At 43.7% G+C, this 57,671-nt stretch carries 59 protein-coding genes (2 of these 59 only partly in view); 40 read left to right on the forward strand and 19 right to left on the reverse strand.

Going from position 1 to position 57,671, the window contains the following annotated elements; genetic code table 11:
• From flgG to flgA, 14 genes are all read left to right on the forward strand, one after another.
• Positions 1-585 carry the 3' portion of a flagellar basal-body rod protein FlgG gene (gene flgG / locus P4S58_RS05045; protein WP_102962643.1) on the forward strand. The gene continues 201 nt to the left of window position 1, outside the view, so 585 of the gene's 786 nt are visible here — the last part of the coding sequence; the start codon falls outside the window, past its left edge; its stop codon occupies positions 583-585.
• Between the two features lie 15 nt (positions 586-600).
• Entirely contained in the window at positions 601-1,296 is a 696-nt protein-coding gene (flgH, locus tag P4S58_RS05050; RefSeq protein WP_102969321.1) for a flagellar basal body L-ring protein FlgH, read from the forward strand.
• On the forward strand, positions 1,296-2,420 hold the full coding sequence (locus P4S58_RS05055; protein WP_102969320.1) for a flagellar basal body P-ring protein FlgI: 1,125 nt from the start codon (positions 1,296-1,298) through the stop codon (positions 2,418-2,420). The genes flgH and P4S58_RS05055 overlap by 1 nt, the downstream gene beginning before the upstream one ends.
• Complete coding sequence (locus P4S58_RS05060; RefSeq protein WP_258006781.1) at positions 2,420-3,001, forward strand: rod-binding protein; 582 nt, start codon at positions 2,420-2,422, stop codon at positions 2,999-3,001. The genes P4S58_RS05055 and P4S58_RS05060 overlap by 1 nt, the downstream gene beginning before the upstream one ends.
• Before the next feature lie 3 nt (positions 3,002-3,004).
• On the forward strand, positions 3,005-4,381 hold the full coding sequence (flgK, locus tag P4S58_RS05065; protein WP_102969319.1) for a flagellar hook-associated protein FlgK: 1,377 nt from the start codon (positions 3,005-3,007) through the stop codon (positions 4,379-4,381).
• A gap of 12 nt (positions 4,382-4,393) precedes the next feature.
• Positions 4,394-5,299 (forward strand): flagellar hook-associated protein FlgL, encoded by a 906-nt coding sequence (gene flgL, locus P4S58_RS05070; protein ID WP_102969318.1) that lies wholly within the window; start codon positions 4,394-4,396, stop codon positions 5,297-5,299.
• Positions 5,300-5,305: 6 nt separating this feature from the next.
• Positions 5,306-6,139 carry an OmpA family protein gene (locus P4S58_RS05075; protein ID WP_258006780.1) on the forward strand — a complete coding sequence of 278 codons (834 nt, stop codon included), beginning with the start codon at positions 5,306-5,308 and terminating at the stop codon, positions 6,137-6,139.
• Between the two features lie 46 nt (positions 6,140-6,185).
• Positions 6,186-6,536, forward strand: coding sequence for a flagellar hook-basal body complex protein FliE (locus P4S58_RS05080; protein WP_112404694.1), 351 nt, complete (start codon positions 6,186-6,188; stop codon positions 6,534-6,536).
• A gap of 18 nt (positions 6,537-6,554) precedes the next feature.
• The gene (gene fliF, locus P4S58_RS05085) at positions 6,555-8,246 is read left to right on the forward strand and encodes a flagellar basal-body MS-ring/collar protein FliF (protein ID WP_112404695.1); all 1,692 of its coding nucleotides are present in this window, start codon (positions 6,555-6,557) and stop codon (positions 8,244-8,246) included.
• The gene (locus P4S58_RS05090; RefSeq protein ID WP_337163064.1) at positions 8,243-9,262 is read left to right on the forward strand and encodes a FliG C-terminal domain-containing protein; all 1,020 of its coding nucleotides are present in this window, start codon (positions 8,243-8,245) and stop codon (positions 9,260-9,262) included. The genes fliF and P4S58_RS05090 overlap by 4 nt, the downstream gene beginning before the upstream one ends.
• A 12-nt stretch (positions 9,263-9,274) precedes the next feature.
• Positions 9,275-10,303 (forward strand): hypothetical protein, encoded by a 1,029-nt coding sequence (locus tag P4S58_RS05095; RefSeq protein ID WP_258006752.1) that lies wholly within the window; start codon positions 9,275-9,277, stop codon positions 10,301-10,303.
• 64 nt (positions 10,304-10,367) lie between these two features.
• The gene (gene flgM, locus P4S58_RS05100; RefSeq protein ID WP_102968804.1) at positions 10,368-10,646 is read left to right on the forward strand and encodes a flagellar biosynthesis anti-sigma factor FlgM; all 279 of its coding nucleotides are present in this window, start codon (positions 10,368-10,370) and stop codon (positions 10,644-10,646) included.
• Positions 10,646-11,065, forward strand: a complete 420-nt coding sequence (locus P4S58_RS05105; RefSeq protein ID WP_102968805.1) for an ATPase — start codon at positions 10,646-10,648, stop codon at positions 11,063-11,065. Before flgM ends, P4S58_RS05105 begins: the two co-directional genes overlap by 1 nt.
• Positions 11,058-11,738 (forward strand): flagellar basal body P-ring formation chaperone FlgA, encoded by a 681-nt coding sequence (gene flgA, locus P4S58_RS05110; protein WP_102968806.1) that lies wholly within the window; start codon positions 11,058-11,060, stop codon positions 11,736-11,738. Before P4S58_RS05105 ends, flgA begins: the two co-directional genes overlap by 8 nt.
• Positions 11,739-11,808: 70 nt before the next feature.
• Here flgA and P4S58_RS05115 read toward each other — a convergent pair whose 3' ends face one another.
• From P4S58_RS05115 to P4S58_RS05130, 4 genes are all read right to left on the reverse strand, one after another.
• Positions 11,809-13,893, reverse strand: coding sequence for a flagellar biosynthesis protein FlhA (locus P4S58_RS05115; RefSeq protein ID WP_102968807.1), 2,085 nt, complete (start codon positions 13,891-13,893; stop codon positions 11,809-11,811).
• Positions 13,894-14,143: 250 nt separating this feature from the next.
• On the reverse strand, positions 14,144-14,446 hold the full coding sequence (locus P4S58_RS05120; RefSeq protein ID WP_102968808.1) for a hypothetical protein: 303 nt from the start codon (positions 14,444-14,446) through the stop codon (positions 14,144-14,146).
• Entirely contained in the window at positions 14,447-15,238 is a 792-nt protein-coding gene (locus P4S58_RS05125; RefSeq protein ID WP_337163066.1) for a 6-hydroxymethylpterin diphosphokinase MptE-like protein, read from the reverse strand. It abuts the gene before it with no gap.
• Positions 15,239-15,270: 32 nt separating this feature from the next.
• Positions 15,271-15,762, reverse strand: a complete 492-nt coding sequence (locus tag P4S58_RS05130) for a hypothetical protein (RefSeq protein WP_337163067.1) — start codon at positions 15,760-15,762, stop codon at positions 15,271-15,273.
• 387 nt (positions 15,763-16,149) lie between these two features.
• Here P4S58_RS05130 and P4S58_RS05135 point away from each other — a divergent pair, with 387 nt between their 5' ends.
• The 19 genes from P4S58_RS05135 to P4S58_RS05225 all read left to right on the forward strand — a co-directional run bounded on the left by P4S58_RS05135 (position 16,150) and on the right by P4S58_RS05225 (position 32,294).
• Complete coding sequence (locus P4S58_RS05135) at positions 16,150-16,704, forward strand: type II secretion system protein (protein ID WP_102968810.1); 555 nt, start codon at positions 16,150-16,152, stop codon at positions 16,702-16,704.
• 190 nt (positions 16,705-16,894) lie between these two features.
• Positions 16,895-17,851, forward strand: coding sequence for a flagellin N-terminal helical domain-containing protein (locus P4S58_RS05140; RefSeq protein WP_102968811.1), 957 nt, complete (start codon positions 16,895-16,897; stop codon positions 17,849-17,851).
• 206 nt (positions 17,852-18,057) lie between these two features.
• Positions 18,058-18,792, forward strand: a complete 735-nt coding sequence (locus P4S58_RS05145; RefSeq protein WP_102968812.1) for a hypothetical protein — start codon at positions 18,058-18,060, stop codon at positions 18,790-18,792.
• A gap of 106 nt (positions 18,793-18,898) precedes the next feature.
• Positions 18,899-20,236, forward strand: coding sequence for a flagellar filament capping protein FliD (gene fliD / locus P4S58_RS05150; RefSeq protein WP_102968813.1), 1,338 nt, complete (start codon positions 18,899-18,901; stop codon positions 20,234-20,236).
• Between the two features lie 9 nt (positions 20,237-20,245).
• Complete coding sequence (locus P4S58_RS05155) at positions 20,246-20,638, forward strand: flagellar export chaperone FliS (protein ID WP_102967161.1); 393 nt, start codon at positions 20,246-20,248, stop codon at positions 20,636-20,638.
• A gap of 7 nt (positions 20,639-20,645) precedes the next feature.
• On the forward strand, positions 20,646-20,933 hold the full coding sequence (locus P4S58_RS05160) for a hypothetical protein (protein ID WP_102968814.1): 288 nt from the start codon (positions 20,646-20,648) through the stop codon (positions 20,931-20,933).
• A 2-nt stretch (positions 20,934-20,935) separates the two neighbouring features.
• Positions 20,936-21,931 carry a flagellar hook-length control protein FliK gene (locus P4S58_RS05165; protein ID WP_102968815.1) on the forward strand — a complete coding sequence of 332 codons (996 nt, stop codon included), beginning with the start codon at positions 20,936-20,938 and terminating at the stop codon, positions 21,929-21,931.
• Positions 21,932-21,935: 4 nt separating this feature from the next.
• A complete protein-coding gene (locus P4S58_RS05170) occupies positions 21,936-22,400 on the forward strand; it encodes a flagellar basal body-associated FliL family protein (RefSeq protein ID WP_102967158.1) in 465 nt (154 codons plus the stop codon).
• A complete protein-coding gene (locus P4S58_RS05175; protein ID WP_102968816.1) occupies positions 22,401-23,096 on the forward strand; it encodes a sigma-70 family RNA polymerase sigma factor in 696 nt (231 codons plus the stop codon). It abuts the gene before it with no gap.
• Between the two features lies 1 nt (position 23,097).
• Positions 23,098-23,952: a flagellar motor stator protein MotA gene (motA, locus tag P4S58_RS05180; protein ID WP_102968817.1), complete on the forward strand. Its 855-nt coding sequence runs from the start codon at positions 23,098-23,100 to the stop codon at positions 23,950-23,952.
• Between the two features lie 86 nt (positions 23,953-24,038).
• The gene (locus tag P4S58_RS05185) at positions 24,039-24,881 is read left to right on the forward strand and encodes an OmpA family protein (protein ID WP_337163074.1); all 843 of its coding nucleotides are present in this window, start codon (positions 24,039-24,041) and stop codon (positions 24,879-24,881) included.
• Positions 24,882-24,891: 10 nt separating this feature from the next.
• Complete coding sequence (locus tag P4S58_RS05190; protein ID WP_146029100.1) at positions 24,892-25,194, forward strand: hypothetical protein; 303 nt, start codon at positions 24,892-24,894, stop codon at positions 25,192-25,194.
• A gap of 53 nt (positions 25,195-25,247) precedes the next feature.
• Positions 25,248-26,438, forward strand: a complete 1,191-nt coding sequence (locus P4S58_RS05195; protein WP_102968818.1) for a UDP-N-acetylglucosamine 4,6-dehydratase — start codon at positions 25,248-25,250, stop codon at positions 26,436-26,438.
• Positions 26,439-26,454: 16 nt separating this feature from the next.
• On the forward strand, positions 26,455-27,618 hold the full coding sequence (locus P4S58_RS05200; RefSeq protein ID WP_102968819.1) for a LegC family aminotransferase: 1,164 nt from the start codon (positions 26,455-26,457) through the stop codon (positions 27,616-27,618).
• Position 27,619: 1 nt separating this feature from the next.
• Positions 27,620-28,792: a UDP-N-acetylglucosamine 2-epimerase gene (gene neuC, locus P4S58_RS05205; protein ID WP_102964358.1), complete on the forward strand. Its 1,173-nt coding sequence runs from the start codon at positions 27,620-27,622 to the stop codon at positions 28,790-28,792.
• A gap of 2 nt (positions 28,793-28,794) precedes the next feature.
• Positions 28,795-29,868: an N-acetylneuraminate synthase gene (neuB, locus tag P4S58_RS05210; protein ID WP_102968820.1), complete on the forward strand. Its 1,074-nt coding sequence runs from the start codon at positions 28,795-28,797 to the stop codon at positions 29,866-29,868.
• The gene (locus P4S58_RS05215; protein ID WP_102964359.1) at positions 29,861-30,508 is read left to right on the forward strand and encodes an acetyltransferase; all 648 of its coding nucleotides are present in this window, start codon (positions 29,861-29,863) and stop codon (positions 30,506-30,508) included. Before neuB ends, P4S58_RS05215 begins: the two co-directional genes overlap by 8 nt.
• Positions 30,509-30,526: 18 nt before the next feature.
• Positions 30,527-31,594, forward strand: coding sequence for a nucleotidyltransferase family protein (locus P4S58_RS05220; RefSeq protein ID WP_102964360.1), 1,068 nt, complete (start codon positions 30,527-30,529; stop codon positions 31,592-31,594).
• Positions 31,587-32,294 carry an acylneuraminate cytidylyltransferase family protein gene (locus tag P4S58_RS05225; RefSeq protein WP_102964361.1) on the forward strand — a complete coding sequence of 236 codons (708 nt, stop codon included), beginning with the start codon at positions 31,587-31,589 and terminating at the stop codon, positions 32,292-32,294. Before P4S58_RS05220 ends, P4S58_RS05225 begins: the two co-directional genes overlap by 8 nt.
• Before the next feature lie 82 nt (positions 32,295-32,376).
• Here P4S58_RS05225 and P4S58_RS05230 read toward each other — a convergent pair whose 3' ends face one another.
• On the reverse strand, positions 32,377-33,714 hold the full coding sequence (locus P4S58_RS05230; protein ID WP_337163075.1) for a hypothetical protein: 1,338 nt from the start codon (positions 33,712-33,714) through the stop codon (positions 32,377-32,379).
• Between the two features lie 291 nt (positions 33,715-34,005).
• On the opposite strand from P4S58_RS05230, the gene metE reads away from it, so the two are divergent.
• Positions 34,006-36,315, forward strand: a complete 2,310-nt coding sequence (gene metE, locus P4S58_RS05235; RefSeq protein WP_102968822.1) for a 5-methyltetrahydropteroyltriglutamate--homocysteine S-methyltransferase — start codon at positions 34,006-34,008, stop codon at positions 36,313-36,315.
• Between the two features lie 74 nt (positions 36,316-36,389).
• On the opposite strand, the gene P4S58_RS05240 is transcribed toward metE, so the two are convergent.
• The 11 genes from P4S58_RS05240 to P4S58_RS05290 all read right to left on the reverse strand — a co-directional run bounded on the left by P4S58_RS05240 (position 36,390) and on the right by P4S58_RS05290 (position 46,863).
• Positions 36,390-36,785 (reverse strand): GspS/AspS pilotin family protein, encoded by a 396-nt coding sequence (locus P4S58_RS05240; protein ID WP_102968823.1) that lies wholly within the window; start codon positions 36,783-36,785, stop codon positions 36,390-36,392.
• Position 36,786: 1 nt separating this feature from the next.
• A complete protein-coding gene (locus P4S58_RS05245) occupies positions 36,787-37,083 on the reverse strand; it encodes a YciI family protein (RefSeq protein WP_102968824.1) in 297 nt (98 codons plus the stop codon).
• A gap of 97 nt (positions 37,084-37,180) precedes the next feature.
• Entirely contained in the window at positions 37,181-37,582 is a 402-nt protein-coding gene (gene yciA / locus P4S58_RS05250) for an acyl-CoA thioester hydrolase YciA (RefSeq protein WP_171137512.1), read from the reverse strand.
• 116 nt (positions 37,583-37,698) lie between these two features.
• Complete coding sequence (locus P4S58_RS05255) at positions 37,699-38,244, reverse strand: septation protein A (RefSeq protein WP_102968825.1); 546 nt, start codon at positions 38,242-38,244, stop codon at positions 37,699-37,701.
• 154 nt (positions 38,245-38,398) lie between these two features.
• Complete coding sequence (locus P4S58_RS05260; RefSeq protein ID WP_042488308.1) at positions 38,399-39,694, reverse strand: dicarboxylate/amino acid:cation symporter; 1,296 nt, start codon at positions 39,692-39,694, stop codon at positions 38,399-38,401.
• A 337-nt stretch (positions 39,695-40,031) separates the two neighbouring features.
• Complete coding sequence (gene trpA, locus P4S58_RS05265; RefSeq protein WP_102968827.1) at positions 40,032-40,838, reverse strand: tryptophan synthase subunit alpha; 807 nt, start codon at positions 40,836-40,838, stop codon at positions 40,032-40,034.
• Positions 40,838-42,028: a tryptophan synthase subunit beta gene (gene trpB / locus P4S58_RS05270; protein ID WP_042488314.1), complete on the reverse strand. Its 1,191-nt coding sequence runs from the start codon at positions 42,026-42,028 to the stop codon at positions 40,838-40,840. Before trpB ends, trpA begins: the two co-directional genes overlap by 1 nt.
• An 83-nt stretch (positions 42,029-42,111) precedes the next feature.
• Positions 42,112-43,497 carry a bifunctional indole-3-glycerol-phosphate synthase TrpC/phosphoribosylanthranilate isomerase TrpF gene (gene trpCF, locus P4S58_RS05275; protein WP_102968840.1) on the reverse strand — a complete coding sequence of 462 codons (1,386 nt, stop codon included), beginning with the start codon at positions 43,495-43,497 and terminating at the stop codon, positions 42,112-42,114.
• Between the two features lie 112 nt (positions 43,498-43,609).
• The gene (gene trpD / locus P4S58_RS05280; protein WP_042488317.1) at positions 43,610-44,608 is read right to left on the reverse strand and encodes an anthranilate phosphoribosyltransferase; all 999 of its coding nucleotides are present in this window, start codon (positions 44,606-44,608) and stop codon (positions 43,610-43,612) included.
• Positions 44,609-44,681: 73 nt separating this feature from the next.
• Positions 44,682-45,260, reverse strand: coding sequence for an aminodeoxychorismate/anthranilate synthase component II (locus tag P4S58_RS05285; protein ID WP_102968828.1), 579 nt, complete (start codon positions 45,258-45,260; stop codon positions 44,682-44,684).
• 16 nt (positions 45,261-45,276) lie between these two features.
• Entirely contained in the window at positions 45,277-46,863 is a 1,587-nt protein-coding gene (locus P4S58_RS05290) for an anthranilate synthase component 1 (RefSeq protein ID WP_102968829.1), read from the reverse strand.
• Positions 46,864-47,195: 332 nt separating this feature from the next.
• Here P4S58_RS05290 and rnm point away from each other — a divergent pair, with 332 nt between their 5' ends.
• The 3 genes from rnm (at position 47,196) to rluB (ending at position 49,946) form a co-directional block, all read left to right on the forward strand.
• On the forward strand, positions 47,196-48,083 hold the full coding sequence (gene rnm, locus P4S58_RS05300; RefSeq protein WP_042488327.1) for an RNase RNM: 888 nt from the start codon (positions 47,196-47,198) through the stop codon (positions 48,081-48,083).
• 2 nt (positions 48,084-48,085) lie between these two features.
• Entirely contained in the window at positions 48,086-48,706 is a 621-nt protein-coding gene (locus tag P4S58_RS05305; RefSeq protein ID WP_042488330.1) for an L-threonylcarbamoyladenylate synthase, read from the forward strand.
• Positions 48,707-48,920: 214 nt separating this feature from the next.
• Positions 48,921-49,946: a 23S rRNA pseudouridine(2605) synthase RluB gene (gene rluB / locus P4S58_RS05310; RefSeq protein ID WP_237292384.1), complete on the forward strand. Its 1,026-nt coding sequence runs from the start codon at positions 48,921-48,923 to the stop codon at positions 49,944-49,946.
• Positions 49,947-50,080: 134 nt separating this feature from the next.
• Here rluB and cydC read toward each other — a convergent pair whose 3' ends face one another.
• The 3 genes from cydC to trxB form a co-directional block, all read right to left on the reverse strand.
• Positions 50,081-51,802 carry a heme ABC transporter ATP-binding protein/permease CydC gene (gene cydC / locus P4S58_RS05315; RefSeq protein WP_102964370.1) on the reverse strand — a complete coding sequence of 574 codons (1,722 nt, stop codon included), beginning with the start codon at positions 51,800-51,802 and terminating at the stop codon, positions 50,081-50,083.
• Positions 51,795-53,597, reverse strand: a complete 1,803-nt coding sequence (gene cydD / locus P4S58_RS05320) for a heme ABC transporter permease/ATP-binding protein CydD (protein WP_102964371.1) — start codon at positions 53,595-53,597, stop codon at positions 51,795-51,797. The genes cydC and cydD overlap by 8 nt, the downstream gene beginning before the upstream one ends.
• 247 nt (positions 53,598-53,844) lie before the next feature.
• Positions 53,845-54,804 carry a thioredoxin-disulfide reductase gene (trxB, locus tag P4S58_RS05325; RefSeq protein WP_042488339.1) on the reverse strand — a complete coding sequence of 320 codons (960 nt, stop codon included), beginning with the start codon at positions 54,802-54,804 and terminating at the stop codon, positions 53,845-53,847.
• Positions 54,805-54,974: 170 nt separating this feature from the next.
• Between trxB and P4S58_RS05330 the strand changes: the two genes are divergently transcribed.
• The 3 genes from P4S58_RS05330 to P4S58_RS05340 all read left to right on the forward strand — a co-directional run.
• Complete coding sequence (locus P4S58_RS05330; RefSeq protein WP_102964372.1) at positions 54,975-55,364, forward strand: ACT domain-containing protein; 390 nt, start codon at positions 54,975-54,977, stop codon at positions 55,362-55,364.
• Positions 55,365-55,802: 438 nt separating this feature from the next.
• Complete coding sequence (locus P4S58_RS05335) at positions 55,803-56,459, forward strand: 2OG-Fe dioxygenase family protein (protein ID WP_180980186.1); 657 nt, start codon at positions 55,803-55,805, stop codon at positions 56,457-56,459.
• Positions 56,443-57,671 carry the 5' portion of a cysteine desulfurase-like protein gene (locus P4S58_RS05340; RefSeq protein WP_102968830.1) on the forward strand. 13 nt of this gene lie beyond the right edge of the window, so only the first 1,229 of its 1,242 coding nucleotides appear in the window; its start codon is at positions 56,443-56,445; the stop codon falls past the right edge of the window. The genes P4S58_RS05335 and P4S58_RS05340 overlap by 17 nt, the downstream gene beginning before the upstream one ends.

The following is a 57,671-nucleotide window of genomic DNA, read 5'->3' on the forward strand; positions in this document are numbered from 1 at the left end:
TTAGGTAATGGTGTGCGTGTAGCCGGTACTGAAAAAGTATTTACGCAGGGTAACATCAACAACACATCCCAGCAGTATGACTTAGCGATCATGGGTGATGGCTTTTTCCAGATCGAAGGCCCTGACGGCGAAATGCTTTACACGCGCAACGGTCAGTTTCACGTGAATTCAGATGGTTCAATGGTGAACACTCAAGGTTATCTGCTGCAACCAGAAATTACGGTTCCTGATAATGCAATTCTTGTGTCTATTGCAGAAGACGGCACCGTATCGGCAACGATTCCAGCTGAAACAGAACCGCAAGATCTAGGTGAAATCACTCTGGTTAAGTTTATGAACCCTCAAGGCCTAACGGCGCTTGGTGGTAACTTGCTGGCTGAAACAGAAGCTTCAGGTGAAGCGATGGAACTGGCTGCAGGTACGGAAGGTGCGGGTTACATCAAACAAGGCGCTTTAGAAACCTCTAACGTACAAGTGGTTGAAGAGATGGTGGATATGATCTCAACGCAACGTGCATACGAGATGAGCGCAAAAATGGTCAGTGCGGCAGACAACATGTTGCAGTACCTAGCAAACCATACCTAAGTAATGGCTAGTTTTATGTGTTTAACAAACCTTGTAAGTATCGTTAAGCGTTCATCCGTTATTGCGTCAATTCTGTTATTGGCTGGTTGTGCCGGTCGTGGGCAGGAATTTGTGCCACCGAAGCCGGATGATGAAGCGTACGCGCCGCCTGAACTCAACTATGAAGTTGAACGTGTGAGTAAAGGTAGCCTTTACGCTGGCAATGCTTCAATGACACTGTTCCAAGATCGCCGAGCCTATCGCGTGGGTGACATTTTGACAGTGGTATTGGATGAGAAAACCGAGTCGGACAAAAGTGCAACTACCAAATATGGCAAAAGCTCTGGCGCTTCACTTAATGTGCCGACCGTCGGTGGCAGAACTTACGACCGTTTCTCAGCAAGTATTGACGGAAACCGTGATTTCAACGGCAGCGCAGCCTCTAAGCAAGGTAACAGTTTGAGCGGTTCTATCACTGTTACGGTATACCAAGTATTGCCAAATGGTGTGCTTCGTGTACGTGGGGAAAAATGGCTCAAGCTAAACCAAGGTGATGAGTTTATCCGCTTGTCTGGCAACGTGCGTGCAAGTGACATTGGTTCTGGCAACACCTTGTCTTCTCAGCGTATTGCTGATGCCCGAATTACGTATTCCGGCAGAGGTACATTTGCCGATACGAACACAGCGGGTTGGTTAACACAGTTTTTCAATTCTCCGTGGGTACCGTTTTAATGAAACATAGACTTAATTTCAAACACTGCATTTTGGCAGTGTTTGGTTGTTTGTTTTTCGGTAGTGCAACTGCAGTACCGATTAGCCATATCACGGATGTATACGGTGACCGAACCAACCAATTGATTGGTTACGGTGTGGTTGTGGGTTTGGATGGCACTGGTGATAAGTCACAAGTGAAATTCACCCAGCAATCTATTGTAAACATGGTTCAACAGTTCGGGGTTCAGTTGGAAGATGGCTCAAAGCCAAAAACAAAAAACGTCGCTGCTGTAAGTGTTACAGCAGTAGTGAGCTCTCACAAAGGTCCGGGTCAGACGCTGGATGTCACAGTCGCTTCGATTGGTGATGCGAAAAGTCTTCAAGGCGGAACGCTATTGATGACAGAACTAAAGGGGGTAGACGGCAACGTTTATGCTATTGCACAAGGTCATCTTGTGGTTGGAGGTTATAAAGTGACTGCCAACGATGGTTCTAGCGTGACGAACAACACTCCCACTGCGGCACGAATTCCAAATGGCGCAACACTAGAACGTGCAGCTAACGGTGCTGAAGACGAAGACCCAACACTGAGTTTGCAACTTAAGAAGCCACATTATCAAACGGCATTGAACATATCTAAAGTGATCAACAAAACTTTTGGTCGCGGCGTAGCGAAAGCTGTGAACAAAGGTTTGGTGGAAGTGGCGGCTCCAACAGACAGCGAAGACCGCATCATGTTCTTATCCATGATTGAACAGTTGGACGTAAACGAAGGTGAGTCGCTACCGAAAATCGTCTTTAACTCACGTACAGGCACAGTGGTGATCAGTAAAGGTGTCACAGTCAGTGAAGCGATTGTTTCACAAGGTGGCCTCACGGTGTCCATTCGTGAAGACCAGCTGGTATCGCAACCTAATTCTGCCGGCAGCTTTAATGCACCGGGCCAAACAACTGTAGTCAATGATTCCAACATCTCGATTAGTGAAGTGGATAACGGCGCAATGGTCTGGCCTGAAGGTACACAACTACAAGAAATTGTCGATGCGGTAAACAGAATTGGGGCTTCACCAATGGTGTTGATGCAAATACTTCAGGCGCTGGATGAAGTGGGCGCGATTAACGGCGAGCTGGTGGTGATTTAATGACAAATCCAATTACGGCAATAGAAAGTGCCAAGGCGGGGAATGCCGTTGGCAATGTCGAAAACATCAGTGTTAATCCAAACCAAGTGTCAGGTATTGCTGATTATGCTGAGCTGAATTCCGTTCCTATGGTTCAGCCATTTTCAAGTCCGTCGAGTCATGGTACTCGTACTGCACAACAGGTAATGACGTCATCTTTAAATCAGAATATGGCGTCGATTTATGACGAAGCAATGGTGTCAGCAGGTGACTTATCGTCACTGAATTTTGATGACAACACTGCGCTTCAGTTTGACCCGACATCTCTCAATTCGTTGAAGTATCACGATGATGAAGATGCCGCATTGCGCGAAGTCTCAAAGCAGTTTGAAGCGATTTTCGTACAGGAAATGCTTAAGCGGATGAGAACGGCAACTGAAGCTTTAGGTGACGAAGAAAACCCATTATCAAATAACTCAAACGGAATGTTTCAAGACCTATTAGATAATCAATTGGCGATTTCCGTGACTAAGAAAAGCTCATTTGGACTTGCAGAGTTGTTGTATCAACAACTGTCTGGCCAAACCGTAGGGAGTGTATAACACATGAGTATGTATAACATTGGCTTATCAGGTTTAATGGCGAACCAAGTCGCCATGAACGTGACAGCGCAAAATACGGCAAATATGACGGTAACCGGCTACACGCGCAAAGTTGTCGAACAAGCCACAGTCGTCTACGGCGGCGCAGGTAATTACGGTGCTGGTGATGGTGTAACGGTAGCAAGTATCCGTCGAGTTTCTGATCAAGCGGCTATCGAACGTTTACGTACTGCGGGTCAGGAAATGCAATACAACCAGACTTATATGGTTGGCATGCAAGGTATTGAGAACGTTCTGGGTATGGAAGGTTTGAATATCAGCACTGGTTTTGATGAGTTTTTCGCAGCACTGGATGAAGCCACCTTGAGCCCAGAATCACTGGTTTACCGTAACCAAATTCTCGCAACTGCTGGCAGTTTAGCGTCTCGTTTCAACGGCACCATGGGGCAAATTGAAAACGAGCTTAGCACTTTGATGCGAACTCAAAATCAAACCATCGAAAGCTTAAACAGCCAGTTGGATAACATTGCCAAACTGAATGAACAGATTCGTAAAGCGTCAGGTTCAGGACAGGATATTGCGAGCCTGCAAGACGCATTGGATCTGCAGTTAAATGAGATTTCTAAATCGATTGGCGTGAATGTTCTGACCAAAGAAGATGGCACAGTAGAGCTATCCACCAAATCGGGTCAGCCGTTGGTCTCTGGTCAGAGTGTTGCTCAAATTAGTGTCAATGAAGCAATGGGCGGCGCTTACAATACCGACCTTGTTTTAACCTTTAATGGTCAGTCTGTTGCTCTTAACGATCCGAAAGGCGGTGAGTTGGGCGCAATTGCCGATCTGAAAAATGATCAGTACTTCCCGATTATGGAAGATATCAACAACATCGCAGCAGGGTTTGCTGATGCGGTGAACTCCATTCTCACATCTGCTGGTGCTACTGACCTTAAAGGTAATGCTGGACAAGCATTGTTTACTTATGACCCAGATAACCCTGCGAGTTCTTTAAACCTGACCGGTATTACAGCGGAAGAGTTAGCATTGTCAGGAACCGGTAGTATTGGTGATGGCTCTTTTGCTACAGCACTTGCGGATTTGGCGAATCAACCAATTTCTATCGGCGGCTCAAATATCAACGTATATGACGCTTACGCAAAAATTAATGGTTATGTCGGTGTCGCCACTCAGCAAGCTCAAAACAACTTTAGCACTGCGTCTATCAGTATCAGTGAAGCGCAAACTGCTCGCGACAGCATCAGTGCGGTAAGTTCAGACGAAGAAGCGGCAAACCTGATGATGTATATGAATGCGTATCAGGCCAACATGAAGGTTATCTCTACTGCTAGCCAGATGTTCGACACCGTCCTCAACTCATTCTAATCGGAGACTATTATGCGAGTCACAGATTCACAATTTACCACTATGATGACGCGATCGATGATGAACTCAAACGTTGAAATCAACCGTGTCGCAGAGCAAATCGCTACAGGTAACAAAATTAACAGTTTGTCAGATGACCCAAGTGGTTCGATGAAACTGTTAAGTCTGGATAAAACCATTTCCAGCGCAGAGCAATATTCAAGCAATATTTCCAATGTGCAGTCAAAGTACAGCGAATATGAAACGTATCTGATGTCGGTCAATGAACTGGCTCTAGACGTGCATGACCTGTTGTTGCAGGCGAATAACGCCACAGTAGGTGAAGAATCAAGTGGCGGTATCATCGCAGAGCTTGAGTCGTTGAGACAGCAAGCTTTAGACACCTTTAACAAGAAGTCAGATGGTATCTACATTTTCTCTGGTACTGACGTGTATTCAGAAGCGATTATTGTCGATGATTCAACGGATCCTGTGAGCTATTCATTTGGTGGCAACGCAGATCACCGCAATACCAAAATCAGTGAAGATGGGTCAATGAACAGTAACTTCACAGCCCAAGAAACACTGCAAGGCAGCTTGGATTTCTTTACAACATTAGACGCTGCAATTGCCGAATTGAAAAATCCAACAGCGGATAAGAATGCCATTCTGGGCGCTGCGATAGACAGTACTGATGCCACTCAAAAAAGCGTTTTAAATACCGTGACTATTCTGGGTGCAAACTATAACTCTCTTGACCGAATGGCCGTTAATAATGCAGATGCTGCTCTGTACGCGGAAACGGTAAAGACAGATATCAATGCATTAGATTATGCAGAAGCATCGGTTCGTTTGACTGCAAGTATGAACACATTACAGGCATCGCAGTCAGTGTTTGCCAAAGTAATGACCAGTTCATCATTGTTTGACTTGATGTGATTTTGTATGAAATACCAAGCCTTAATAACGGCAGCGCTTTCAAGCGCTGCTTTTGTCTCTAATGCTGCTGACTACGTTGTGCCTTTTGATGAGGTGCAATGGAAAGCGGTGAATGATGGTGACACCTGTTACCTCTCAGTAGAAGACTCTCACTCAGGCATCAACGCCAAGTTTGATGTGGTTGCGGGTAAGCCTATTTCACTCGTGATTTCCGGACGCAGTGTTGGCTCATTTAACGACAGTATGGTGATTGAAACCGAGCCACCAGTTTGGGGGAGCGCTCTGTATGAATCGACCATGGTGAATGAGTTCATCCGCAAGAAAAAATCGGCAGAAGTCATTCAAGGGGCAGACTTTGTCTATCGTGACGTAATGAGCGGTGCTTGGTTAACGGTACGTGATGATTTTCATAGCGTCACTTTCCCAACGGCTAACATGCACAGCGCAACTGAAACCTTTCAAAGCTGCACAACAGCATTGCCGCCAGTCAGTTATCAAGAGGCGCGTAAGACGGTATTTAACTTCAAATCTGGTGCACTAGCGTTGACGGAAGCGCAACGTGAACAATTGTCTGAAATCAGTGAACTGGTGCTGTTCGATAAGCGCATTAAGAAGGTCATGATCAGCGGTCACTCGGATAGCCACGGAGATACGGTGGTGAACTTGAGTGTTTCAAGAAGACGTGCTGATGATGTGGCTTATTGGATGATGTTGGCTGGGGTTCCAAAAGAGAAAATGGAACTGAGAGGGCATGGCTCTCGCTACCCAATTGCCACCAATAACACAGCAGAAGGGCGAGATAAAAACCGCCGAGTTGAAGTTGAACTGGTTAGAAAATAGAAAAAATGTACGCTTTTTCAAACAGAAAGGCGTAAGGAGAAAAGTTTTGGAAATGACTGCTATTACAGGGGTTGAACAATCAATGATCAATCGCTTGAATGAAAACCAAGCGATTACTCAGAACCCATTAACTAAACTTGTCGAAATATCTGATAGTCGCGTAGGAATGCCCTCAAGCCTCGGCTTTGGCAGCACATTAAAAGGAATTTTTGATACTGTTGACGCTCGCCAAAAGACTGCTGAAGCAAAGATTTCTGCAGTTGAACTGGGTCAAAGTGATGATCTTATTGGCGCGACAGTGGCTGCGCAGAAAGCGCAGCTTTCTTTTTCAGCATTAATGCAAGTTCGAAACAAGATGGTTACGAATTTCAATGACATCATCAAGATGTCTGTTTAGTGACGATAGGCGTTATATATGGCAAATGAGAAAGGGGTTACGATCGTAGCTTCTAATGCATCCGACAAATTACAATCTGCCGTGGAGAGAGTAAAGTCGTTCTGGAGCAGCTCGCAACGTAATGTTGTCATAATCACAATATTTTCAATGATCTCAGCTGCGATCATTGTCGTCATGTTATGGGCGTCTGCGGAAGAGTTCCGCCCGCTTTACAGTACTTCTTCAAACTATGACTCTAGTCAGGTACTGCAACTTTTAGATCAATCTGGGCTCAAGTATGAGCTAAACAGCGACAGCGGCCAAATCATGGTGCCAAGCAATGAGGTCGCAAAAACAAGGATGATTCTGGCTGCAAAAGGTCTAAAGCAGCAATTGCCAAGTGGCTTTGATACGTTAGCAAGTACAGATTCATTGGGCGAAAGCCAATTTATGGAAACCGCTCGCTATCGCCATGCTTTAGAAGGTGAGTTAGCGAGAAGTATTGTGACTATGGAATCTATCGCGGTTGCACGTGTGCATCTGGCAATTCCTAAAGCATCACTGTTTAAACGTAAAGACCAAGAACAAGCTCGCGCTTCTGTGATGGTTCAGCTTATTGAAGGTATGGATCTTAAACCTGGTCAGGTCGATTCTATCGTTAATTTGGTTTCAGGTGCTGTGATTGGTCTGAAGGCTGAAAACGTACGTGTAGTTGACCAATACGGTCGTCTGTTATCAAAAGATACTTCACTCGATGACTTGGCGATATCGACCAATCGCCAAACAGATTACCGCCGTAACATTGAAAAGCACTTGGTGTCACAAGCATCAGACATGCTTACGCCTATCTTGGGTGCTTCGAATTTTCGTGTTCAGGTGTCTGCAAAGGTTGATTTCTCGAAACGTCAGGAAACAGAAGAAACCTATGGCACACCCGTTGTTCGAGCTGAAACATTAATGAGCGATGAGAATAACGGCAGCTTAGCTTTAGGTATTCCGGGAGCGCTAAGCAATACACCTCCTGTCACTGACCAAGATACGCAAAATCAGGAAGGACAGACGAACAAAGCCAAAGCCAGCCGCAATGAATCAAAGCGTGAATACGCTGTGAGCGGTAAAGTCACCCATGTTCAGCATCAGCAAGGCATTGTCGAAAAGCTTACGATTTCGGTGATCGTCAATGAGAGCATGGCTGGAGAAGCAGGTTGGTCTGATGCAACACTAGAGCGAATGCAAAACGTCGTTCGCAGTGCTGTGGGCTATGAAGAGGACCGTGGTGACGTTATCTACGTTACGAGCTTCCCATTTGTGGCTTCAAATATGCCAGATGCAGAACAAATGGCTTGGTACAAAGACCAAGATATTCTGCAGCCGATCAAGTATCTGCTTGGTGCACTGGTTGCTGCTCTGTTGATTGTGCTGGTACTGCGTCCGCTGGCTCAGTACTTAACCAAAACAGACGGTTCTGACCTTGAAGAACTGACCGAAGGGCTGGAAGTCGGCTCTACCGGTGAAATGGCTGCACTGAGCACTAACAGTGCGACAGCGGCTGCGGGATTAGAAAATAAATTGGATTCACTTGCACTAGACGCTGCAGGTATTAAGGCCATGGATGACAACTTACCAGAGTCAGACAGCCCGTTAGAAGTTCAGATTCAACATCTGAAGATGATCGCTCAAAACGATCCGAAACGAGTCACTGAAATTCTGAGAACGTGGATGCATGCATGAGTGAACAAATAGAAAATCCAAGAAATGCCCATCAAACGGTTGAAGGTGTAGCGCTACTCATCTTGACTATGGGCGAAGATATCAGCTCTGAAGTGTTGAAAGGTTTCTCACACGACGAGATCAAGCGTTTGGCTCATTCGATGAGCAAAATGAAAGATATTAAAGCCAATGATGCATTGCGTTCTATTGTCGGTTTCTTTGAAGACTTTCGTTCGCACTCCGGCATTATTGGTGGTACTCGTCAGTATCTAACCAATGTTCTCGATAAGACGTTGAATGGCAACTTGGCGAAAGACCTAGTCTCGGAAATCTACGGTGATGAAATACGCACTCACGCTGAGCAATTAGCGTGGATTCCCGCTGATATCTTAGTGGAAGATTTACGTCATGAGCACATTACGATGCAGGCACTGCTGATTGCTCACTTACCTTTGGATTATGCGTCTAAGGTGCTAGAGCAATACACAGTAGAAGAGTGCAATGAGGTTATTTATCAGATTTCTCAAACTCAGGTTCTGACATCCGGGATCACAGAGACGTTGAAAGACCTGATTGCCCGTTGTAAAGAAAATTACAACGATGGCGCGCCTCAAACTATCAAAGGTACCAAAGTGGTGGCAGACATTATCAACCGTCTACAGGGTGATAAGGCAGCAATCTTTGAATACCTTACACAGCGTAATGAGAAGATGGCTGAAGAGATTCAGGAAGCGATGTTCGACTTCTACTCTCTGTTTACTCAAAGCCAAGAAACTATTGATGCCATTAACAATGAAGTGACCATTGAACAATGGGCATTTGCAATGAAAGGTATGCCTGAAGAAAATCGTGCTTATATCTTCAACACCATGCCGAATCGTTTGGCAACTCAGCTAAAAGAAAATATTCAACGTATCGGAGCGGTACCTGTTAGCCAAGTGGAAGGAGCCCGTAAGGAAATTCTGGACATCGTACGTCGTCTGCAAAGCGAAGGTGTGATTCAGCTCAGCATTTCTAACGAAGTTCGTTTGTCATAAGGTTAGGTTTCAGTGCGCTCACAGACGATATCTAACTCTAATTCTACCTCTCCTCTACGCGGGCAAACCACTGCAAACGTAGGGGCAGGGCGTTTATCGAAAACAGAAAAAGCCAGTTCAGTTAACAAAACCTCTTCGGCAAATATGCTCTCTCAGCATGCTTTGAGTCGTTTGAAAGAGCGCCCAAGGTTAATTGCAGAGTTAGCGGATACTCACCGTTCTGTGAATGGTTTGATGTTGGCTGTTGAACAACTGAAGAGAATTGCCCGATCAGCGGTAGAAATTAAGCGATTGGTTTCTATGGGCGCGGAGAGTGCGGCAGACCTGAACAGTGTTGATATTCACAAGCGCGAGATTATGAATGCGGTCAATAGTCAGCATTTTGGTCGCTACATCATTGATTCGTCTTTTGCTCCGGTTACGACCAACATTGCTGAGATTGATTTTTATGTCCCAGGTCTGGATTTGGCGCGCGAACGTCTGACTAACGAGCTGGTTACGCTCTACATCAACAACAAAATGATTCCTTTGGCATTCGACCGCGTTGAATCTGATCAAGGTCTGTTTGAACAGTTCTCGGTCATGTTTTCCTTGGGGCAAATGCGATTACGTCGTGATGACGAGAATGGTTTGATTATCGCTATGCCGGATCATATGTGGCGCAAATGGGATCTTAACATTTTCATTTCCGGTCAGGGTGGTCGTTACCCAGAAGGTAACCCGATTACGGTCAGCGCACTGACGCGTTATCCAACCGTGGAAATGATCACTATGCTTGATATCAGAGCAAATGATGCTTTAGAGGCCATTGAGCGTGTTATCGCCCGTGTAAATGAAATGCACAGCTATGCACTGGAAATCCTCAACTCGCAAAGTCATCTTGCCGATAAACTGATCAGCTATTGTCACAAAGCATCGGATGATCTTGGGCAGAACATAAAAGCGTTGTTTGCAACGAATGGCACTTCCGCATTAAAGGCCATTCAAAAGCACTATGTCGGGCCTAACAGAGAAAATGTCGTTTCTTTAATAAAAAAATGAAATAAAACTTAAAACATTGCCGTAATGTATTATTGAAGAGATTACAGATAGGTAGGAGCCAACCATGAAAATTGAAAATAACAGCGCGTTATACAGTGTCCAAGACGTACAGAACGTTTCTCGTACTGCTGAGCTGAATAAAGCACACTCGGTTGCTCCGGCTAAACAGCAAGTAGACATCAATATGCACGAACAAAATATCATTGCGGAAGGTAGTGCATCATTAAAGGCAATGGATGACGTTGATTTGGCTCGTGTGGCTGACATCAAATCACAGATTGCCGATGGTAGCATCAAATTTGATATGGGAGAGTTGGCTCAGGTGTTAGCTAACTTACGATAATGGATAAAAAAGAACTGCTAAAGTTATACTTTCAAGCAACGATTGAAAGCGCGAAAATCGCTAAAACATTATCTGCAACGCTGGATGATATCCGTCAATTCAGTCTGAAATTCGACCACGAGAAGGTGAGCGAATATAACCAGAAAGCGACGGATCTGAGTGAGTCCCTACGTAAGTTGCACTTTGAACGTAAAGAACTAGCAGCAAAATTAGGTTGTACTCACAACCGATATGCGGCCGAACTTGTTCAACGAATGAGTGGCAAAGCTCAAGAGACAATTAAAAAAGCGACGGATGAACTCCACGAGCTGGTCTTAGAGTGTCAAAACAAAACTGAGTTACATACTCGATTAGTGATACAGCAGCAGCAAGTTATTCAAGATGCGGTTGAATCTCTGCGAGTCGAGGTGAATGCGTAACTCACTACTCCCCCTATCTCTTCTGTTTGCCTGTGCTCCTGCATGGGCCGACTCTGCACAACTTCAAATAGAATCTTATTTGTCTCAAAGAATCGAAGCTGCCGTTACTGGGCAGTTTCCTGCTTTGCAAAACCTGAAACTTAATTTCCGTATCGCCAGTGCTGTGAATAATCTTCCGGCTTGTGAACAACCTTTGTTTTCAGATAAAGCAATGGGAAACTATCTGGGCTCTGAAACTTGGTGGGTTGAGTGTGGTAATAACTGGCGAATCAAAGCGGTAACGAATGTCAGCGTAGATACCAAGGTAGTAAGTACTAAAGGCCCATTACGCAAAGGGCATAGAATCGAAGCCAGCGATGTAAAACTGGATGTGGAGACACTCAGTCTCAAAGGCACCGTCTATCAGCACATTGAAGATGTGGTGGGAACGAAACTCAGACGTTCAGCAAAGGCGAATCAGGTACTCACTCGTCGCTATGTAGAGTTGGAATACGCTGCGACCAAAGGTCATCATGTCATTATTTCATTTCATTCAGATAGCTTTTCACTAGAAACAGAAGGCGTAGCTTTGGAAGACGGTATGGTTGGCGACCGAATTCGCGTTATGAACTCAGAATCTGGTAGAGAGCTGAGCGTTACCGTCACCGGCGAAAACCGAGTAGAACAAAATTAGCCAGTATTTTAATTTAGACGTAAAAAAGGCTTCTCATTTGAGAAGCCTTTTTTGTATTGGACGCTTGCACTTAGTCGATTTGACCTAACGGATTGATTTGATATTCGTTAGGAATTTCATTAAACGACAGAATAATCAAACCTTTGGCAAATGCGCGAGCCAGTTTGCTGACAATTGGACGAGCCATTGGTGTCACTAACAATACCGGAGTCATACCTTGTGCTTGCATCGTTTGCACAATGGAAGGCATGCGGTTCTGGAATTTTTGTAGCAGTTCTGGTGCAAGCGGAACGCCATCGAGCGGTGTGTTAGGATCATTTTGCTGAGCTAATGTAATCCCAGCTTTAATGTCTTGTTCAACCTGCCCACCCAGAGTAAACACATTCAGTGCCTTCGAGTTCGGAGACACCAAGTTCAAGATGGTACGTTTCAACGCAACGCGAATGTTCGATGAAAGCAGAATAGGGTCTTTAATCTTATCGCCACTCTCAATCAAGGTGTTTGCTATCGTACGAATGTTGATGATTGGCACTTGCTCAGCCAGAAGCTGACGAATCACCATCATCTGCAAGTTCGGTGTTAAGGTATTTGATAAGCTTTCTGCTAATTCTGGATGTTCATAAGACAGTCGCTTATTCAGCGCTTTCACATCATCATAGTTAAAGATGCCATCAAGATGTTCAGTACACACTTTACTTACGTGAGTCGCAATCACATCGTGAATGTCGATCACCTGAAAGCCTAAGTTAATCGCTTTGGTTTTGTCTTCTTTTGATACCCAGAGCGCAGGAAGGCGATACGCAGGGTCAACACCAAGCGTGCCATCAATGTTGGCAGAAGTAACACCCGGACCCACTGCCATCAGCATATCAGGGTATACTTCACCGCGTTCAATTTCATCGCCATCGACAAAAATAACGTATTCAGCCGGTTTTAGCGCTAAGTCATCGCGAATCACGACTTCTGGGATCACAAAGCCAATTTGTTCACTCAGTGTTTTACGACAGCCACGAATACTCTTTAACAACGAATTTTGCTCTTTGTTAGTGACGAGAGGAACCAATTTAAAACCGAGACGTAAAGCAATGGCATCTACGGCAGGAATGATAGACCAATCTAGCGGGTGATCTTTCAGGGAGGTTTTTTCTAGCGGTGCTTCAACCTCTGCTTTGGAGAGATCTACGCCTTCATCTTTTTTGCTTTGCCGCCAAGCGACGAAACCAACGGTAACGCTGAAACTATAGAAGGCGAGGTGAGGCATATTCGGTACACTACCGATAATAAACATCACACCAGCCGTCATATACAACACTGAAGGTGAAGCAAGAATCTGTTTGTTGATCACCTCAGCCATATCGTTCTCGTTATCACTGATACGAGTTACGATGATTGCCGCTGATACAGCAAGTAATAACGATGGGATCTGAGCGACAAGGCCGTCACCGATGGTCAGCAGTGCGTAGGTTTGGAATGCTTCGCTAACGGTCAGACCGTGCTCGAACATACCGATCAGTACACCACCAATCAAGTTGATGAACAGGATCATCAAACCTGCAACGGCGTCACCACGAACGAACTTACTCGCACCATCCATTGCGCCATAGAACTCAGCTTCATCACCCACTTCCTTACGGCGAGCGCGAGCTTGTTCTTGATCGATGTTTCCTGAGTTTAAGTCGGCATCGATCGCCATCTGTTTACCCGGTAAAGCATCTAGGGTAAATCGAGCCGATACTTCTGAAATACGTTCGCCACCTTTAGTGATAACCACGAAGTTAATGATCATCAAGATAACGAAGACAACGATACCTACGACGTAGCTACCGCCGATTACCACTTCACCGAACGATTGGATAACCTTACCGGCAGCGTCGCCACCGTTATGACCTTCAAGCAGTACGATACGGGTAGAGGCAACGTTAAGTGTTAGACGAAGTAAGGTTGCAATTAACAGCAACGAAGGGAACACGGAGAAGTCGAGAATTCGTTTAACGGTACTACTTACCAGCAAGACAACAATGGCCAGCATGATGTTAAAAGTGAAGAAACCATCGAGCAACAATGCCGGCAACGGTAAGATAACCATCGCCAGTATCATCAACAGCACGAGTGGTATCGCGAGTTTAGAATTAAATATCTGTAAGCCTTTTAACATGTCTTAGGTTCACTAGTTAGTGTTCACTTTCATTACTAAGCAGCATGAAAGATAAGAAAATAAGGTCAGATATTTTATTTTTATTGGTGAACGCAAACTATCAGACATTTCCGATAATGCCTGTAGGGGGCTGCGAGAATTTGTCCACAGAGCATTTAGAGGGGAAGGGAATTGTTTAACAAGGATTGAAATAAAACTAGGTTGCTGATTTTGCTTTCAACAACCTAATTTATTTATGATGCAGAAAAGATTAACTTTCAGGTATAGAGTTTTGATTATCTTGTGCTGACAAAGAATCAAAATCTGGAAAGTTTTGAATAAGTTCAAAGTGAATAACGTCTGCTAAACCTGTGTAATCGTGTCGATTAACAGTATCTCCTAACTTGTTAATCATATCTGTTAGATATGAAGCCTGGCTAGCATTCAAAGGAAGAAGAGATAAACGACGTAAGCAACCATTAAGTAAATATCCACCTAGACTGTGGTCATTTGAGTAGTATGCGTGAGCCACTTGTTTTAATGTTGTTTCAATATCAAAGCTATTCATTTTCATTTAAAAGGTCTCGTCTTCATAGCGCGTTCCTATTATTTTAGCCCCGATACGACTCATATTAATGAAATCAATATCTTTACGTTGCGATATTATGTTTTCGATACCAGAGCAAAACATCCGGTAGGCGTGAGATGATTTTATTAATTCACCATGACCATTTTCTACACTGACATTCATATCAATTTGATAATTGTCGTTTGTGGATGCATGTTGAACACCCCTAGGGAAACCAAAATCACAACCTACAAAACGAATGGTTTTAGCTCCAAAGAGTATTGCTAAGTGTGTCATTGGATGTATTACAGAACCGAAGATATTAAGTCGATATCTAGATGGCAGCTTTTCACTTATTCTATCAAACGTTTCATCGACTAAATGGAAGTAGTACTGTTTACCTTTCCATTGCTCCCAAATCGCTTTCTCAACTCTAGAGCTCCCAACAAATACAGAATTTTTCACTTTATCAAACGGGATGCTTTCCGCTTTTATATGAATATCTATCATTGCGACGATATCAGGTTCTATAGCGTGTTTTAGTAAAGCGTTTAAGGCTGTTGATGGCGCTATAATTAATGGTCGATTTGGCGAATTTACAAGTTTGAGTACATCCTCAATTTGAGCATCTAGAGATGGCCCCGCACCGACACATAATACATTGTTAAATCTATTGTTATTTATTAATTGATCGATTACAGGAATTTTTTTAAGTAGAGGGTAGTTTTCCTTTTCTATAGATAAGTACTTTTCTATAGACTTTTGACTTGTTTGAGACCGACTTACGTTTACTGTCACTAATCGATTTTCTATTCTATGAATCAGCCAATTTAAATTTGATAAACTTTTTTTGCTAGGTATAAATCTGCATTTATTACAAAAGAGTTTTGAACAAATAAGTTTTTCAAAATACCAACTTGATCAGACATCGCGTCGTGTACGTAATGTATCTCAATACGAGGGTCTGCTAGCCAAGGCTTCGCCATTAAAGTTAAAACTAATTTGATTACATCTAAATTGTAAAGATAAAGATGGATTGTTTTAAGATTTCTGTCATTCAGTAAAACCTCTGGGATAGAACCTATGCCAAAGCCCCACATATGATAGGTGTCTCCATCGGTCGTACTGCGGTAGGCAAGAGCTTCTTCAACAGGATCGTAAGCACTGCTTAATTGAATACCATTGACTGACAATGTGGCAAAGTGGCGTTCTATTACTTCAAATTCTAGGTTGCTGATATCGTGTTGCTCAATAGCATTGGCTAGATCTGGGCAACGATTCTTTAATATCGCAATGTTGCTGTTATAAAATTCTGTACTCATAAAACCTTCGTATTGATGTTTAATTGTTTATATCAATCATCAACCACACAAAATCTGACTGACGCCGTGCTTATTAGTAGCAAGGGAAATATCGATAAACGACCTAACATTTTATTTCTATGAGTAGGGAAAACCATCAGACAATTCTGATTGTATGTTCGTATATAGAAGATGTTTTTTGAAAACAAATATCGCTGTCACTTTATATTTGCACGACTTTTAGCTGAAGAAGGTATCTATAAGTAGGAATGATGGATAGCAATGGGTTTGACCAAGACTAATTGGATGTAAGTTTTGGATGACTTTAACTAATCCGTAAGATTTTTAAACGCTCTTAGAGTAAAAATGCTCTCCATTTATTTTGGTGTGTTGATTGAGAGTGAGTGAATGAAAACGGCAAAGGGTTTCACATTAATTGAGTTGGTTATCGTTATTGTTATCTTAGGCATACTAAGTGTGACGGCTGCGCCGCGCTTTCTGAACTTACAAGATGATGCAAAAGCCAGTGCAATGAAAGGTGTTAAGGCGTCATTACAGTTAGTTGTTGACGGCGTGTATTTTAAATCTGTTATTCAAGGCACTGATGGACAGAGAAAAACAGAAACCGATGTCAACGGAATCTCCATACGCACATACTACGGTTATCCTCATGAAATATGGGACGATAAGTTGGAACATCTAATGGACAATAGTTTTTCTTATCTAGGTAATGCATATAACAACAACAGTCTTTTTGATACCACCTGTACAGAAGCAGTATGCGTTATTGACCAAATACAACTTAGTCGTTTGCTTTCTATTAGTACAACAGCTTATGCCCTTGCTTTTCTACCCAAAGGTCACTCTCTTCGCACTAATTGCGCAGTTGTTTACTATTTTGTCGTTAATGATGTTGAAAGATATTCTGACGTACATATTGAAACGTTAGATAGTGGTTGCTAATAACGGCTTGGAATTAATAACTTGTTTATTATTTTGGTAGGTACTTGTAAGAATAATTATTTTTTGTGTAGGAATATTCTGTTAATTACCTAAATTGAAATTTTTCTGAAATAAAAAAAATTAGTTTGCCGTAACTAATTTGTGAATGGGATGCGAAGGTATCTAAATAATTTTCTAAGAGGTATACATTATGGCTATTTCACTACACACTAACTACGCTAACCTAGTTACTCAAAACACACTAAACAGCACAAACAACGCGCTTTCAACATCAATGGAGCGTCTATCAACAGGTTACCGTGTAAACTCAGCAGCAGACGATGCAGCGGGCCTTCAAATTGCGAACCGTCTAGAGCTTCAATCTCGTGGTATGTCAGTAGCATCACGTAACTCACAAGATGCAATTTCAATGATGCAAACGGCAGAATCAGCAATGGATGAGATGACAAACATTGCATACCGCATGAACGATCTAGCGACTCAAGCCGCAAACGGTTCAAACACTGACGCAGACCGTGCAGCACTTGATTCAGAGTTCCAAGCACTGGCTTCTCAGCTTTCTGAAATGACACAAAACACCAACTTCGGTGGTCAAAAACTACTTGGTGCTGAAGTGACTTCAGGGGCTACAGTTTTATCTGAAGCTGGCGTATTTGCAGCAAGTGGTGGTGTTACTTTCCAAACTGGTTCAACCACAGCAGAACAAACAGTGGTTGATGTTACATCAAGCCTAGGTTCATTGAACACAGCACTTACAGCTTTCGCTGACTTGAGCTTACAAGCAGGTGCTGGTGGATATAATGCAAGTGGTACTCCCACATCTGGTGGTGTATATGATGCATCAGGAAACCTAGATACAGGTACCGCAAATTCTTCAGCAGCAATGGATGCACTAGAAGGCTTCATCAATGTAGTGGGTGAGTCTCGTGCAGCATTCGGTGCACAAATTAACAACCTAGAGCACAACATCAACAACCTAGCAAACATGACAGAGAACCTAGAAGCGTCTAAAGGTCGTATCATGGACACAGACTTCGCATCTGAGTCAGGTAACATGTCTAAGAACCAAATGCTAATGCAATCTGGTGCACAAATGCTAAGTGCAACTAAGACAATTCCACAACTAGCAATGTCAATGCTAGGCTAATTGTGAATTAGTTTTAAATTTAATAGAGAAGCCAGCGCGAGTCGCTGGTTTTTTTATATTTCTAATATTTATTAAGTGTTATTACATTTTAATGTGGGAATATTCCTTAACTACTAAATGGAGTGATTTAAACGAAATAAATCTGTTGAATAAGCCGTTATAAATAAGTGTAGAAAACCGATTTAACCATTTATAAGGGAATTGTCATGATTATTTCTGTCCCCTCAAATAATCAGGCTTATCTCACCACGCAGAATACCGTAACTGCGGATATGAATAAGCCTAGTACCGCTGTCAATAATATTGATGAACATGTGAATGCTGTTGTTGAGGATAGCGATGAAACAAGCATCAAAATTGCTGACCGTTTAGCAGAGCGTTCGAATTTACCTGCTTACCAACAGAAAGAAGCGCAAAACACTTTAGCTCATATGCAAAATACTAAGAGCGTTTTGTCTGAAATGGAAAGCGTAGCTTCACAGCTAAATCAAGTAATTGATCAAGACGAAGCGGTAGACGGTGAAAAAGTAGCCCAACTGCGAACGCAACTGAAAGATTTAACCAAACAGCTGAATGATGTGCAAAGCAGTGAGCAAAAATCAATTAGGGCTGATGATAGGGAAGTAACGGTAAAGTTTAATGCCAGTGAAATTTCATCAATTGCAGAGACGCTAAGCAAGATTGAAATCACCGACGATTCCAAATTAATAGCCAAACAGCACCTTTCTGGTGAGGCTGGTTTGATGGACCAATTAGCCAAGACACGCTCGAAGCTTGATGCACAACTTCAACAAGCTTTTGGTACCCACTCAGTAACTAATAGCGTAGATGCAGAACAGAGCAGTGTGGCTTCAAAAAATAGCATGCTAGACCCGACAGGAGCTAAACAACTCGCGGGTACAGAAACTACCGCTAACATCGCTGTGTCTATCCTAAGCTAAATCCTACATAGGAATCAGCAGGGGTAGATATGCCCACTTTGGCTAACGCCCTATCATATAAACAGAAAGATCTGTCATAACGGTTGAGCCGTTTTTGGAGACAATAATGCAAATTGATGCAGCATCGTATGCTGACCAACTCGCCTATTACGAGGTGTATTCGGCTCAAAACCGTTATTCAACAAAGCTGACTGCGTTGCAAAGCCAAAGCAGCATGCTTAGCAAGATTGATAATGCGTTAGATGCATTGGATAACTTGCTTTACAAATTTACGAAGCCGACAGGTTCTTTTGCACAAAGTGCAGTGACACAAACAAGTGAAGACTACTTCAGCGTAAATGCAGCAGGGTATGCAAAAAATATCAGTATGGATATTTTTGTTGAACAGACGGCTGCCGCTCACCAAGTCGTTGTTGAAACCAGTGGCTCCAGTACATCGGATACTTTTGCAACGGTTGGGGACGACACCACTTTTACTATTCGTATAGGTGATGAAGACTTTACCATTGATGTGAATGCCGATTTCCCCAGTAAAAGTGATGGAGATGCGATTACTTACCAAGAAATGGTTAACCTTTTTAATGAAAAGGCAGACGGTAAAGTCAATGCATCGCTCGTGCGCTCCGGTGGCGAAATGAAGTTGATGTTCAGTTCGGAAGAAGCTGGTGCGGAAAACACATTCGAGATTGTGGACGTGAATAGTTCTAATACTGAGATGGCAAGTGCGTTTAACAGCAATAATGTTGTTAAAGAAGGACGAGATGCAATTATCTGGCTTGGTGAACAAGGGTCGGGAATTGAGTTAAGAAACAGCAGCAATACGTTTGAGAACATCGTTGCTGGTGTGGATATTACTATCACCAAGGCAAATAAGGTCGGCGATGATACCACTAACTTCTCTATTGGTCCTGATAGCGGTGCAACAATTGAACTACTGAACGAAGTTATCACCTCATTTAATAGTGCATTAACGGTTCTTTCTGAAGCGACGCGTTCTGGTAGCGAAAGTGAAGAACGTGGTGTTTTGGCCTCAGATGGACAGATTCGCGGCATATCCAATGAGCTTAAGAATCTAATGCGCACGTCATATAACGGTGTGAGTTTATTTGAAATTGGTTTGTCTCTTAATAAAGACGGTGAACTTGAGCTTGATGAAGAGAAGTTTAAAGAAGCTTCGGAAACCTATGATTTGGAAGAGCTGTTTCTCGGAGAAGCTGGTCTTTTCAAAACGATGGAATCAAGCATCGAAAAATATGCGGATTACAACACGGGTTCTCTAAAAACGAAAAAAGACCGTAATGCTCTACAGCAAGATCGCGTCAACGATAAGCTAGACGAGCTTGATACGAAATATGAGATGTACTACAAGCGCTATCTTTCTCAGTTTACGAACCTAAACAACATGATGTATTCGATGAACTCCATTTCAACACTATTTGCTTAAAGGTAGACAATGTTACTAGGTAATCAACAACAAGCGGCATATAGCAATGTGCAGATTCAAGCTAATGCTTCAGTGTCAAACACCTTTGAACTGATTTGTATGCTGCATGACCGCTTAGCTATCGAGCTAGACACGATTGTGTTTGCTATCGAAGAGAAGGATTTCCTAAAGAAATCAAAGTCAGCACAAAAGGCCATCGACATTCTGATGGCATTAGATGCGTCCTTAGATTTGGACAATCCTAATGAACTAATTGAAAACATTCATAATCTTTATGAACACAGCATTGCAACTGTATTTAAAGGTTCTAAAGATTTAGATACTCAAGTGATCAAAGACCTGAAACAACCACTCGCGGATTTACGCGAAGGTTGGGAAGGGGCGATGAAGCTTTTGAGCTAATTTGATTATGAATCAGCAAGAATTAACCAAATTGTTGGCTTTTTATCAACGTGCACTTAATGAGCGCAGCGTTGAAAACATCGAGCGCAGCGTAAATCTGTTGCAAAAGCATCTACCTGCTGTGGACCAAACAGCAGAGGAGAACCTAGACGTGCTTCCAAAGCTCAAACAGGTTCACCTAGAGGCTACTTTGTTTATTCAAAATGAAAGGGATCTCGTCAAAGCAGAAATGGATAGCTTAGGTAACAATAGGGCAAGAGACTTTGCCTATCAAAAAACGCAATTAAGTCGATAATTATGATTAATGGTTTAAGCCATAGTTCTACAGATACAACTACACTCGCAGAAGGCTCCGTGCTGAATGCCAAGCAGGGATTCGGTGGTAGCCTTCCTTCAGGCAGTGAGACTCAGAGCTTCGCTGCTTTACTTTTGGGGACCGACTCTGAAACCTTAGAGTTCGAGTTGGGCGTAGGTTCAACGGAAACCGGTGACATTCTTGATCTAGTTTCAACGCTAACAGACGATGCTACTGCAGAGATGAGTGACGATTCTGTTGCGTTGACGACAGTCGCTGTCGCGACAACACACTTAGCAAACGCGACAAAGGGACCTTCATTATCCGCGTCTTCATCAGCCAAAGACTCTCTCGTATCAGCAGTTTCAAACGTGATGAGTACCAGTGCCTCACTGACAACCGCTCAGGTTGCGACTAATCAATTGGCAACGGGTTCACTGATCACACAAAACGTCGTAGATAGCAGGTTGATTGACGTTGCTGCGGTAAGGGAGCAGACGGTATCCGCTGATGCACTGTTAAATAATCACTCTCAATCTGCTCGTAGTGAACTTAATGCTAACTTGCAGTTTAGAGCAGTTATGGATAAATCCCTTTCGGCGCAGGAGTTAGGTGAGCGTTTAAGCGCAACGATTGCAGATAAAGTCAGTGTGCAGATCAATGCAAAAACACCTACAGCGACCATTCGTTTAGATCCACCAGACCTTGGGAAAATCGAGCTGGTTGTGAAACTCGATAATGACAAGCTTCATATTCAAATAAATGCTTCATCCAATACAACTCGAGAGTCAATTCAGATGACATCGGATCGTCTGAGGGCGGAGCTGGTTGAACAAAACTTTTTAAATGTCGACGTATCTGTTTCTGGTGATCAGCAACAAACCACAGAGCAGGACTATTTCGTATCAGGTGATGAATTTATGGTTGTAGAGAATTCTGCAGGCCTTGATTTAGATACGGTACAAGATGTCGACAACAATGAATTAGCAAGAGCGTAATATTATGAAAATTGTAATCGCGGTATTAGCATCCGTATTATTAACCGTTGGCGCAATTATCGGTTTAAGTTTCGCAGGTATTAATGTTGGTGGCATGTTTTCTGGCGACTCTTCAGAACAGCAAAAAGTGGAAATTATCAAAGATGCACCGCAGAACTTTGACTTGAATACACCGACAGTTGAGGTGCCATTACATGGGATGTTAATTCCGATCACTTTCTCTAAGCGTCAAAGTTTGTTGTTGTTAGATCTTTACTTATATACACCGGAAAGTAATGAAGCAGAGTTAAAAACTCATATCCCCAAGATTAAAAACCAAATCTTGAAAGTATTTAGCTTGAAACCTGCAGAATATTTCCGAGATGAAATGTTCATTTTGAATCTTCAAGATGATTTGGATTACATGTTTAAAAAGGAAAAACAGTGGCGAGTTAAGGAAGTGTTAGTCACCAAAGCGGTATATCAATAAATGTTGCTAGGTAAACAAGCGTACCAAAAGACGGAATTACAGCCCACAGCTCATAGGCATGCTATAGAGTCTGCGGCCATTCATTCTAATCTGCCTTTGATCAATCGTTCACTGAAGCGATACAGAGGAGCAGTAGACGAAGATACATTAGAAGATCTGCGTCAGACGGCTTTGATAACGTTTGTTACTGAGCTACGTAAATTTGACCATATTGTGAATGAAGACTTCATTAAGTCGGTCACGGTAAGAATGCGCGGAGCCATCATAGATGAGCTTCGCTCTCGCGATTATTTAAGTCGTGACAACCGAACACTGGCAAACAATATCAAGAAAGCTGAATCGGCTCTAATGGGGCAACTTGGCCGTACTCCGAGACAGTATGAAATTTGTAAAGTACTTAATATTACAGCGCAGGAATATCTAGATGCGATGTCTGACCTTGTATTAAGTGATGATATTGAACTGTATGACAGTGTTGATAATTCGGAAGAAGATAATAAAGAAGAGCTGGCATTATTTATTCAACAAGAGTTGGAAAAATTACCTGAGGAAGTTCAGCGTGTTATGTATTTAATGTATGTAATGGGATTAAGTACTCAGGAAACCGCACTCGCTCTAGAAATAAGTGAAGTTAAAGTTCACCGATTAAAACATAAAGGTGTCGAGGTAATTAAATCTCGAGCGGAGAGAATTTAGAATGAAGCAAATATTGGCATTCGTAGGGATATTAGCAGTTATTGGTGTGTCATTTATTCTTCATGGGGGAAGATTAGGCGCGCTTGTTAAAATATCTGAAATTGTTATTATTTTTGGTGCATCTATAGGTGGTCTGATTATTTCGTGCACGGTACCTACATTGAAATTAATGATGTCTCAGATTAAACAAACTATTGGTAAAAGTATCTACACCAAAGCTTATTATCAAGAGCTGTTGTCTTTGATGTTTGAATTGATCAATGTAGTGAAAATGCAAAACTTAAAGGCACTGGATACTCATGTAGAAAACCCAGAAGCAAGCAGCATCTTCACCAAGTATCCGACCATAATGAAGGACTCCATTACACTAAACTTTATTATCGATTCTTTCCGCCAAGTTATCAGTTCTAAGATCTCAGCACATGAGTTGGAAGCTGCACTGGAAGAAGAGATCGAAGTGTTGATGGAAGAGTATGAAAAGCCAGGTAATAAATTGCATGCGACGGCGGAAGCGATGCCGGGTATAGGTATTTTAGCGGCAGTAATGGGCATTATCTTAACCATGCAGAACCTAGATGCAGATGTGACTATCATCGGTCAGAGTATTGCTGGCGCACTGGTTGGTACCTTTACCGGTATTTTTGGTTGTTACTGTATGTTTGGCCCTCTTTCCAGCGCGATGCACGAAATTGCAGAAGAACAGGTAGCACCGCTTCACTGTATTCGCTCTATCATCACGGGCTATCTGCAAAACCTGTCTCCACATATGTGTGTGAACGCTGGTCGTAAGCACATTGAGAGCCATATTAAGCCTAGCTTTACTGAACTAGAACAAGCGCTTGAAGGACTTAGGTAATTTACTATGAGCACTGCTGGCGTAACGATTATTAAAAAAAGAAGAGTAAAGGTTCTGATTTAACACATGGCGGTTGGAAAGTGGCGATGGCTGACTTGATGATCTCGATGATGTGTCTGTTCCTCATTCTTTGGCTTTTGTCTGTTATGGACTCTGAAGATAGTCAGGACCTAGTTGAGTATTTTCAGACTGGTCAATTGCAAACCGATGGATTAGGTAACTCAGTCAGCCCAATCACTTTGCAAGAAATAGCTACATCAAATCATGAATCTGACATGCATCGTATCGAAGATACTTCTCTGATCGAAGGTGAAGTAGACAGTCAGCAAGAGTTGGAAGTTTTTGCACGTTTGATAGAAGAGCATATTGAAGAAATTCAAGGTATGGGGAGCGTTCAAGTTACGGTGACTCCTCAGGGTTTGAAAATCATGATCAGTGACTCCGAGCAAGGGCAGATGTTTTACCGTGGTGGCGCTAATATGACGCCGTTCTACCAGGATTTGTTACTGCACTTAGCGCCAGTATTTAAACGTGTTACCAATGCGATGGTTATTACTGGTCATACGGATGCGAGTCGCTACGTGGGGTCGAAAACAACCAACTGGGAACTGTCTGCAAACCGTGCAAATCAGGCTCGTTATTTCTTGACTCAAGGCGGAGTATCTAATGATCAGATCTTTCAGGTATCCGGAATGGCAGACACTGCGCCACTCAATCCCGAAGACCCTAAGAGTTCTGATAACCGACGTATAGAAGTGTTTGTTCTTACTACTAGCGCACAGAAACAACTGAGTGAAGTGTATAAGAACCTACCTAAGATTGAATCTGCAGGTAAAGAGGCAGATAAAAAAGTAATGGATACCATTGAACGTCAGGAAAGAGAGGCCGCAAAAGCCGCTCGAGACAATCAGCTACCCACATCCTATTAGGCTCTAACACTTGTTTAGAAGCATACATAAGGTCAGCAATGCGACTCTTCGTCAAATAAGACGTTGGGTTGCATGGCTGACCTTAGTTAATTATTTACTGGCGGTTATCTACGCCACTGCTGCGCATGTGAATTCCTCTTGGATGTTCATGATTGGCGCAACCTTATTGGGCTACAACTACCTGTTGGTCCGTATGGTTGTCTCCATTCCCAAACGCACATTTGTGATGAAAAGCCATCGTCATCTCACCATTCCATGTGTTCTAAGTGTATGTATGGCTTGTCTTGTTATTGTTGTTAGCGTTTGGCGTTAGCTTTGATATGCACAAAACTACATCGAACCACAGTTAACCGAGAAAGATGAATGATGAACTCAATATTAGATTTAATTGGTCGCAGAGAGGCTTTGTTTACAAGCGATATCAGTAGCCATGAAAAAGAACTTTGTCGTGTTGTCTCAAGCTCTAAATTTCTTGTGTTAGGTGGCGCTGGATCTATTGGTCAAGCGGTAACGAAAGAGATATTTAAACGAAATCCTCAGCAGTTACATGTTGTTGATATCAGTGAAAATAATATGGTTGAGTTGGTTCGAGATATTCGTAGTTCGTTTGGCTATATCTCTGGGGATTTTCAAACATTCGCGCTAGACATTGGTTCTATCGAATATGATGCGTTTATTAAAGCTGATGGCAAATATGATTACGTATTAAATCTTTCCGCGCTTAAGCATGTTCGCAGCGAAAAGGATCCGTTTACCTTGATGCGTATGATAGATGTGAATGTATTTAATACTGATAAAACCATTCAACAGTCTATCGATGCAGGTGTACAGAAGTATTTCTGTGTTTCGACAGATAAGGCGGCAAACCCTGTAAACATGATGGGGGCTTCAAAACGCATTATGGAAATGTTCCTGATGCGAAAGAGCAAACAAATCTCAATCTCTACAGCGCGTTTTGCAAACGTAGCGTTTTCGGATGGTTCTTTGCTGCATGGGTTCAACCAGCGCATTCAGAAACGTCAACCTATCGTGGCGCCAAATGACATTAAACGTTACTTTGTCACTCCTCAGGAATCAGGCGAGCTGTGTTTGATGTCATGCATTTTTGGCGAAAACCGAGATATTTTCTTTCCTAAGTTAAGTGAAGCGCTTCACCTGATTTCATTTGCCGATATTGCGATTAAGTATCTTGAGCAGCTCGGTTATGAACCCTACTTTTGTACAAGCGAAGAAGAAGCTCGTGAATTAGCCCAAACTCTACCAGCGCAGGGCAAGTGGCCTTGCCTTTTCACTGCAAGTGATACGACGGGAGAAAAGGATTTTGAGGAATTTTTCACAGACAAAGAAACACTGGATATGTCTCGATTTGAGAACTTAGGCATCATCAAAAACCAAGCATTATTTGATGACGAAAAGCTGAACCTTTTTGAAAGAAACATCACTGCTATGAAAAATGACCGTGAATGGAGCAAAGAGCAAATTGTCGAGCTATTCTTCACCATGATTCCTGACTTTGGCCACAAAGAAACAGGTAAATATCTCGATAGTAAAATGTAGTAGGGGATCAGAAAGTATGAAGTCGTCAGCTATCGTTGAGTTCGTAAGAGATGTTTATCAGACCCAAGATTTTATTCCATTGCATACACCTAACTTTGGTGTAAAAGAAAAAGACTATGTAATGGAAACCATTGAAAGCACATTTGTATCGAGTGTGGGTAAGTTTGTTGACCAGTTTGAACAACAAATAGAAAGTTATACAGGCTGCGCTAAAGCGGTTGCAACGGTCAACGGTACTTCTGCATTACACACTGCACTCTACATGGCTGGCGTTGAGCGTGGCGACTTAGTGATCACCCAAGCGCTGACTTTTGTTGCAACTTGCAATGCTATCTACCATATGGGCGCTGAGCCCATCTTCGTCGATGTTTCTCCAGCCAGTTTGGGTTTATGCCCAAAGGCAGTCGAGAGCTACTTGCTTGAAAATGCTGAAGTGCGCGATGTAGGGTGTTACCACAATGCGACCGGTCAACGAATCAAAGCGGTTGTGCCAATGCATACTTTTGGACACCCGGTTGAGCTGGATGAACTCAGCAGAGTATGTAGCAGTTGGAACATTTCATTAGTTGAAGATGCGGCAGAAAGCTTGGGTTCTTTCTACAAAAATCGACACACTGGAACCATAGGTGATTTTGGTGCTTTAAGTTTCAACGGCAACAAGATCATCACAACGGGTGGTGGTGGTATGGTGCTATGCAAGACACTCGAAACAGGTCTACATACCAAACATGTTACCACGACAGCGAAAGTGCCTCATCCGTATGAATTTTTCCATGATGAAGCTGGTTTTAACTACCGTATGCCTAACATTAATGCGGCACTTGGTTGTGCGCAGATGGAAGTTTTGCAAGATTATTTAATTCAAAAACGCAAATTAGCTGGGTTGTATCAGGCGTTTTTTGCCAATAGCGATACTCATTTCATCACTGAGCCGGACTATGCCCAATCTAACTATTGGCTTAATGCCATTATCTGCCCTGATTCCGCTGTTCGAGAGTCAATCTTAAAAGAAACTAACGCCGATGGCGTAATGACTCGCCCTATATGGAAACTCATGCATCGTTTGCCTATGTTTGAACATGCACTACGGGGCGACTTGAGCTATTCGGAATATATTGAAGCACATTTGGTGAACTTGCCTAGTACACCGATTCATTTAACGTCCAACCAGAGCTTTTGATATGAATAAAATCCAGAAAAAAGTAGCTGTTTTTACCGGTACCAGAGCGGAATATGGATTGCTCTTCTGGCTTTTAAAAGACATTCAAAATGATTCAGAGTTACAGCTTCAGTTGTTGGTTTCAGGTTCGCATTTATCACCGGAATTTGGTGAAACTTATAAGCAGATTGAGAAGGATGGGTTTCATATCGATGAAAAAATCGAAATGCTCCTATCTTCTGATTCAGCCGTAGGCACAGCCAAAAGTATTGGCTTGGGTGTTATTGGCTTTGCTGACGCGCTCGCAAGGCTGCAACCCGATGTCATTATCATTTTGGGAGATAGGTTTGAAGCGCTAGCTGCTGCGCAAACTTCAATGATATTAAGGATTCCAATTATTCATCTTCATGGAGGTGAGCTTACTGAGGGAGCATATGATGATGCTATTCGTCATGCGATCACAAAGCTTAGTTTCCTTCATTGCACCTCTACAGATGAGTACCGCCAGCGAGTAATTCAACTGGGCGAACATCCTTCCCGAGTGAAAAATATCGGTGCGATTGGCTTAGATCATTTAGTTCGCAGCAAATTTATGTCACTAAAGGAGTTAAGTGAATCACTTAATTTCGAACTCTCCAGCCCATTTGTCGTCGTGACTTATCATCCGGTTACTTTGGCGGATGAGTCGCCCGAAGAAAGTTTTCAAGCGCTGACCGATGCGTTGGATAATTACCCAGACTACCAAGTGATTTTGACCTATCCAAATGCTGATGATGGCGGTAGACGAATTATTCCGATTTTGGAGCAATATGCCCAGTCAAATAAAGGTAGAGTGCTTGCGATTCCTTCATTGGGACAAGCTCGTTATCTAAGTGCGGTGAAGCATGCAAGTGCGGTTATTGGTAATTCTTCAAGTGGTATTATCGAAGTACCTTCGTTTGATGTACCTACGGTTAATATTGGCTGTCGTCAAAAAGGTCGTCTCGCTGCAAAAAGTGTCATTCATGCAGAAGCCAATGCAGAGTCTATTTCAAAAGCAATTCAAGTGGCTTTAAGTCGCTCGTATAAGTTACCAACTGAGGTTGTCTTTAACCCATACGGTCAAGGCAACAGCAGCGCCTTGGTCATTGACATAATTAAAACGGCTGATTTTGATTCACACAAAACCTTTTACGACTTAGCTAAGGAAGACTGAACATGACCTTAATCATTGCCGAAGCAGGTGTTAACCATAATGGTTCCGAGGAACTGGCTTTTAAGCTCGTTGACGCGGCTTATCAATCAGGCGCTGACGTGGTTAAGTTTCAAACGTTTAAAGCTAAAAATCTGGTGACGGAAGATGCACCACAAGCCGAGTACCAAGTAGCTAATACTCAAAAGAAAGAGTCTCAGTTGGAAATGCTAAAGCGTTTAGAGCTTTCTTACGAAGCCCACCACAAGTTAGTGGCGTACTGCCACGAGTTGGGTATAGAGTTTCTATCAACAGCGTTTGATTCAGAAAGCCTAGCTTTTTTGGTCAATGACTTGGGACTCAAGCGCTTAAAGTTGCCCTCCGGTGAACTTACAAACGCCCCGTTAGTTCTTGAGCATGCTCGTACTGGGTGTGAGCTTATTGTATCTACAGGAATGGCAACACTAGCTGAAATAGAAATGGCTCTGGGTGTGATTGCCTTTGGCTATATCAAAGAGGTGAATGCTAAGCCTTCTCTAATGGCGTTTCAGGAAGCCTACTCGTCACCAGAGGGGCAGAGGGCATTGAAAGAGAAAGTCACTATTTTGCATTGCACAACGGAATACCCAGCACCACTCAACGAAATTAACTTACGAGCAATGGATACACTCGGAAGCACCTTCAATTTACCTGCGGGATATTCTGACCATAGTGAGGGTATCACTATTCCGATTGCTGCTGTTGCTCGTGGCGCAATAGTCATCGAGAAACACTTTACCTTAGACAAAGAGATGGAAGGTCCGGACCATAAAGCTTCTCTTAATCCGCAAGAACTAACTGCAATGGTTACTGCGATTCGTCAGATTGAAACTGCCTTAGGTTCAGCTGTGAAAATGCCAACAGTGGCTGAAGTCAAAAACAAACAAGTTGCGAGAAAGAGTTTGGTTGCAGCTAAATTGATTAAAAAAGATGAAACGCTTACAGAACATAACTTTATAACAAAAAGACCTGGCTCAGGGATGTCTCCATATTGCTATTGGGATCTGTTAGGTAGAACAGCAAGTAGAGATTACCACGTAGGAGAACTTCTTGATGAGTGATCTTGCTCTTCCAATCATACTCATCGGCGGTGGCGGGCATGCTTCTGTCTTAGCCGATATATTGCTTTCTCAAGGAAGAAAAATATTTGCGGTCATTAGCCCTGATGATACTAATCAACGACAAATTTTTCGGAATATTCCTCGCTTTAAAGAGGATAAGGATGCATTGAGCTTTAAGCCCGATGACGTTTTACTAGTCAACGGTATCGGAATGATGCCGGAGTCGAATTTACGACAATCGGTAAACCAGTATTTTGAGTCTCTGGGGTATCGATTTGAGACTGTAATCGCAGATAGCGCAATTGTCTCTTCCTTTTCTGTGATAGAGGAAGGTGTACAAATACTGCCTTGCGCGATAGTCAATGCGGGTGCTTGTATTGGAAAACACACCATAGTTAATAGCGGTGCACTTGTTGAGCATGATTGTGACGTAGGTGCACACAACCATATAGCTCCAAAAGCAGTTCTTTGTGGACAGGTAAAAACAGAGGAAGGTGTTTTTGTCGGAGCTAATGCAACCATTATTCAAAATTTGCAGATCTCTCATTCGTCAGTGATTGGAGCCGGAGCTACGGTGACTCAATCAGTGAATTCAAAAACGATTGTTTTCGGAGCAAGGGGGACTACAAATAAGTATTGAGTAAACTGAAGGTGTAAGATGACCCATAGCTGGCAAAAAACGCTAGTTTCTGAACACAGTACTATTAAACAAGCACTAGAAATTATTAATACCGAAGCACTGCGGGTAGCCGTGGCCGTCTCAGAAGACCGGAAACTGGTTGGCATGATCAGTGATGGTGATATTCGCCGTGGCTTGTTAAGAGATCTTACACTTAGTGATCCCGTTTCAGAGATCATGAATCGTCAGCCAATCAGCGCCAGATTTGGTACAACCAAAGAGCAGCTCATTGCGCTGATGAAGAAAAAACAAATTCTTTCAGTTCCTCTACTCGATGAGGCTAGTCATGTAGTAGGTTTAGAAACCTTGCATGGTGCGTTAACCAAAAAACAGTATCAGAACCCTGTCTTTCTTATGGCGGGCGGTTTTGGTACAAGGCTTCGTCCTCTTACTGATAAGTGCCCTAAACCGATGTTAAAAGTTGGTGGGCAACCGATATTAGAAACTGTTATCAAGAGTTTCATCAAAGCTGGTTTCAGTAACTTCTACATTTCAACTCACTACATGCCTGAACAGATCCATCGCCATTTCGGTGACGGTTCAAAACTGGGTGTATCTATACAATATGTGCATGAAGAGCAGCCTTTGGGCACTGGTGGAGCATTAGGTCTCTTGCCTGACGATTTACCACAAGATTTGCCGCTTATTATGATGAACAGCGATGTACTTACACAGGTTGATTTCCAAAGTCTTCTTAAGTTTCACGTCAATAATGAAGCGGATGCCACCATGTGTGTTAGAGAGTACGACTATCAAATTCCTTATGGTGTGATTAACGGAGAAGGCAACCGCATCACTAACATGGTTGAAAAGCCAATTCAGCGTTTCTTTGTCAATGCGGGTATATATGTTGTATCTCCGCGCGTGATTAAATCTGTTCAGAAAAACCAACGAATTGATATGCCTACTCTTTTAGAGCAGCATATGGCCGAGCGACAGCGTGTCTTGATGTTCCCAATACATGAATATTGGCTCGATATTGGTCGCATGGATGACTTCAATCGAGCACAAACGGATATTCATACCTTGGGTATGTGTGATGATTGACGGTAAACGTGTATTGGCTATTGTTCCTGCCCGAGGCGGAAGTAAACGTCTACCCCAAAAAAATGTACTACCTTTATGCGGGAAACCTTTGATTGGATGGTCTATTGATGCTGCTAAACAAAGTCAGTATGTTGATGAAGTCTTTGTTAGCACTGACGACCAACAAATTGCCGATATTGCATGGGAATATGAAATTGATGTTCCTGAGTTGCGTCCCGCCCATTTAGCATCAGATACGGCGACAACTGTAGACGTTTTACTTGATGTGTTGGACAAATACGGCTCAGAATTTGATGTGCTTGTACTTCTTCAACCGACCTCTCCTTTGCGCGATGCTGACCACATTGATGAAGCGTTAGAGCTGTATACAAACAAGCAAGCAGAATCCGTGGTCTCTGTGACTCCTTGTGAACATTCGCCGTTGTGGTCTAATACATTGCCTGAAGATGGCTCTATGGGCGAGTTCATTTCCTCCGAAGCGCTGAAACGTTCTCAAGAATTAGCCACGTATTATCGACTCAATGGTGCCTTATACATTTTTGATATCAAAATACTTCAGCAACGCAAGCTGATTCAATACACCTCAAAATCATTTTCTTACGTTATGGATAATCATGTATCTTTTGATATCGATAACGCTGTTGATTTTGAGTTGGCAGAGTTCTTTATGCAAAAACGAAATGCGAACACTGTCAGCTAAACAATGAAATTATTAACGCTCAAATAAAAAGCTCTGCAATCGCAGAGCTTTTGTGTATGTGGGGAAAGAGGAAGGAGAGAGGTTAGCGCTCATTTCCTTCTTTAATCACTTCTTTTTGAGCGATAGAAAGCAAGTTATCAATACTTGCGGTGTTTTGAAGGTTGGCAATGACACGTGTTGCTTTGAGTTTCAGTTTTTTATCTGAGTAGGTTTCTTCATTAAGGTTGTAGAAAACCTTGTTCAATATCTTAGTTGCGTTTTCAGTTGAACATTTAGGCAGCAGCATGATCAACTCATCTTCGTGTTTTGGATTCTTGATCAGATAGTCACTTGCTCGGATAAACGAACTAACGGTATCCACCATGAATTTTTGTGCGACCAAATGAGCGTTATGTTCTTTGGCTTCATCCAAATCATACTTAATTAGGATCAGAGAGTTTACTTCATTGCCGTTGACGACATCTTCTAAATGGCGAGTTTTTGTTATCTCAAAGCGGTAGGTTTTTATACCTTCATCGTAGAACGCTTCTTTTCGTTCAACCATGTTCTGGGTCATTTTGTCGAAATCACGCTTGTTGATGATCATGAAGATAATGCAGAAGATGATCAGCGAATACACAACCGTTAAGTAGGCTTTGCTTAACCAGAGCTCAAGATACGAAACTTTTAACCTAAGAATGTTCTTTTGGTCGATGTTGTAGTTTTCGTGATAGTTGAAAAGAGGATTCTTAGTGGTTGAGAACACATAGATGTTCTTCCCATTCTCATATTTCTTTTCAATCAATACCTTAGTGTTAAAGGCTTCGTTAACTGGGATATCTAAAACCAAACTACCTGTTTTTTCACCGTTGTGCGTAATTGCGGTGGAAAGCGTCAGTGTGATTCCGCCAGCTTGAGTGTTCTCGAAAATGTCGTAAGTGTAGGCACCAGTACTCGATTTACTATTGTCGTAAAGGAACGAACAGTACTCGGAAGTGCTGCATTTGATCTCTTCTTTGTAAGTCGAGCGTCCGGTTGGTTTCACACTGTAGAAGATAGATTTAGAGTGGAATGAAAGGTAGCTAAGAGCGTTAACATAACGGCTATTCACAAACTCTGGAGCGCTGTTGTAGAGCTGTGTCAGAGTATCGAGTGTTCTCACATCGGTAAGATCAATGGTGTTGTCGTTAAATAGATATTTTACATCTCGATTTTGTTTCTCGACGATGGAAGCATCCTGCTCTTTGCTCAATTCTGATTCAATATTGCTTGCCGTAATATGCAGTTTGTCTCGCGCAGCATCAAACACAGAAATGAAGTTATTGAAGTCGTGTATTTTTTGTTTAACAAGGCCATTAGTGATCACTGCGAGATGCAGCGCATTCAATAATATGCCCAGACATAAACTAACTAATACTGTTAGCAGGATTTTTTTCATCACTCAAACTCAAAATGGGGGTTAAAACTAAACTCACTATTTTAGGTCTGTGTGGATTTTGCTGTATGTAGGATTAGTCTGTTTGTGGTAACGGAAAGGCCGTTTACACAGTGATGGTCAACGTCACTTCTGGTTGGGGTGCAGCCTTGCTCGTTAAGCAGGTTTGGTGTGTATGAATATTTTTAATAAACAAGTTGAATATTAGTTGATTGTTTCATTGAGCGGTTAGCGAGATAGTTTAGCCATCCAGACATCTTTCGTGTCTAACCTCAGCTTAATAGAAGGAACGATCACATGGCGACAATTACACATATTTTGGGCTATCCACGTATTGGTGAAAAACGCGAACTTAAATTTGCACTAGAGAAATACTGGCGTGGTGATATCACTCAGCAAGAGCTAAAAGCGGTAGGTAGCGAAATCCGCCACAACAACTGGGCTTTACAAAAAGAAGCGGGTTTAAGCTTTACGACAGCAGGCGATTTTGCATGGTATGACCATGTTCTTACAACTACTTTGCTGCTTGGACATGTTCCTGCTCGCCATCATCTATCTCATAACAAAGATAGCTTTCCAGATCTCGATACGCTTTTCCGCGTAGGACGCGGTCAGTCGCAAAACTCGTGCGGTTGTAGCGGCAGTGCGGCATCGGACATGACCAAATGGTTCAATACTAATTATCACTACATCGTTCCTGAATTTAGTTCTGATGATAAGTTTGAAGTGAGCTGGCCGCAGCTATTTGAAGAAGTCAACGAAGCGGTGAAAACAGGTGCAAACGTAAAACCTGTGCTTTTAGGGCCTGTGAGTTATCTCTACTTGGGTAAAGAAGTGGAAGATAATTTTGACCGTTTAACTTTGCTTCCACGTTTGCTGACGGCTTATCAAAACATTTTGTCTAAGTTGGCTAAACAAGGGGTAGAGTGGGTTCAAATTGACGAGCCAGTACTGTCACTTGAGTTAGAAAGCCAATGGCAAGATGCATTTAAGCTGGCGTATCAGGTACTACAAGGCGATGTAAAAGTGCTGCTAACGACCTACTTTGATTCGGTGATTGATACATTGGACAAAATCGTTGCACTGCCTGTAAACGGTCTTCACATCGACATTTCAGCCGCGCCACAGCAGTTAGAAAGTGTACTAGAGAAATTGCCACAACAGTGGGTGTTGTCAGTGGGTGCTATTAACGGCAGGAACGTTTGGCGTGCAGATTTAGGTAACCTGCGTAACAGATTGCAGCCAGTAAAAGATAAGTTGGGTGATCGCCTTTGGATTGCGAGTTCATGCTCACTGCTGCACAGCCCGGTGAATTTAGAACTCGAACAAAACCTCTCAGCAGAAGTACGTAGCTGGTTTGCGTTTGCCAAGCAAAAAGTCACCGAAGTCGCGCTACTTGGACGAGCATTAGATGGCGACCAAGAAGCGATTCTGGCTTGTGATACTTACAGCTTGCCTATCGTAGATAGAAAAACCGCAACGCATGTGAACAAGCCGCAAGTGCAATCGCGAGTGAACACTATCACTGCATCTTTAGCGCAGCGTAGTGAACCGTACGAACAGCGTGCAGTGACACAAGCGAAGCGACTGGGTTTACCATTGTTCCCAACCACGACCATAGGTTCATTCCCGCAAACCAGCGAAATTCGCACTCAACGCAGTGCATTTCGAACAGGGGTATTACCAGAAGCTGAGTATATTTCAGCGCTAAAAGGGCATATAGCAGATGCAGTGAAGCGTCAGGAGGCTTTGGGGCTGGATGTTTTAGTACATGGCGAAGCGGAACGTAACGACATGGTTGAATATTTTGCTGAAAACCTGTCAGGCTTCCAAACCACTCAGTTTGGTTGGGTACAAAGTTACGGCTCTCGCTGTGTTAAGCCAGCGATTGTGGTTGCAGACATTGAACGTGAAAAACCAATCACTGTTGAATGGTCAAGCTATGCTCAATCACTAACCAATAAGAAGATGAAAGGTATGTTAACGGGGCCTGTCACAATCTTGTGCTGGACTTTCCCTCGTGAAGATATCAGCCGCAAAGAAATCACACAGCAACTGGCACTGGCATTACGTGACGAAGTCTCTGACTTACAAGATGCAGGGATTAATATCATTCAGATTGATGAACCGGCGATTCGCGAAGGATTGCCTCTGAAGAAGCGTGACCACAAGGCATACTTAGATTGGGCAGTGGAAGCATTCAAGATCTCTGCGGCAAGCGCCACACCGCAAACCCAGATTCATACACATATGTGCTACAGCGAATTCAATGAGATCATTGACTCAGTGGCAGCGCTGGATGCAGATGTGATTACGATTGAAACCTCACGCTCGAACATGGAACTTCTGAAAGCCTTTGAAGATTTCAATTATCCGAACGAAATTGGTCCGGGTGTCTACGATATTCACTCGCCAAACATTCCAACACAGGAATGGATTGAAGGCCTACTGCGTAAAGCGTCTGCCAAGATCCCTGCAGAACGATTATGGGTAAACCCTGATTGCGGTCTGAAAACTCGTAACTGGAAAGAAGTGGAAGCATCACTGATCAACATGGTGTTAGCGGCAAAAACCTTGCGCGAAGAAGCACAAAGTGACGCAGCTTAATTACAAGTTGGAATAACAAACAAGGGCTCATGTGAGCCCTTGTTTGTAGAACAAAGCATTTTTAGAGAACAAAGCTATTGTGAAGCGCAAGTTTGCTGCGTGATGAGTTCATCCACCATCAGTTGTCCACGAGTGTTACGCATTTTGATTCGGTAACTTAAACCCACTTCGAGGTTTGCTTTGATATTTTTGTCTGAGCAAAAGGTTTGGATGCTACTTTGCATAACCTGAGTTACAGGTTTGGCATTTTTATCATCAGCGTTATAAACCATCATCATTTCAATGGTGGTGCCTTTGGCAGTCGCACGCATGATATTGAGTGGGCCGTACTCTAAAGGCAGTTCAGCGCTCAGCAGGCTGGCTCTATTATCCGCAAGTAGTTCAAGGTTTCTCTGGTTGTCTGAATTAGAGCTACAACCTGAAAGCAGAACTAAGCCGAAAGCGATAATTCCAGCGGTACTTTTTTTCATACTAAAATACTTTTTTGAACGGTTTGATGATGACATTAGCATAAACACCTGCTGCCACATAGGGATCTGCGTCTGCCCATGCTTTTGCTTCTTCTAATGAGTTGAAATCAGCAATAACAGTTGAGCCAGTGAAACCTGCCTCACCTGGGTTTTCAGAATCGATGGCAGGCAGAGGACCCGCTGTCAGCAAACGGCCTTCATCTTGAAGAACTTGTAAGCGTTCTAAGTGCGCAGCACGAACACTCATGCGTTTTTCCAAGGAGTTCTCAACGTCTTGAGAAAAAATGACATACCACATAATCCATATCCTTATTAATGACTGAAACTGCAAGTTACCGGCAACTAATGTACTGAAACTTGGCAATATTTAAACCTTGATGGTGATATTTCTGTGATCAGTTCCCTGCGTTAATCGGGCGAGGGCGTCCATCGGAATCAATCGCGACATAATTAAATGTGGCTTCACATACTTGGAAACGGTCACCTATGCCGTCAACTTTAACGGGCTTCACCCAAACTTCTAAGTTAATCGACATAGAAGTGCGGCCAATCCTAGTACATTCACCGTAACAGCAGACCACGTCACCCACTTTCACTGGCTTTTTAAACGCGATACTGGAAACAGAGACGGTAACTATGCGACCAGAAGAGATCTCTTTCGCTAAAATACCGCCGGCCAAGTCCAACTGAGACATAATCCAACCACCAAAGATATCACCATTTGCATTGGTGTCTGCTGGCATAGCAACGGTTCTAAGTAATAGTTGGCCTTTAGGGGAACTGACTTCCTGACTCATTTCAAATTCCGTAGTAAACAAAACAGCGACCGTGTTACCAAGTCGCTGTCAGAAAAGAGGGCATTATAGCAGTAAATTCTGCGGCTTATTAACCCCTAAGAGTCATGTATGACTATCTATTGGTTAGAATTTTTCTGCTCTTTAGGAAGATGTTTGTAAATATAAACGCCAGTCAGCAGGGTGTAGAGAAATGTTGCGATAAGAAGACCGAACACTTTGAAATTAACCCAGACATCCAAAGGCAATTGATAAGCAATATAGATGTTAACGACTGCACAGATAGTGAAGAAGGCAACCCATGCCCAGTTTACTTTCGACCATACACTGTCAGGCAGAGTGATTTCCTTACCTAACATACCTTTGATTGCTGATTTGCCCATCAAATGACTGATAGTCAGGCCAAGAGCAAACACTGTGTAAACAATGGTCACTTTCCATTTAATGAAGTTGTCATCGTGAAGGAAAATCGTCATACCACCAAAGATGGCGACAACAGCAAAGGTAATGAGCTGCATTTTTTCCACTTTCTTGTACACGAAGTACGAAATAGCGACTTGAATGGCAGTTGCAGCGATCAACGCAGCAGTCGCGACATAAATATCGTATAGCTTAAAAAGCGCGAAGAAGATAATTAGAGGAATAAACTCAATCAGTTGTTTCATTATGTAGGTACATCCAAACTTTTCGTTGCCGACAGTCTACTCAATTTGCTCTGTCATCTGAATAGCCATTAGCGATTTAGTTACAAATTTGGCTATCTTGTTGCTGAAAGCAAAAAACCGCTCATTAGAGCGGTTTTTACTAGAGATTCAGCTGTTAAGCTTGCTGATCTTGATAAACTTTTTCAGCATCAGAATCTTCAATCATAGAATCAACGATCACTGCACAAGCTGCATCACCAGTGATGTTTAGTGCAGTACGGATCATATCGAAGACACGGTCTAGAGCGAACAGCAGTGGTAGGCCTTCAATTGGAATGCCAGCAGCAAGAAGAACCGCTACAACCAAGAATGAAGGACCAGGTACACCAGCTTGACCTACAGCACCTAGTGTTGCAGTCACGATGATTGCAATGTAAGCACCCATTGATAGGTCAATGTGGAACAGTTGAGCAAAGAAAACTGCAACTAAACCGTAGTAGATTGCATTACCTGACATGTTAATCGTTGCGCCTAGAGGCAGAACGAATGATGCTGTCGAGTTACGTACACCTAGGTCTTTCTCAACGGTGTCCATAGTAACAGGAAGTGTTGCCATAGAAGATGCTGTTGAAAGAGCAACCGCTTGTGGCTTCTTCATTGCGCTGATGAACTTCTTAGCTGAAGTTTTGCTGAAGAAATGAATCATTGCTGGGTAAACGATGAAACCAAAAATCAGGATAGCGGCTGTGTAAACAACAAACAGTTTGAATACCACCATTAGCGCGCCAAAACCGAATGTACCCACAGCTTCAGCCATCAGACCGAATACGCCGATTGGAGCGATAACCATCACTTTGTTGATCATCCACACCATTGAATCAACGATAGTGTTTACACCGTTGATTACTGGATCGCGTTTCTCTGGGCTTTGTTTAGAAATGGCAATACCTAAGAACAAGCAGAAAACGAGGATTTGCAGAATGTTTGCGTCGTTCAAAGATTGGAATACGTTAGTCGGAATCATACCGATAACCGTTGCCCAAAACGTAGGTAGTTCACCTTTTGATGCGTATTCTGCTGAGAACATGCCTTCAACACCAGAAACATCAATACCCATACCTGGTTGGAATACTTCACCCATAACCAGTGCAAGAACAACCGCTAGAGCAGAAGTCACTGCAAAGTAACCTAGAGTAACGAAACCAACTTTACCTGCTGAGTGGCTATTGCCTAGGCCAGCTGCACCTGAAATCAGAGCAACAGCGACCAAAGGAATAACTAACATCTTGATTAAGTTAATAAAGATGGCACCCAATGGAGAAAACATTGTCGCATCGTGACCCATGACAGCACCGATGAGGGTACCGAGTACCATGGCAATCACAACTTGAACACCAATGTTCTGTAGTAAATTCTTTTGTTTTAACACTTCCTTAACCCCTGTGCTAATAATGTGTAAATTTCTAGACATAACCACTAACCAATCCTCGATTAATGGAAAATTATGTTGCTCGGTTTTTTACACTTATATTTCACAATTGGCAATATGCATCTGCGTCGGATTTGACGTAATCACCCATTTTTGCTGATGAAGTGGTCATTTATTAGTCATGGAAAACGTTTGCTTTAGGTTTTGGAACAGAAATGGGTAATGGCGGAGTGAGGGATATTTTGAACGAAATAGTCGGTGAAATGTTAAAAAAATGATCAATTCTTAAACTGACTAGCCTTGAATAGCTATAAAATTGCCAGTTTAAAATTGATCATTAGAAGTAGGTGGTAGGGTCACCAAACCCTACCTATTGGAACTATTTTATGGTCGCTTGTTTCATTGGTGTTATAAAACCAGCTAATGATTTCAGCAGCGCTTCAGGGTCGTTTTGGTTTGTTTCGATAATCTTCACTACAGCAGAACCGGAGATCGCGCCAGCCGCGCCAGCCGCAATAGCTTGTTTTACCTGTTCCGGTTGGGAAATACCAAAACCAAGAAGTGCTGGTGGTGCATCAAACTGATTTAAACGCTCTAACAGCTCATGCACTGGCATATTGGCTTTTGTTTCCGCACCAGTCACACCCGCACGAGAAAGCAGATAAGTATAGCCTTTGCTCAATGACGCGACAGATTTCAGCGTTTCATCACTGGCCGTTGGTGGTGCAATGAAAATAGGCTTGATGCCGAACTTTTCCGCAGCCGCAACGAATTCAGCGCTTTCTGTGGTTGGTACATCAGCGACCAGCACTGAATCAACACCTGCTTCCTGACAACGTTGATAGAAGTTTTCAATACCGCGAGAGAACACCAAGTTCGCGTACATTAACAAACCGATTGGCGTGTCTGGGTTCTTAACACGGATTTGCTTGATAAGGTCAAAACAGATATCCGGAGTAGTACTCGCCTGAAGGGCGCGATTGTTTGCTCCTTGAATCGTTGGACCATCTGCCAACGGATCTGAGAACGGGAAACCGAGCTCAAGAGCATCTGCGCCAGCATCAATTAATGTCTGCATAATTTGCAGAGAAAGCTCAGGAGAAGGGTCCCCAATCGTTACAAATGGAACAAATGCGCCTTGTTTTTGCTCAGCTAAGCGCTGAAAAAGAGATTGATAACGATCCATTACAGCACTCCTTTATCTTGTAAAATTTTGTCCACGGTGAAGATATCTTTGTCTCCACGGCCAGATAGGTTAACCACTAATAACTGCTCTTTTTCTGGTTCAGCAAACGCCATTTTCAATGCGTGCGCTAATGCATGTGAAGATTCAAGCGCAGGAATGATGCCTTCTTTACGAGCAAGCAGTTGGAAAGCGTCCAGTGCTTCATCGTCGGTGATGCTGTCGTATTCTGCACGGCCAATCGAGTTCAGATAAGCATGTTGTGGACCCACAGAAGGGAAGTCCAGACCCGCAGAAATTGAGTAAGACTCTTCAACCTGTCCGTATTCATCTTGCATCAATGGTGCTTTCATACCTAAGTAGATGCCTGTCTTACCATGTTTTAAAGGCGCACCGTGTTGGTCGGTATCAATACCTTTACCCGCAGGCTCTACGCCTATGAGACGAACCGATTCTTCTTCGATGAAATCAGCGAACATGCCGATAGCGTTAGAACCGCCGCCGACACAAGCAATCACCGCATCTGGTAAACGACCTTCACGAGCTAAAATTTGATTCTTAGTCTCTTCACCAATGATGTGCTGGAATTCACGAACAATGGTCGGGAATGGGTGAGGACCCGCAGCAGTGCCTAATAAGTAGTGGGTGTTTTCATAACTTGCAGACCAGTCACGCATTGCTTCGTTACAAGCATCTTTTAAGGTCGCTGAACCAGAGTGTACAGGGATTACTTCTGCACCCATTAAGCGCATGCGGAATACGTTCGGGCTTTGGCGCTCAACATCTTTTGCACCCATGTATACGCGGCATTTCAAATCTAACAGTGCACAAGCCAGAGCCGTTGCTACACCATGTTGACCAGCGCCGGTTTCAGCGATGATTTCGGTTTTGCCCATACGTTTTGCTAATAGTGCCTGACCAAGAACTTGGTTGGTTTTATGCGCGCCACCGTGAAGCAAATCTTCACGTTTCAAATACAGTTTAGTTTTTGTGCCTTTGGTGATGTTGCGCGTTAGCGTCAATGCTGTAGGGCGTCCAGCGTACTCCTGTAGCAGAGTCATAAATTCCGAACGGAACTCTGGGTCTTCTTGAGCATCAATAAAAGCTTGTTCTAGCTGGTCTAGAGCGGGTACTAAAATCTGAGGTACGTACTGACCACCGTACTCTCCAAAATAGGCGTTAAGTTTTGCCATGTTCATTATCCCTTAATTGCGATCCCCGTTTGTATATTCGGGGATACGATAATAGTCATCGATGTGTTCGTATTTTCTAAAATTTAGTAATTTCTAATCGCACTGAAGGCTTGCTTCAACTTTGCTGCGTCTTTTTTACCGGGTTCGGATTCAACACCTGAGTTGAGGTCTAATCCCATACATCCTAGTGTTGCCGCATGTTGTGCATTCTCTGGAGACAGTCCGCCCGCCAGCATGACATTGGAAACCGGTGCGTTTGCCAGTAATGACCAATCAAATGAAGTTCCGGTGCCACCGCTTTGTGTGCCAACTTTGGCATCCAGTAAATGGCGGTCGACATGGTTTTCAATAAATGCAGGCAATTGGTCTGTTACCCCGTAGGCTTTCCAGATTTCTACCTGTTCAGGCAGAGCACTTCTCAGTTCATCAATAAATGCTTGCGATTCATCACCGTGTAATTGCACTGCGAATAACCCGAGCTGAACGGCGGTGTCTGCCACTTCTTTCACTGAGTGATTCTGAAATACACCCACATATTGCAAAGGTGCACCAGCCATGGTTAAACGTGCTGCTTCTGTATCAACATAGCGTTTTGATTTAGGAACAAAAATCAGACCACCAAATACCGCGCCTGCTTGGTAGGCTTTCACTGCATCATCAGGGTGAGTCAGTCCGCATACTTTGTTTTCGCCCAGAACCACTTTACGTACCGCCAATTCGAGGTTTTCCTGCGCCATTAACGCGCTGCCAATCAAAAAGCCGCTTGCGTATGGCACCAAGTCACGCACCTGCTGGTGGGTGTAAATACCAGACTCCGAGATAACCGTTGTACCTTCTGGCAGCAGCGGTGCGAGTTCTTTCGTACGGTTAAGGTCGGTTGATAGGTCGCGTAAGTTGCGGTTGTTAATTCCTATCACTTTTGCTTCAAGCGCAACGGCTCTGTGAATTTCTTCTTCGTTGCTGGTCTCAGTCAGAATGCCCATACCGAGTTCATGAGCCACAGCAGCCAGTTCTTTATATTGCTCATCATTGAGCACAGAAAGCATCAGCAGAATCGCGTCTGCGCCGTAATGACGAGCGAGATAAACCTGATAAGGGCTGATCATAAAGTCTTTGCACAGTACAGGCTGTGTTACCTGAGAGCGAATACGTGGCAGAAACTCAAAGTTACCCTGAAAGTATTTTTCGTCTGTCAGAACGGAAATTGCGTTCGCGTACTGGTTGTACACCGATGCGATGTAATCCAAATCAAAATGCTGACGAATCAAACCTTTTGATGGCGATGCTTTTTTGCATTCCAGAATGAAAGCCGTTTTGCCGTTGTCCGAATTTTGATGACCTAAAGCTTGATAGAAATCGCGATCAGATGTGGTCAGAAGATTTTTAAAGCTCTCAAGAGGCTGCTCTTTTTGGCGTTCTTCAACCCATACCGCTTTGTCTTTGACTATTTTGGCTAACACTTGCGCCATTTTCGTATTTTCAACGGAAATATGTTCAGAGAGTTGTTGTGGTTGTCCGCTCTCAGCTTTCTCGTTAGCAAGAAGTTCGTTACTGACGTTGGTTTCGTTAGACATGTCGACGTTAACCTCGATTCGCTAATTGTTGAACTAATTCGTAAGCTTTACCTGAGTTCATAACGTCAATGGCTTGCGCCGCGTTCGCTTTGAGGTCTTCTTTCCCAAATAGTCGTAAAAGAAGAGCAACGTTGACAGCAACAGCAGCGAGTTGTGCAGGCGTTCCTTTGCCATTGAGGATATCAGTGATGATGGCGCGGTTTTCTTCAGGCTCCCCACCTTTGATTGCGTCTAGCGGGTAAGTCTCTAATCCAAAATCTTGCGGTGTCAGAGTGTATTCAACAATCTTACCGTCTTTGATCTCTGCAACATGGGTTTCACCATGTACAGCCACTTCATCTAATCCTGAGCCATGAACTACAGCGGCTCTTTTGAGACCCATTTGTAACATGGTTTCCGCAATAGGACGAACCAAATCTAAACTATAAACACCCATTAATTCGATATTGGGTCTCGCAGGGTTAATCAGTGGACCTAAAATGTTGAATATGGTGCGAGTTTTCATGGTTTGACGCACAGGCATCGCATGGCGAACACCACCGTGATACTGAGGTGCAAACAAGAAAGCGACACCCAAATCGTCCAGTGCTTGACGAGTGTCTTCAGCACTCATTGCTAGGTTGATACCGAATGAATCGAGAAGATCAGAAGAACCGGATTTGCTAGAAACGCCACGGTTACCGTGTTTTGCGACTTTTACGCCACACGCGGCTGCAACAAATGCTGAAGTGGTTGAGATATTGATGGTATTGGAACCATCGCCACCAGTACCAACAATGTCAGCGAAGTCATAATCCGGGCGCGGGAAAGGATTGGCGTTCGCCAGCAAAGCTTTGGCTGCACCAGCAATTTCATCCGGCGTTTCGCCTTTAATTTTCAAAGCTGTCAGTACCGCAGACATCAGAATCGGGTCCATTTCGCCACGGATGATATGGTCGAACAACTCTTGGCTTTCGCTTTGGCTTAGTGACTGTTGCTCGTAAAGTTTGTTGATGATGTTTTGCATGTTTCTATTCCTTATCCTTTTCGCCACTGTCTTGTTGGGCTCTAATCTTTTTCGTTGAATGCGCTTGAGATAGTTAACTGAGCGCCCAATCAATCGCGTTTTCTAACAGTGTTGCTCCCTGCGTAGTCATGATGGATTCTGGGTGAAATTGGAATCCACACACATGGTCTTGTTCATGCACAACCGACATCACTAATCCATCAACTTCAGCGGTTACGGTTAACTCTTCGCTCACATGCGTCGCGACCAGTGAGTGATAACGAGCAATTGCCAGTGGCGACGGTAGTCCTTGGTAAAGCGCGTGGTTTTGATGTTCCATCATGGATACTTTGCCGTGAACGATTTCACCAGCGCCGGCAACCGTACCGCCATAAGCTTCAACAATCGCCTGATGACCAAGGCAGATACCAATCATAGGCACTTTACCTTTCAGACGTTTTAGAATTTCTGGCATGACGCCGGCTTCAGAAGGCGCGCCCGGACCTGGCGATAAAACGATAACTGGCTGCTCTAGGGCTTCCACTGCATTTTGAATGGTGTCTGCCGCAATATGGTTACGGTAAATCGTGACCTGATGACCCAATGAACGGAACTGATCAACCAAGTTGTAGGTGAATGAATCAAAGTTGTCGATGAATACGATATTCGCCATGAGTTACTCCTCCTACTTACGCTTTATTTAAAGAAGATTGCGCTTGGTGAGCGTGTTGAATCGCTGAAATGACGGCTTGAGCTTTACCGCGTGTTTCATCTGCTTCTGCTTGTGGATCGGAGTCGAAGACCACGCCAGCACCGGCTTGAACTTGAGCGATACCGTTTTCCACATAAGCAGAGCGAATCACGATACAAGTATCCAAATCGCCTTCACCGGTCAGGTAACCCACCGCGCCACCGTAACTACCACGACGTTCTTTCTCTACGTTACGAATCAGCTGCATAGCGCGGATTTTTGGCGCACCGGTCAGCGTGCCCATGTTCATACATGCTTGGTAAGCGTGCAGAGCATCTAAGTCCTGACGAAGCTGACCAACCACGCGAGAAACTAAGTGCATCACATGGCTGTAACGGTCTACTTTAAGTAAGTCGGCCACATGGCGAGTACCCGCTTGGGAGATACGAGCCACATCGTTACGTGCCAAATCCACCAACATCATGTGTTCCGCGTTTTCCTTTTTATCCAGACGCAGTTCCAGTTCGATACGGCTGTCCAAATCAAAATCAATACTGCCATCAGCGCGTTTGCCACGACGACGAGTTCCCGCAATAGGGTAGATTTCAATTTGGTTGGTTTCTTTCTCGTACTTCAGAGCACTTTCAGGTGAAGCTCCGAACAGAGTGAAACGCTCGTCCTGCATGTAAAACATGTAAGGGCTAGGGTTGCTCTTTTTGAGCTGCTCATACGCTGCAAGTGGAGAAGGGCAAGGAAGTGTAAAGCGGCGAGACGGTACCACCTGGAAGATGTCGCCTTTCACGACGTAGTCTTTCAAGTCTCGAACTATGGAGCAAAACTCTTCATCGCTGATGTTAGTGTTAACCGATACGTCTGCGACTTTTTCAGCTTGTGGCTGCAATTGAGGAATCGCAGCTTGCTCAGTAATAACAGCAAGACGACTGATGAGAGCTGTATGTGTTTCTGTGGTGCGTGAGAATGCGGTTGCTTGAAGTTGACAAGTCTCAGTCTGGTGGTCGACTACCATTAATGTCTCTGCCACATAAAAAACGTAATCAGGGCATTGGTTACTTTGTATTGCATCACCAAGTGGTTCAAAGTTGGCAACTAGGTCATAAGCAAATAAACCACCAATGAAAATGGCGTGTTTGTCTTGTTTGCTGAGATCAAAGCTGTGCTGAACAAGGCGTAATGCGTCGAATGAAGACGCTTCTTTTAAACGCGAATCTTCATCTAGCGTATCGCACGGCGCTTCAAAGTTCAGAGTAAGAAGCGAGCCTTCCAGTGTAGCTGGAATGGCATCAACAATGTTCTGCTTTAAAATTTCAACCAACTGCATGCCATTGTCGGTTAAAGCTTGAAAAGTCACTTTATGACCTAAACAAGTGATTCGTACGGCGGCGTCAATCAGCAGCAAGCTTTTGAGGTTCTGTTTTGAATCAATTTCAGCAGACTCAAGCAATAAACAGTCTGTTTTGCCTTCGCACAGTGCGTGAAATAGTGCTGTAGGATCTTGCGTATAAGGGATAGAGGTCTTGATGACTTCTAACTGTGCAAGTTTTTTAATTTCAATGGCCTTGTTCACAAGACCTCCTTATTAAATCGTCTGAATTTGTTCTCTAACCAGTTGAAAGTAGAGGATGTGATATGTCAACTGATAAAATAAAAGCCCGCTAATTGCGGGCTTTATGAATGCGTTTCTCTGAATTAGAAGTGCACGTTTGCCCGCCATGAATCTGACCACATACGCCACCAATTAATATTAAGCTCAGCAGAAGCTGTGCTTAAATTAGAATATGGGTTTGTGTTGATTTCTTGTAACATAGCAAGCCTTAATTTGTGCTCTCGTATTTGTGTACTAGTAAACTAGTGCGAGAGGTGAAAGTCAAGCCTTAAAAACAGGCAAAATTAAAAAATATGAAAATAGACTTACATAGTCACACGACAGCGTCTGATGGCCGCATGTCTCACGAAGAACTGATTGAACGCGCTATCGGGTTTAATGTTGATGTTCTTGCGATTACAGATCACGACACCATTGAGGCGTTAGCACCAGCACGCGCTTATATTGAAGAGAAACAGCATCCGATTACGCTTATCAATGGTATTGAAATCTCAACGGTTTGGCAGAACAAAGACATTCATATTGTTGGTTTAAATATCGATCCATTGAATCCACATCTGCAAGGTCTAATTGAGCAACAGAAAGCACACCGAGTCGGACGTGCGGAGCTGATTGCTCATCGATTAGAGAAATCAACCCGAGAAGGCGTACTTGAGGAAGTCAAAGCGATCGCAGGCGATGCACCGATCACGCGTGCCCATTTTGCTAAATGGCTAGTGGATGCGGGTTATGCGAAAAATCTTCAGCAGGTCTTTAAGAAATTTTTAACGCGCGATAATCCGGGCTATGTACCACCCAACTGGTGCTCAATGGCGGATGCGGTTAACGCGATTCATGCCGCCGGAGGGCTGGCGGTGCTTGCTCATCCGGCTCGATATAACTTGACGGCTAAGTGGCTTAAGCGCTTAATTGCTGCGTTTGTAGAAGCCGGTGGTGACGCAATGGAAGTTGCTCAACCTCAACAAGCGCCACAAGAAAGGCGCACTTTGGCTGATTATGCTATACAATACAACCTATTAGCTTCTCAAGGCAGTGACTTTCATTACCCGTCTCCGTGGATGGAGTTAGGGCGAAATTTATGGCTGCCTTCTGGCGTGGAACCAGTCTGGAAAGACTGGGAAATACTCTCTAAAGACACAGCTGAGAGACTAGGGCAAGAGACCCTAGGTAAAGAGGAATAATAATGAGCCAGTTTTTTTATGTTCATCCAGAAAACCCACAAGCGCGTTTAATCAATCAAGCGGTTGCTATTATTCGTAATGGTGGTGTGATTGTTTACCCAACTGATTCCGGTTATGCATTAGGCTGCCAGTTAGAAAATAAACAGGCATTAGAGCGTATTTGTCAGATTCGTCGTTTAGACGACAAGCACAATTTCACATTGCTGTGCCGCGACTTGTCTGAGATTTCACTTTATGCTCGCGTGGATAATACGGCTTTCCGTTTATTGAAGAACAATACGCCAGGGCCTTACACCTTTATTTTTAAAGGTACGAAAGAGGTACCGCGTCGTTTAATGAACCCTAAGCGTAAAACTATTGGTATCCGTATTCCGGACAACAAAATCGCGTTGGATCTGCTTGAAGCATTGGGCGAGCCTTTGATGTCGACTTCACTTATTTTACCGGGCAATGAGACGACGGAATCGGATCCTGAAGAAATTCGTGATCGTCTTGAACACGCGGTAGATGTGATTCTCAATGGTGGATTTTTGGGTGAACAGCCGACAACAGTGATTGATTTCAGCGATGATGAGCCACAAGTTGTTCGTGTTGGTTCGGGTGATCCAATACCGTTCGAATAAGCGGTGAAACGAGACAAGTTTCTTTTTTGTTCACGCTCGCGTCCACTCAGGTTTGCCTTGTGAAATCTCTACTTAGTTTGGGGATAAACTGGGTGCTTTTGTCGGTGTAATCTGTAATAATACGCGACCGCGATTTTTGCCAGAAAAACTGGTACTGAAGTCAGATCGCATACTAATATTTCGACGTCTGAGAAGACGACACAAAGGTAGATAAATGAGCGAAAAGTTACAAAAGGTTTTAGCACGCGCCGGTCATGGTTCTCGTCGTGAGTTAGAAGCTCTGATTAGAGCGGGTCGTGTTAGTGTTAATGGCAAGGTAGCTGCGTTGGGTGAGCGCTTAGAAGATGAAAGCGCTGTTGTACGTATTGACGGGCATACCGTATCTGCAAAAGCACAAGAAGAAGTTGTATGTCGCGTACTTGCGTATTACAAACCAGAAGGTGAGTTATGTACTCGTCATGACCCTGATGGTCGCCGTACGGTTTTTGATCGTCTACCGAAAATTCGCGGTTCGCGCTGGATTTCAGTAGGTCGTCTGGATGCAAACACTTCAGGTCTGCTTCTGTTCACTACTGATGGTGAGTTGGCCAACCGTTTGATGCACCCAAGCCGTCAAGTGGAACGTGAATATTTAGTGCGTGTTTTCGGTGAAGTAACTGAAGATAAAGTACGTAACCTTGTTCGTGGTGTTCAACTTGATGACGGTTTAGCACGTTTCGAAGACGTGGTTTACGCTGGTGGTGAAGGTATGAACCACACCTTCTACGTTGTTATTAACGAAGGTCGTAACCGCGAAGTTCGTCGTCTTTGGGAATCTCAAGAGACCACAGTTAGCCGTCTTAAACGTGTACGTTATGGTGATATCTTCCTAGATAAGAAATTGCCTCGTGGCGGTTGGATGGAACTAGACCTTAAGCAAGTAAACTACCTGCGTGAGCTAGTTGATCTACGTCCAGAAGACGAAACGATGCTTGATGTGTCTAAAGACAACACTTCTCGCAAGCGTGAGCGTTCTCGTAGTCAGAAAATTCGTCGTGCAGTACGCCGCCATGAAGAGCGCGTCACAGCACCGGCACCGAAAGGCCGCCGCAAGCCAACAGCAGCGACAAACAAGCCATCATCTGGTGAGCACGGTTCTCGCGCAAAAGCGGGTACAGCTGCTGGTAAAGGCCAAGCAGGTGGCAAAGGCAGAACAGGCGGAAGACCAGCGCAAAAGAATACGCCTCGTACGCGTAAGTAACCTGAATTTATCAGACTCTCTAATTTGAAAAATCCCGAGCTTAGCTTGGGATTTTTTGTATCTGAAGCCGGTATCTTTTCGCTGGCTGGAGAAGAGAATAAAAAGCCCTTTAGCAAACTAAAGGACTTTGTCTTTTATAGGGTCTGAGTCAGCTGATAATAGCGACCTTGCTGTGCTAGTAACGCTTCATGGTTACCATGCTCGACTACTTCACCTTGTTCAATCAAACATATCGCATCCATTTGATCTAAATTGACTAGACGGTGCGTAATGAAGATGACCGTTTTACCTGAGAAATGAGACTTAAACAGATCCATGATTTGCTGTTCTGTTTGTTTATCCAAACCTTCGGTTGGTTCATCCAGCAATAGGATAGGGGCGTTATGCAAAATAGCGCGCGAGATGCCAATACGGCGTTTCTCACCACCTGAAAGCTGACGTCCGCCATCTCCCAGCCACGTATCTAATCCCGGAGCTTCAAGTAGCTTTTGTAATCCCACTCGTTCGAGAATTGCGCACAACTCTTCGTCCGTAGCTTGCGGTTTTGCCATTAGTAGGTTATCTCGCAAGGAGCCATTCAAGATGTCGACACGTTGGCTGACGACACTCATTGATGCGCGCAGGTCACTTTCACTCCAGTTTTTCAGAGGCGTTTCGGCGATTTTAATCTCACCTTGGTTAGTATCCCAGTAACGGCAGAGCAATTGGATCAGCGTTGATTTCCCCGAACCTGTTTGACCAACAATAGCAAGTTTGTGGCCTGCTGGCACCGAAACTCGGACATTGTTCAGCACTTGCTGTTCGCTGTCTGGGTATTGGAACGACACACCGTCGAATTCTACTGAAAACTCACCTGAATGTGGTGCATTTTGTGTAGGGAATACAACATCAGGCTCACTAAGTATGACTTCATTCAAACGACGGGCAGAAGTCAGTGTTTGGCCTAAATGTTGGAATGCTCCCGCTATTGGCATGAGTAGCTCAAAGCTTGCCATGGTTGCGAAGATCATCAGAGCGATCATAGGGTCAGGTGCCTGACCGTTAACACCGTCAGCCGCTAGCCACAGCATCAGAACCAGTGTCCAGCCATTTGCCAATAACAGAAGGGCTTGGGCTAAACCAGTAAAGCTCGCATTGATTTTCTGATTAGTCAGCAATTTTTCTTGCGCGGTGTAAATGGCTTCGCGGTAATGAGATTCCGCACCAAAGATAGTTAGTTCGCTATAGCCTTGCAGCCAGTCCATGGTTGCAATACGCATATCTGCTTTATTTTGGGTAAGTTCAGCACCGTTACGCTTGCCAAGCTTGTAGAACATAACCGGCCAAAGCAGCAGTAGCACAAAGAGTACGGAACCCAGTACTAATCCTAAGCTTGAATCAAACCAGCAAAGTAGGGCAGTAATTGCAGCAATACCGAGCACACCAACGGTTACGGGGCTGATAAGGCGTAAGTAAACATGGTCCATTGCATCGATATCGGCAACAAGACGGTTTAAAAGGTCTGCATCACGCAGGTTTGAGATTCGGCCTGGAATCATAGGTGCGAGTTTTTCAAAAAAGAAAATTCGCAAGTCAGTCAGCAGTTTGAACGTGGCGTTATGGCTTACGACTCGCTCGCCCCAGCGTCCCGCCGTACGCCCCATGGCAAAGCCGCGAACGAATGCACCCGGCAACATATAGTTGAACGTTTCACGGGCAATCGTTAAGCCAGCAACCGCAGCGGCAGAGAGGAACCATCCTGAAAGGGTAAGTAAGCCAATTGATGCTAACAGGGTTAGAAATGCCAGCAACATCCCGAGAGACAAACCAAACCAGTGCTTTTTATACAGTTTTAAGTATGGCAGTAAATCACGCATCTAAATTCCCCTTATCAGCTTTTTGAACGGCTTGATTGGACGCTAACATTGAGGCAAAAAGACCTTGTTGTTGGCTGAGCGTATTGAAATCTCCGGATTGCTCAAGCAAGCCATCGCGCATGACGAGGATTTGATTGACGGATTTCAACGGGAGTAGTTGGTGAGTGACAAGCAGTGCTGTTTTGTTTGCAATTTGAGTATTAAGACCTTGCATGACCAACTGTTCGCTGCGTGCATCTAAACTCGCGGTTGGTTCATCCAGTAACCAGAAACGGCCTTTTTGTAGCATCGCACGGGCTAAGGCTAAGCGTTGTGCCTGACCTACAGACAAGCCACCAGAGCGATCACTGATCATATAATCCAAACCATGCTTGTTAACAAACTCTGAAGCATAAGCATTATCGAGCACTTCTTGAACGGCTTGGTCAGTAATATCGTTCTTACCTAGAGTTACGTTGTCACGAATTGTACCGTGTACCAGTAACGGGTTTTGACCAACCCAGCTTATCGCTTTGCGCCAACTTGTATGATCGAGTTGACTGAGCTCGATGCCATTAATCGTCAAACTGCCTTGATATGGCATAAACCCTAAAATGGCATTTATCAGGCTGGTTTTACCTGCGCCGCTTGGGCCAACTAATGCTGTGGTTTCATGGTTGTTCAAAGTGAAAGAAACAGGGCCAACTAAGCGTTTACCTTCAGGGCTCAGAACTTCCAAATCACGAGCAACGATCTCAACAGAATCATTGGTCGATTGATGATTCGTCGGAAGAGGCGTTGAACCCGAAGCCACTTTGCTCACATCGGTTTGTAGGAACTCAACAATACTTTCAGCAGCACCCACCGCTTGCTGTTTCGCATGATAATAAGTGCCCAGCTCACGTAGTGGCTGATAAAACTCTGGAGCGAGAATAAGAATAAACAAACCGGAGAACAAGGTGACGCCTGCGCCGTAGTAACCAAATTCTAATTCGCCGATAAAGCTGAAACCGAAGTAAACCGCAGTAATCGCAATTGAAATCGACGTAAAGAACTCAAGTACGGCGGAAGATAAGAATGCTATGCGTAAAACATCCATAGTCCGCTTACGGAATACTTCAGATGCACCGCGCATATGCTCTGTTTCTGCTGCTGTACGGTCAAACAGACGAATCGTCGTCATTGACTGTAAGCGGTCATAGAAGTGACCAGAAAGACGTTGCAGTGCTTTAAAGTTTTTTCTGCCTGCGTCAGCGGCTTTAATACCAACTAGCGCCATAAATAACGGAACGAGGGGAGCTGTGATCAAGAATATCAAACCAGCAGCCCAGTTGACTGGAAATACTACGATGAGAATGACAAACGGGATCAATACGGAAAGCGACATCTGCGGTAAGTAGCGAGCAAAGAAGTCGTGCATGTTTTCAACTTGCTCTAGTGTCAGCGTCGCCCATGCCCCAGCAGGCTTGCCTTTGATATAAGCAGGGCCTAACTCACGCAGTTTGTCGAAGATTAGCTGGCGGATGTAAATTCGGATTTCTTTACCGGCTTTAAAGCCTGCGATCTCTCGTCCCCAGGTACATCCAGCGCGTGCAGCAACAGTCACCACTAAACCCAAAAAGTAAGGTATTAGCGAGTATTTGTCTGCATGCTCGATAATCAGCTGATGCAAAATTGTCGCGAGTAGAGCCGCTTGGGCAAGTAGAAATAGGCTCGAAAGTACCCCAAGCCCAACAGCAATCATAAGCCAGCGTTTGGCTAATTTACTTTGCTGCTTGAGCCATGCGTTCAAGCTACGTTGTTTTTTCTTATCCATTATGTAAAGGCTTAATCATAATTATTATGTAATCCCCTTCCTTGATGGAGTGACAGCGGTTCTGCCTGTGTTCAGTAGTTCCGATCACCAATTGGTTGGTGATAAATGGAGCCTATTCACTTGCCGCCGAGCTGTTACGTCAATAAGTTGGGGTTTTGTTGAGGCTGAGTAGTATACAAAAGAAAACCCAGCGGATATACCGCTGGGTTTATGAGTTAGCTATTAATAATGCAAATTAATTGTGTGCTTATTTGTCATTAAGGCTGTCTAGATAGCGTTCTGCGTCTAACGCAGCCATACAACCAGTACCGGCAGAAGTAATCGCCTGACGGTAGTTGTGGTCCATAACGTCACCAGCAGCAAAGATACCTTCGATGCTGGTTTGAGTGGCATTACCTTCCAGACCGGATTTCACAATAATATAACCGTCTTTCATTTCAAGCTTGCCTTCAAAAATCGCTGTATTCGGCTGGTGACCAATCGCGATGAATGCACCCATCACTTCCAAATCTTCAGTTTTGTCTGATTGCGTATCTTTTAGGCGAACACCCGTTACACCCATCTCATCACCCAAGACTTCATCAAGAGTGCGATCGGTGTGTAGAACGATATTGCCGTTCTCTACTTTGTCCATCAGACGGTTGATCAAGATCTTTTCTGCACGGAAGCTATCACGACGGTGAATCAGATGAACTTCAGATGCAATGTTTGATAGATACAGCGCTTCTTCAACCGCAGTGTTACCACCGCCGACAACCGCAACTTTCTGGTTACGATAGAAGAAACCGTCACACGTCGCGCAAGCCGATACGCCACGACCTTTAAAGGCTTCTTCAGAATCCAGACCGAGATATTTCGCTGATGCGCCAGTTGAAATAATCAACGCATCACAGGTGTATTCGCCTGAATCGCCTTTTAGACGGAAAGGACGCTGGCTGAAATCCACTTCGTTGATGTGGTCGAACACGATCTCTGTTTCAAATCGCTCTGCGTGTTCTTTCATTCTTTCCATTAGTGCTGGGCCTGTTAGACCTTCAGCGTCACCCGGCCAGTTTTCGACTTCAGTTGTCGTAGTCAACTGACCGCCTTGTTGCATGCCAGTCACTAACACTGGGTTTAAATTCGCGCGCGCTGCATATACCGCTGCGGTATAGCCAGCAGGGCCCGAACCTAAGATAAGAAGTTTGCAATGTTTAACGTCGCTCATTATTGCTCCAATCGTTTAATGATCGAAAAGTTAACTCGATTGTAGGGATAAATTACTAGGAATAAAAGGAGAAACAGCCGAATAAATGGTTATAGTTTAGAATTATAAATAGGGTTGAATTCCTTGTTTTTAAAAGGGATTTGAGCCGTTCACTGGAGAATGGAGCAAAAATGGCGGGAATAACAGACTTACAACAACTACTTAGTTCAATGCAGCCACATTTAGTTGAAGGGGAATTTGTGTTTTGCACATTAACCGGCAAGGTAGATGAGTATCTGCACTGGCAGCCTGTTGCGGCTTTCTGTGAACAAGAAGGCTTAAGTTTGGTGATACGTAAACAGACGGCTTTGGAGAATCACATCGAGTTTGAAAACACATACCGACAAATCACTTTAACGGTGCATTCCAGTCTCGATGCTGTGGGCTTAACGGCTGCCGTGTCCACCAAATTAGCTTCTCATGGTATTAGCGCGAATGTGATTGCCGCTTTTTATCACGATCATATTTTTGTTCAATCCTGTCATGCCGAAACGGCATTAACGCTTTTATCAAATTGGTAGCTTGAAGTGAAAGGGCCGGGATTTTTTCGGTCTTATTTACTTATCTCGCCTGACACTAAATGACTTGATATCGACTTGAAGCTAGTGTTTTTACACTAGGCTTTCCTTTCTTTGTTTGACCTGTTGCATAGCGAAAAATTCTTCCCCCTTTAAATAATCGAGCTAGGCGGATTTTTCTTGGGAAATAAAAAATAATACATTTAAATCAGTGTATTAGGTGAGTTAAAGGGAAAGCGTTCAAATTTCACCTACCTAAAGGTTGTGGGTTGAAGTAATGGACCGTAATTTTGATTATTTTTGGTTTATTATTCTTTTTTGTTTAAATTTGTGGGTTTTGTTGCCGTAAAAACTGGAATTCACCAAATTAATGCGTACTATAAATGTAAAATAATTGTTAAATATAATAATAACAAAAGTGTCTTCATTAAGGAGTCGATGATGTTGCACTCACACTTAAATACCCTACATATAACTCAATTGAGTCAAAACGCTTTATCCCAGCTTGCGCCATCTTTTGTTAACTTGCCACGTACTGATCATGCTGACGGACAGTATCGACTACGTCGCTACTCTGTGGTTCGGTTTATCGAAGGCAAAGTGCTCCCGACGGATAAGCACGACTTTATGCAATCCGACGACATTAACCATTTCCAAGGCAATGTCGTTCGTCATTTTGAACCGATCTTATCCTCGACTTTGAGAAGTGAAGGTATGAGAGAAATGTGCGAGCTGTTTGTCAGCAGCAATGAACTTCCAGACGGTCAAGAAATCGAAATCCACCAGATGCGTATTGCGGCCATCTTCGATGAAACCCAAGTCGCACCTGAAGGTGTTCATCAAGATGGCTTTGACCATATCGCCATTATTGGTATCGACCGACACAACATTGTGGGCGGGGAAATCATGCTTTATCAAGACTGCCATGACGCACCGTTTTTCCGCAAAGTGCTAGATAACGGTGAAGTTGCGATGCTGGCAGATAACATACTTTGGCATAACGCTCGTCCGATTCGTTCAGTTGAACATGGTGAAGAAGGGCATATGGACGTATTCGTATTAACCGCGAAAGGAGCAAAGAATGCCCTCCAATCTTAATGCATTCAGTTTAGAAACAGTGAGAGGGCAGTTTTCTGCTCTCTCACAAATGCATAACGACAAACCTGTGATTTTCTTTGATGGGCCGGGTGGTTCTCAGGTACCGCAATCTGTGATTGACCAGATGTCGCACTACCTTGGTCACTACAATTCCAATTTGGGTGGACACTATTTTTCCAGCCGAATTACCACCGATTTGATGCAACAGGCTCGCGAACATGCTCAGGCACTTTTAAATGCAGAGTCTTCAGGCAACATTGTGTTTGGCGCAAACATGACGTCACTGACTTTTCAGCTTAGCCGAGCCATCAGTCGAGAGTGGAATGAAGGTGATGAAATCATAGTGACGTCGCTTGACCATTACTCGAATGTTTCAAGTTGGCAACAAGCAGCACAGGACAAAGGAGTTGTTGTTCATCAGGCACAAGTGGATATCACAGACTGCACTTTGGATACCGAACACTTACTGTCTTTAATCAACTCTAAAACTAAGCTGGTGGCGGTGACTTATGCATCGAATACCACTGGCTCAATTGTTGATGTGAAACGAATTGTCGATGAAGCGCATCGCTATGGCGCTATCGTCTATGTTGATGCTGTTCACTATGCACCGCATCACCTGATTGATGTTCAGCAGTTGGGGTGTGATTTTCTTGCATGTTCCGCCTATAAGTTCTTCGGCCCACACGTGGGCATGGCTTATGTTGCGCCTCACTGGTTGCATGCATTGAAGCCTTATAAGGTTGAACCGGCAACCAATATTGGTCCGGGTCGTTATGAAACGGGTACGCAAAGCTTTGAAGGTTTAGCGGGTGTGATTGCGGCGATTGAATATCTCGCCCAATGGGGAAACCCCGAGGACAGTTTGCGCCAGCGGTTGGTCACGAGCTTTGAGCAGTATAATCACCATGAACAACAATTAAGTGCTTACTTTCTGGAAAAATTAAGCCAACTTCATGGCGTAACACTTTATGGTTTACCGTGTTCGGATAGTGAGAAACGCACCCCAACATTTGCGATTCGAATGAACCACTTCCCGCCGGAATTTGTCGCAAAAACCTTAGGTGAGCACAACATCTGTGTCTGGAACGGACACTTCTATGCTCTCGGGTTGGTTCGTCAGCTTGGATTGGAACAAAATGGTGGTGTGATTCGTATAGGTTTTATGCACAACAACACCAAAAGTGAAATAGATGAGCTGTTTAAAGTGCT

Source organism: Vibrio sp. Hal054 (assembly GCF_037162405.1).
GTDB classification, from domain to species: Bacteria; Pseudomonadota; Gammaproteobacteria; order Enterobacterales; family Vibrionaceae; genus Vibrio; species Vibrio diazotrophicus.

Bases quoted from the DNA above. Each gene is read 5' to 3' on its own strand.
- flgH (WP_102969321.1), top strand. From the start codon at position 601: ATGTGTTTAACAAACCTTGTAAGTATCGTTAAGCGTTCATCCGTTATT.
- P4S58_RS05055 (WP_102969320.1), top strand. From the start codon at position 1,296: ATGAAACATAGACTTAATTTCAAACACTGCATTTTGGCAGTGTTTGGT.
- P4S58_RS05060 (WP_258006781.1), top strand. From the start codon at position 2,420: ATGACAAATCCAATTACGGCAATAGAAAGTGCCAAGGCGGGGAATGCC.
- flgK (WP_102969319.1), top strand. From the start codon at position 3,005: ATGAGTATGTATAACATTGGCTTATCAGGTTTAATGGCGAACCAAGTC.
- flgL (WP_102969318.1), top strand. From the start codon at position 4,394: ATGCGAGTCACAGATTCACAATTTACCACTATGATGACGCGATCGATG.
- P4S58_RS05075 (WP_258006780.1), top strand. From the start codon at position 5,306: ATGAAATACCAAGCCTTAATAACGGCAGCGCTTTCAAGCGCTGCTTTT.
- fliF (WP_112404695.1), top strand. From the start codon at position 6,555: ATGGCAAATGAGAAAGGGGTTACGATCGTAGCTTCTAATGCATCCGAC.
- P4S58_RS05090 (WP_337163064.1), top strand. From the start codon at position 8,243: ATGAGTGAACAAATAGAAAATCCAAGAAATGCCCATCAAACGGTTGAA.
- flgM (WP_102968804.1), top strand. From the start codon at position 10,368: ATGAAAATTGAAAATAACAGCGCGTTATACAGTGTCCAAGACGTACAG.
- P4S58_RS05105 (WP_102968805.1), top strand. From the start codon at position 10,646: ATGGATAAAAAAGAACTGCTAAAGTTATACTTTCAAGCAACGATTGAA.
- flgA (WP_102968806.1), top strand. From the start codon at position 11,058: ATGCGTAACTCACTACTCCCCCTATCTCTTCTGTTTGCCTGTGCTCCT.
- P4S58_RS05115 (WP_102968807.1), bottom strand. From the start codon at position 13,893: ATGTTAAAAGGCTTACAGATATTTAATTCTAAACTCGCGATACCACTC.
- P4S58_RS05120 (WP_102968808.1), bottom strand. From the start codon at position 14,446: ATGAAAATGAATAGCTTTGATATTGAAACAACATTAAAACAAGTGGCT.
- P4S58_RS05130 (WP_337163067.1), bottom strand. From the start codon at position 15,762: ATGAGTACAGAATTTTATAACAGCAACATTGCGATATTAAAGAATCGT.
- P4S58_RS05135 (WP_102968810.1), top strand. From the start codon at position 16,150: ATGAAAACGGCAAAGGGTTTCACATTAATTGAGTTGGTTATCGTTATT.
- P4S58_RS05140 (WP_102968811.1), top strand. From the start codon at position 16,895: ATGGCTATTTCACTACACACTAACTACGCTAACCTAGTTACTCAAAAC.
- P4S58_RS05145 (WP_102968812.1), top strand. From the start codon at position 18,058: ATGATTATTTCTGTCCCCTCAAATAATCAGGCTTATCTCACCACGCAG.
- fliD (WP_102968813.1), top strand. From the start codon at position 18,899: ATGCAAATTGATGCAGCATCGTATGCTGACCAACTCGCCTATTACGAG.
- P4S58_RS05155 (WP_102967161.1), top strand. From the start codon at position 20,246: ATGTTACTAGGTAATCAACAACAAGCGGCATATAGCAATGTGCAGATT.
- P4S58_RS05160 (WP_102968814.1), top strand. From the start codon at position 20,646: ATGAATCAGCAAGAATTAACCAAATTGTTGGCTTTTTATCAACGTGCA.
- P4S58_RS05165 (WP_102968815.1), top strand. From the start codon at position 20,936: ATGATTAATGGTTTAAGCCATAGTTCTACAGATACAACTACACTCGCA.
- P4S58_RS05170 (WP_102967158.1), top strand. From the start codon at position 21,936: ATGAAAATTGTAATCGCGGTATTAGCATCCGTATTATTAACCGTTGGC.
- P4S58_RS05175 (WP_102968816.1), top strand. From the start codon at position 22,401: ATGTTGCTAGGTAAACAAGCGTACCAAAAGACGGAATTACAGCCCACA.
- motA (WP_102968817.1), top strand. From the start codon at position 23,098: ATGAAGCAAATATTGGCATTCGTAGGGATATTAGCAGTTATTGGTGTG.
- P4S58_RS05185 (WP_337163074.1), top strand. From the start codon at position 24,039: ATGGCTGACTTGATGATCTCGATGATGTGTCTGTTCCTCATTCTTTGG.
- P4S58_RS05195 (WP_102968818.1), top strand. From the start codon at position 25,248: ATGAACTCAATATTAGATTTAATTGGTCGCAGAGAGGCTTTGTTTACA.
- P4S58_RS05200 (WP_102968819.1), top strand. From the start codon at position 26,455: ATGAAGTCGTCAGCTATCGTTGAGTTCGTAAGAGATGTTTATCAGACC.
- neuC (WP_102964358.1), top strand. From the start codon at position 27,620: ATGAATAAAATCCAGAAAAAAGTAGCTGTTTTTACCGGTACCAGAGCG.
- neuB (WP_102968820.1), top strand. From the start codon at position 28,795: ATGACCTTAATCATTGCCGAAGCAGGTGTTAACCATAATGGTTCCGAG.
- P4S58_RS05215 (WP_102964359.1), top strand. From the start codon at position 29,861: ATGAGTGATCTTGCTCTTCCAATCATACTCATCGGCGGTGGCGGGCAT.
- P4S58_RS05220 (WP_102964360.1), top strand. From the start codon at position 30,527: ATGACCCATAGCTGGCAAAAAACGCTAGTTTCTGAACACAGTACTATT.
- P4S58_RS05225 (WP_102964361.1), top strand. From the start codon at position 31,587: ATGATTGACGGTAAACGTGTATTGGCTATTGTTCCTGCCCGAGGCGGA.
- metE (WP_102968822.1), top strand. From the start codon at position 34,006: ATGGCGACAATTACACATATTTTGGGCTATCCACGTATTGGTGAAAAA.
- P4S58_RS05240 (WP_102968823.1), bottom strand. From the start codon at position 36,785: ATGAAAAAAAGTACCGCTGGAATTATCGCTTTCGGCTTAGTTCTGCTT.
- P4S58_RS05245 (WP_102968824.1), bottom strand. From the start codon at position 37,083: ATGTGGTATGTCATTTTTTCTCAAGACGTTGAGAACTCCTTGGAAAAA.
- yciA (WP_171137512.1), bottom strand. From the start codon at position 37,582: ATGAGTCAGGAAGTCAGTTCCCCTAAAGGCCAACTATTACTTAGAACC.
- P4S58_RS05255 (WP_102968825.1), bottom strand. From the start codon at position 38,244: ATGAAACAACTGATTGAGTTTATTCCTCTAATTATCTTCTTCGCGCTT.
- P4S58_RS05260 (WP_042488308.1), bottom strand. From the start codon at position 39,694: ATGTCTAGAAATTTACACATTATTAGCACAGGGGTTAAGGAAGTGTTA.
- trpA (WP_102968827.1), bottom strand. From the start codon at position 40,838: ATGGATCGTTATCAATCTCTTTTTCAGCGCTTAGCTGAGCAAAAACAA.
- trpB (WP_042488314.1), bottom strand. From the start codon at position 42,028: ATGGCAAAACTTAACGCCTATTTTGGAGAGTACGGTGGTCAGTACGTA.
- trpCF (WP_102968840.1), bottom strand. From the start codon at position 43,497: ATGGCGCAAGTGTTAGCCAAAATAGTCAAAGACAAAGCGGTATGGGTT.
- trpD (WP_042488317.1), bottom strand. From the start codon at position 44,608: ATGCAAAACATCATCAACAAACTTTACGAGCAACAGTCACTAAGCCAA.
- P4S58_RS05285 (WP_102968828.1), bottom strand. From the start codon at position 45,260: ATGGCGAATATCGTATTCATCGACAACTTTGATTCATTCACCTACAAC.
- rnm (WP_042488327.1), top strand. From the start codon at position 47,196: ATGAAAATAGACTTACATAGTCACACGACAGCGTCTGATGGCCGCATG.
- P4S58_RS05305 (WP_042488330.1), top strand. From the start codon at position 48,086: ATGAGCCAGTTTTTTTATGTTCATCCAGAAAACCCACAAGCGCGTTTA.
- rluB (WP_237292384.1), top strand. From the start codon at position 48,921: ATGAGCGAAAAGTTACAAAAGGTTTTAGCACGCGCCGGTCATGGTTCT.
- cydC (WP_102964370.1), bottom strand. From the start codon at position 51,802: ATGCGTGATTTACTGCCATACTTAAAACTGTATAAAAAGCACTGGTTT.
- cydD (WP_102964371.1), bottom strand. From the start codon at position 53,597: ATGGATAAGAAAAAACAACGTAGCTTGAACGCATGGCTCAAGCAGCAA.
- trxB (WP_042488339.1), bottom strand. From the start codon at position 54,804: ATGAGCGACGTTAAACATTGCAAACTTCTTATCTTAGGTTCGGGCCCT.
- P4S58_RS05330 (WP_102964372.1), top strand. From the start codon at position 54,975: ATGGCGGGAATAACAGACTTACAACAACTACTTAGTTCAATGCAGCCA.
- P4S58_RS05335 (WP_180980186.1), top strand. From the start codon at position 55,803: ATGTTGCACTCACACTTAAATACCCTACATATAACTCAATTGAGTCAA.